Annotated in this window: 54 protein-coding genes (1 of these 54 cut by a window edge); 19 read left to right on the forward strand and 35 right to left on the reverse strand. The window is 48.4% G+C overall.

Going from position 1 to position 57,671, the window contains the following annotated elements:
* On the forward strand, window positions 1–512 hold the 3' end of the coding sequence (locus P2H89_RS20400) for a TonB-dependent receptor (RefSeq protein WP_275830299.1). It extends 1,930 nt beyond the left edge of the window; only the last 512 of its 2,442 coding nucleotides appear in the window; the start codon falls outside the window, past its left edge; the stop codon is at window positions 510–512.
* A gap of 95 nt (window positions 513–607) precedes the next feature.
* Here the strand turns inward: P2H89_RS20400 and P2H89_RS20405 are convergent, their stop codons facing one another.
* A complete protein-coding gene (locus P2H89_RS20405) occupies window positions 608–1,168 on the reverse strand; it encodes a porin family protein (protein ID WP_275830300.1) in 561 nt (186 codons plus the stop codon).
* 412 nt (window positions 1,169–1,580) lie between these two features.
* Between P2H89_RS20405 and P2H89_RS20410 the strand changes: the two genes are divergently transcribed.
* From P2H89_RS20410 to P2H89_RS20435, 6 genes are all read left to right on the forward strand, one after another.
* A complete protein-coding gene (locus P2H89_RS20410) occupies window positions 1,581–2,102 on the forward strand; it encodes a hypothetical protein (protein WP_275830302.1) in 522 nt (173 codons plus the stop codon).
* A gap of 509 nt (window positions 2,103–2,611) precedes the next feature.
* Window positions 2,612–3,244 carry a TetR family transcriptional regulator gene (locus P2H89_RS20415; RefSeq protein WP_275830304.1) on the forward strand — a complete coding sequence of 211 codons (633 nt, stop codon included), beginning with the start codon at window positions 2,612–2,614 and terminating at the stop codon, window positions 3,242–3,244.
* 19 nt (window positions 3,245–3,263) lie between these two features.
* Window positions 3,264–4,319, forward strand: a complete 1,056-nt coding sequence (locus tag P2H89_RS20420) for an HlyD family secretion protein (RefSeq protein ID WP_275830306.1) — start codon at window positions 3,264–3,266, stop codon at window positions 4,317–4,319.
* Window positions 4,320–4,450: 131 nt separating this feature from the next.
* The gene (locus P2H89_RS20425) at window positions 4,451–6,037 is read left to right on the forward strand and encodes a DHA2 family efflux MFS transporter permease subunit (protein WP_275830308.1); all 1,587 of its coding nucleotides are present in this window, start codon (window positions 4,451–4,453) and stop codon (window positions 6,035–6,037) included.
* Window positions 6,038–6,074: 37 nt separating this feature from the next.
* Window positions 6,075–7,385 (forward strand): TolC family protein, encoded by a 1,311-nt coding sequence (locus P2H89_RS20430; protein WP_275830310.1) that lies wholly within the window; start codon window positions 6,075–6,077, stop codon window positions 7,383–7,385.
* Window positions 7,386–8,302: 917 nt separating this feature from the next.
* Window positions 8,303–9,124 carry an NAD(P)-dependent oxidoreductase gene (locus tag P2H89_RS20435; protein WP_275830312.1) on the forward strand — a complete coding sequence of 274 codons (822 nt, stop codon included), beginning with the start codon at window positions 8,303–8,305 and terminating at the stop codon, window positions 9,122–9,124.
* Here P2H89_RS20435 and lysS read toward each other — a convergent pair.
* Complete coding sequence (lysS, locus tag P2H89_RS20440; RefSeq protein ID WP_275830314.1) at window positions 9,121–10,641, reverse strand: lysine--tRNA ligase; 1,521 nt, start codon at window positions 10,639–10,641, stop codon at window positions 9,121–9,123. The two genes, P2H89_RS20435 and lysS, sit on opposite strands and share 4 nt — an antisense overlap.
* 167 nt (window positions 10,642–10,808) lie before the next feature.
* On the opposite strand from lysS, the gene P2H89_RS20445 reads away from it, so the two are divergent.
* Together P2H89_RS20445 and P2H89_RS20450 are read left to right on the forward strand one after the other, a co-directional pair.
* Window positions 10,809–11,333, forward strand: a complete 525-nt coding sequence (locus tag P2H89_RS20445) for a PH domain-containing protein (protein WP_275830316.1) — start codon at window positions 10,809–10,811, stop codon at window positions 11,331–11,333.
* Window positions 11,317–12,804 carry a PH domain-containing protein gene (locus P2H89_RS20450; protein WP_275830318.1) on the forward strand — a complete coding sequence of 496 codons (1,488 nt, stop codon included), beginning with the start codon at window positions 11,317–11,319 and terminating at the stop codon, window positions 12,802–12,804. The genes P2H89_RS20445 and P2H89_RS20450 overlap by 17 nt, the downstream gene beginning before the upstream one ends.
* Before the next feature lie 18 nt (window positions 12,805–12,822).
* Here P2H89_RS20450 and P2H89_RS20455 read toward each other — a convergent pair whose 3' ends face one another.
* The 3 genes from P2H89_RS20455 to P2H89_RS20465 all read right to left on the reverse strand — a co-directional run bounded on the left by P2H89_RS20455 (window position 12,823) and on the right by P2H89_RS20465 (window position 15,249).
* Complete coding sequence (locus P2H89_RS20455) at window positions 12,823–13,704, reverse strand: flavin reductase family protein (RefSeq protein WP_275830320.1); 882 nt, start codon at window positions 13,702–13,704, stop codon at window positions 12,823–12,825.
* A gap of 19 nt (window positions 13,705–13,723) precedes the next feature.
* Window positions 13,724–14,740, reverse strand: a complete 1,017-nt coding sequence (locus tag P2H89_RS20460; protein ID WP_275830322.1) for a fumarylacetoacetate hydrolase family protein — start codon at window positions 14,738–14,740, stop codon at window positions 13,724–13,726.
* A 194-nt stretch (window positions 14,741–14,934) separates the two neighbouring features.
* Window positions 14,935–15,249: a hypothetical protein gene (locus tag P2H89_RS20465; RefSeq protein WP_275830324.1), complete on the reverse strand. Its 315-nt coding sequence runs from the start codon at window positions 15,247–15,249 to the stop codon at window positions 14,935–14,937.
* A 409-nt stretch (window positions 15,250–15,658) separates the two neighbouring features.
* Here P2H89_RS20465 and P2H89_RS20470 point away from each other — a divergent pair, with 409 nt between their 5' ends.
* Together P2H89_RS20470 and P2H89_RS20475 are read left to right on the forward strand one after the other, a co-directional pair.
* Complete coding sequence (locus tag P2H89_RS20470; RefSeq protein ID WP_275830326.1) at window positions 15,659–16,036, forward strand: helix-turn-helix transcriptional regulator; 378 nt, start codon at window positions 15,659–15,661, stop codon at window positions 16,034–16,036.
* Between the two features lie 79 nt (window positions 16,037–16,115).
* A complete protein-coding gene (locus tag P2H89_RS20475; RefSeq protein ID WP_275830328.1) occupies window positions 16,116–16,553 on the forward strand; it encodes a nucleoside deaminase in 438 nt (145 codons plus the stop codon).
* Between the two features lie 100 nt (window positions 16,554–16,653).
* On the opposite strand, the gene P2H89_RS20480 is transcribed toward P2H89_RS20475, so the two are convergent.
* On the reverse strand, window positions 16,654–17,376 hold the full coding sequence (locus P2H89_RS20480) for a DUF1080 domain-containing protein (protein ID WP_275830329.1): 723 nt from the start codon (window positions 17,374–17,376) through the stop codon (window positions 16,654–16,656).
* 206 nt (window positions 17,377–17,582) lie between these two features.
* Between P2H89_RS20480 and P2H89_RS20485 the strand changes: the two genes are divergently transcribed.
* Window positions 17,583–18,191, forward strand: coding sequence for a superoxide dismutase (locus tag P2H89_RS20485; RefSeq protein ID WP_275830331.1), 609 nt, complete (start codon window positions 17,583–17,585; stop codon window positions 18,189–18,191).
* An 87-nt stretch (window positions 18,192–18,278) separates the two neighbouring features.
* Window positions 18,279–18,893 carry a hypothetical protein gene (locus P2H89_RS20490; protein ID WP_275830333.1) on the forward strand — a complete coding sequence of 205 codons (615 nt, stop codon included), beginning with the start codon at window positions 18,279–18,281 and terminating at the stop codon, window positions 18,891–18,893.
* Window positions 18,894–18,984: 91 nt separating this feature from the next.
* Here P2H89_RS20490 and yidD read toward each other — a convergent pair whose 3' ends face one another.
* From yidD to gldC, 17 genes are all read right to left on the reverse strand, one after another.
* Window positions 18,985–19,218 carry a membrane protein insertion efficiency factor YidD gene (yidD, locus tag P2H89_RS20495; RefSeq protein ID WP_275830335.1) on the reverse strand — a complete coding sequence of 78 codons (234 nt, stop codon included), beginning with the start codon at window positions 19,216–19,218 and terminating at the stop codon, window positions 18,985–18,987.
* Window positions 19,193–19,612, reverse strand: a complete 420-nt coding sequence (gene rnpA / locus P2H89_RS20500; protein ID WP_275830337.1) for a ribonuclease P protein component — start codon at window positions 19,610–19,612, stop codon at window positions 19,193–19,195. Before rnpA ends, yidD begins: the two co-directional genes overlap by 26 nt.
* A gap of 107 nt (window positions 19,613–19,719) precedes the next feature.
* Window positions 19,720–19,875 carry a 50S ribosomal protein L34 gene (gene rpmH, locus P2H89_RS20505; RefSeq protein WP_026309617.1) on the reverse strand — a complete coding sequence of 52 codons (156 nt, stop codon included), beginning with the start codon at window positions 19,873–19,875 and terminating at the stop codon, window positions 19,720–19,722.
* Between the two features lie 197 nt (window positions 19,876–20,072).
* A complete protein-coding gene (locus P2H89_RS20510; protein ID WP_275830348.1) occupies window positions 20,073–20,963 on the reverse strand; it encodes a DUF6252 family protein in 891 nt (296 codons plus the stop codon).
* Window positions 20,964–21,083: 120 nt separating this feature from the next.
* The gene (murI, locus tag P2H89_RS20515; RefSeq protein ID WP_275830350.1) at window positions 21,084–21,908 is read right to left on the reverse strand and encodes a glutamate racemase; all 825 of its coding nucleotides are present in this window, start codon (window positions 21,906–21,908) and stop codon (window positions 21,084–21,086) included.
* 92 nt (window positions 21,909–22,000) lie between these two features.
* Window positions 22,001–22,561, reverse strand: coding sequence for an OmpH family outer membrane protein (locus tag P2H89_RS20520; RefSeq protein ID WP_275830352.1), 561 nt, complete (start codon window positions 22,559–22,561; stop codon window positions 22,001–22,003).
* 130 nt (window positions 22,562–22,691) lie between these two features.
* Window positions 22,692–23,204, reverse strand: coding sequence for an OmpH family outer membrane protein (locus P2H89_RS20525; RefSeq protein WP_275830354.1), 513 nt, complete (start codon window positions 23,202–23,204; stop codon window positions 22,692–22,694).
* Window positions 23,205–23,355: 151 nt separating this feature from the next.
* The gene (locus tag P2H89_RS20530; protein WP_275830356.1) at window positions 23,356–26,085 is read right to left on the reverse strand and encodes a POTRA domain-containing protein; all 2,730 of its coding nucleotides are present in this window, start codon (window positions 26,083–26,085) and stop codon (window positions 23,356–23,358) included.
* Window positions 26,086–26,194: 109 nt separating this feature from the next.
* Window positions 26,195–26,956, reverse strand: coding sequence for an isoprenyl transferase (locus tag P2H89_RS20535; protein WP_275830357.1), 762 nt, complete (start codon window positions 26,954–26,956; stop codon window positions 26,195–26,197).
* A gap of 247 nt (window positions 26,957–27,203) precedes the next feature.
* The gene (locus P2H89_RS20540) at window positions 27,204–28,064 is read right to left on the reverse strand and encodes a DUF6089 family protein (protein ID WP_275830359.1); all 861 of its coding nucleotides are present in this window, start codon (window positions 28,062–28,064) and stop codon (window positions 27,204–27,206) included.
* Window positions 28,065–28,134: 70 nt separating this feature from the next.
* Entirely contained in the window at window positions 28,135–29,013 is an 879-nt protein-coding gene (locus P2H89_RS20545) for an NAD kinase (RefSeq protein WP_275830361.1), read from the reverse strand.
* 124 nt (window positions 29,014–29,137) lie between these two features.
* Window positions 29,138–30,574, reverse strand: coding sequence for a POTRA domain-containing protein (locus P2H89_RS20550; protein WP_275830363.1), 1,437 nt, complete (start codon window positions 30,572–30,574; stop codon window positions 29,138–29,140).
* Between the two features lie 77 nt (window positions 30,575–30,651).
* Window positions 30,652–31,311 (reverse strand): CBS domain-containing protein, encoded by a 660-nt coding sequence (locus P2H89_RS20555; RefSeq protein WP_275830365.1) that lies wholly within the window; start codon window positions 31,309–31,311, stop codon window positions 30,652–30,654.
* 172 nt (window positions 31,312–31,483) lie between these two features.
* Entirely contained in the window at window positions 31,484–32,260 is a 777-nt protein-coding gene (locus P2H89_RS20560) for an alpha/beta hydrolase (protein WP_275830367.1), read from the reverse strand.
* A 133-nt stretch (window positions 32,261–32,393) separates the two neighbouring features.
* Complete coding sequence (locus P2H89_RS20565; RefSeq protein WP_275830369.1) at window positions 32,394–32,933, reverse strand: CvpA family protein; 540 nt, start codon at window positions 32,931–32,933, stop codon at window positions 32,394–32,396.
* Entirely contained in the window at window positions 32,933–33,385 is a 453-nt protein-coding gene (locus P2H89_RS20570; RefSeq protein WP_275830371.1) for a GatB/YqeY domain-containing protein, read from the reverse strand. Before P2H89_RS20570 ends, P2H89_RS20565 begins: the two co-directional genes overlap by 1 nt.
* A 10-nt stretch (window positions 33,386–33,395) precedes the next feature.
* Window positions 33,396–33,743, reverse strand: a complete 348-nt coding sequence (gldC, locus tag P2H89_RS20575; protein ID WP_275830373.1) for a gliding motility protein GldC — start codon at window positions 33,741–33,743, stop codon at window positions 33,396–33,398.
* A 202-nt stretch (window positions 33,744–33,945) separates the two neighbouring features.
* On the opposite strand from gldC, the gene P2H89_RS20580 reads away from it, so the two are divergent.
* Together P2H89_RS20580 and murA are read left to right on the forward strand one after the other, a co-directional pair.
* On the forward strand, window positions 33,946–34,713 hold the full coding sequence (locus P2H89_RS20580) for a DUF4290 domain-containing protein (protein WP_275830376.1): 768 nt from the start codon (window positions 33,946–33,948) through the stop codon (window positions 34,711–34,713).
* A gap of 105 nt (window positions 34,714–34,818) precedes the next feature.
* Window positions 34,819–36,126 (forward strand): UDP-N-acetylglucosamine 1-carboxyvinyltransferase, encoded by a 1,308-nt coding sequence (gene murA / locus P2H89_RS20585; protein WP_275830378.1) that lies wholly within the window; start codon window positions 34,819–34,821, stop codon window positions 36,124–36,126.
* 75 nt (window positions 36,127–36,201) lie between these two features.
* On the opposite strand, the gene P2H89_RS20590 is transcribed toward murA, so the two are convergent.
* The 4 genes from P2H89_RS20590 to P2H89_RS20605 form a co-directional block, all read right to left on the reverse strand.
* The gene (locus P2H89_RS20590; RefSeq protein ID WP_275830380.1) at window positions 36,202–38,619 is read right to left on the reverse strand and encodes a zinc-dependent metalloprotease; all 2,418 of its coding nucleotides are present in this window, start codon (window positions 38,617–38,619) and stop codon (window positions 36,202–36,204) included.
* Between the two features lie 507 nt (window positions 38,620–39,126).
* The gene (locus P2H89_RS20595; RefSeq protein ID WP_275830382.1) at window positions 39,127–39,570 is read right to left on the reverse strand and encodes a hypothetical protein; all 444 of its coding nucleotides are present in this window, start codon (window positions 39,568–39,570) and stop codon (window positions 39,127–39,129) included.
* A 531-nt stretch (window positions 39,571–40,101) separates the two neighbouring features.
* Window positions 40,102–40,851, reverse strand: coding sequence for a LytTR family DNA-binding domain-containing protein (locus P2H89_RS20600; protein ID WP_275830384.1), 750 nt, complete (start codon window positions 40,849–40,851; stop codon window positions 40,102–40,104).
* 43 nt (window positions 40,852–40,894) lie between these two features.
* Complete coding sequence (locus P2H89_RS20605) at window positions 40,895–43,945, reverse strand: sensor histidine kinase (protein ID WP_275830386.1); 3,051 nt, start codon at window positions 43,943–43,945, stop codon at window positions 40,895–40,897.
* A 294-nt stretch (window positions 43,946–44,239) separates the two neighbouring features.
* Here P2H89_RS20605 and P2H89_RS20610 point away from each other — a divergent pair, with 294 nt between their 5' ends.
* On the forward strand, window positions 44,240–45,517 hold the full coding sequence (locus P2H89_RS20610) for a histidine kinase (RefSeq protein WP_275830388.1): 1,278 nt from the start codon (window positions 44,240–44,242) through the stop codon (window positions 45,515–45,517).
* 270 nt (window positions 45,518–45,787) lie between these two features.
* Here P2H89_RS20610 and typA read toward each other — a convergent pair whose 3' ends face one another.
* Both typA and P2H89_RS20620 read right to left on the reverse strand, forming a co-directional pair.
* Window positions 45,788–47,602, reverse strand: a complete 1,815-nt coding sequence (gene typA, locus P2H89_RS20615; RefSeq protein WP_275830390.1) for a translational GTPase TypA — start codon at window positions 47,600–47,602, stop codon at window positions 45,788–45,790.
* Between the two features lie 181 nt (window positions 47,603–47,783).
* A complete protein-coding gene (locus P2H89_RS20620) occupies window positions 47,784–48,008 on the reverse strand; it encodes a DUF2905 domain-containing protein (protein WP_275830392.1) in 225 nt (74 codons plus the stop codon).
* A gap of 58 nt (window positions 48,009–48,066) precedes the next feature.
* Here P2H89_RS20620 and P2H89_RS20625 point away from each other — a divergent pair, with 58 nt between their 5' ends.
* On the forward strand, window positions 48,067–49,065 hold the full coding sequence (locus tag P2H89_RS20625) for an alpha/beta hydrolase (RefSeq protein WP_275830394.1): 999 nt from the start codon (window positions 48,067–48,069) through the stop codon (window positions 49,063–49,065).
* A gap of 143 nt (window positions 49,066–49,208) precedes the next feature.
* On the forward strand, window positions 49,209–50,258 hold the full coding sequence (locus P2H89_RS20630; protein WP_275830395.1) for a beta-ketoacyl-ACP synthase III: 1,050 nt from the start codon (window positions 49,209–49,211) through the stop codon (window positions 50,256–50,258).
* On the opposite strand, the gene P2H89_RS20635 is transcribed toward P2H89_RS20630, so the two are convergent.
* Window positions 50,244–50,672, reverse strand: a complete 429-nt coding sequence (locus tag P2H89_RS20635) for a nuclear transport factor 2 family protein (protein WP_275830397.1) — start codon at window positions 50,670–50,672, stop codon at window positions 50,244–50,246. The genes P2H89_RS20630 and P2H89_RS20635 overlap by 15 nt on opposite strands.
* Window positions 50,673–50,827: 155 nt before the next feature.
* Here P2H89_RS20635 and P2H89_RS20640 point away from each other — a divergent pair, with 155 nt between their 5' ends.
* Complete coding sequence (locus P2H89_RS20640; RefSeq protein WP_275830400.1) at window positions 50,828–51,724, forward strand: diacylglycerol kinase family protein; 897 nt, start codon at window positions 50,828–50,830, stop codon at window positions 51,722–51,724.
* 135 nt (window positions 51,725–51,859) lie between these two features.
* On the opposite strand, the gene P2H89_RS20645 is transcribed toward P2H89_RS20640, so the two are convergent.
* From P2H89_RS20645 to P2H89_RS20665, 5 genes are read right to left on the reverse strand one after another with little or no spacing between them, the layout of a single operon-like run.
* Window positions 51,860–54,103, reverse strand: coding sequence for a hypothetical protein (locus P2H89_RS20645; protein WP_275830402.1), 2,244 nt, complete (start codon window positions 54,101–54,103; stop codon window positions 51,860–51,862).
* A 59-nt stretch (window positions 54,104–54,162) separates the two neighbouring features.
* On the reverse strand, window positions 54,163–55,290 hold the full coding sequence (locus P2H89_RS20650) for a COX15/CtaA family protein (protein ID WP_275830404.1): 1,128 nt from the start codon (window positions 55,288–55,290) through the stop codon (window positions 54,163–54,165).
* A 24-nt stretch (window positions 55,291–55,314) separates the two neighbouring features.
* Window positions 55,315–55,722: a DsrE family protein gene (locus tag P2H89_RS20655; protein WP_275830405.1), complete on the reverse strand. Its 408-nt coding sequence runs from the start codon at window positions 55,720–55,722 to the stop codon at window positions 55,315–55,317.
* A 33-nt stretch (window positions 55,723–55,755) separates the two neighbouring features.
* Window positions 55,756–56,757 (reverse strand): c-type cytochrome, encoded by a 1,002-nt coding sequence (locus P2H89_RS20660; protein ID WP_275830407.1) that lies wholly within the window; start codon window positions 56,755–56,757, stop codon window positions 55,756–55,758.
* 25 nt (window positions 56,758–56,782) lie between these two features.
* On the reverse strand, window positions 56,783–57,481 hold the full coding sequence (locus P2H89_RS20665; protein ID WP_275830410.1) for a twin-arginine translocation signal domain-containing protein: 699 nt from the start codon (window positions 57,479–57,481) through the stop codon (window positions 56,783–56,785).
* Window positions 57,482–57,671: the final 190 nt, after the last annotated feature.

Here is a 57,671-nt window from a genome sequence, read left to right on the forward strand (position 1 = left end):
TCGGCAGCTATTCATCGACAGGCTTAAGCGGAAATGTATCGGTATCCCCAACGGCCAAATGGCGCATCAGCAGCAATATCGGCCTCCGGTACGATTTTGTAAAGAACCGCCGCAATCCGGCGCAAAGGAACAACGGGCTTGGCGGATACGGAAACATCAACAGCAGCTATGACATCACCAAAAAAATAAGTGCTTTCGCCAATGCCAATCTCAATCGGGCACCTGCACAACTACAGGGTTACTATGGCCTCAACTATTGGTACAGCTTCGGATCCAATTTCAAGATGTTAAAGGAGAAGCTCACCTTAACGATCAACATCAACAATATATTTAGAAAAGATATAGAATGGAAAAGTTCACTGGGTGATAAGAACTTCCATACAACATCATGGAATTACCGCCCTGGCCGATCAGCCAGCATTGGCCTTCGCTGGAACTTTGGAAAACTTACCGAAAGCGTATCCCGCAAGCGGGGAGTCAACAATGACGATCTGCGCGCAAATAGCAACTGACGTCGTTTTTCTCATAGCCGTAAATTCCGAACGCTTAGTCGGAATGCTAAAGGCCGGGTGTCTACCCGGCCTTTTAACGTACAACTTCAATATTACTAATGCAGCCTTACAAACATACCCAATTGACCAACCCTGTTCATATTGGAAGTATTACCGTTCTTGGTAATATCGGTGAGGCCGGCGCCGTAGCGTGCATAAAAACCAATTTGCTGCGTTGCTGCTACGCCAACACCCAGGTTCACACCGACATCTGCTTTGCGATATCCGCCGTCAACTTCAACATCGTTGCCGCCGCCCTTCACCTTGGCAGAGGTTAAGAAGGAAAGCTGCGGACCAAACTCAAAGTATAGTTGCTTTACAGGATAGTATTGGATCATCACGGGCACCTGTATATAGCTAAGTGCCAAAGTGCGTTCACCTTCGCCCGTCTGATACTTTTGCCCTTGACCCGAATACAATAACTCGGGCTGAATGCACCAGCGGGAGTTCAACGAGTGATGCAGAAATAAACCCACGTGTCCGCTTACTCTATTGCTTCCATTGAAATTAGAAACATCTGTAAGATTGAGGCCCCCTTTAATACCAGGAGCTGTTTGCGCTTGAATAAAGCCTACAGAGCAGCAGGCAAGCGCTGCAAGTACGATTACCTTTTTCATAATGATTGTTTTTACACGATAGGTAAAACAAAGCACATGCCATCAACCGTTAAATCGCATTAGCAAAATGGTTATCAATACGGTATCGCTAGTGTTGTTTATGTATGGCCACAACACATTTCCTTTGTAAATAGGGGAAGTGTGGAATTGCTTTTGGGAAACATTATGCACAATAAAATACCACCTCTACTCACAATCAATTCATTGAACCTATGCTGCTGCTGATTTAGCACCTATGTCCATTTATTAAGCATTCAAATTATCCGGCACCCTCAGGTTTCGCCACTGGTAGCTTTTAAAAGCGCACTCAAAATAAATGGCAACCACAGGATAAAATCTGCCAAACACTCATTCCCGGAATTACCGCAACCGTTATTATCGTTCTTTTGTCACCGCAATACAAACCTTATCTATGAAGCAAGTGATACTAAGCGGGCTGTTGTTTACGGTGTTCATGTGGGCAGCCTGCTATTCGAGAGTGAGCATTGCCGATACGGAACATGAAAAGGCAGCCATCAAAGCAGTGATCGCGAAGGAAACGGAAGCCTACTACAAACAGGATTTCGAATCCTGGAAAAGTACCTATATAAATGAAGCATGGTTTCGCTCTTATGGTTATTGGGAAGGATATGCAGAAAAGGTTCGTAGTTACAATGGCTTCGAGGCGCTAAGGGATTTCAAGAAAAAGCAGTTTGAAGAGAACCGGACACTATGGGTTGGTTCAACCGAAGAAAGAAGCAATGAAAACCTGCGGGTACATGGCAACATGGCCTGGTACACATTCGATCAGGTTTCTTACGCAAAGGATACGCGCAAACTATTGGGCAGGTCATTAGAAACCAGGATCCTCGAAAAGATCGACGGGCACTGGAAAATAGCGTATCTCGGATTCCACTACCTGCCGCTACAAGACAGCAGTATAGCCATGAAATAAATCAGGGACTCAGTATATAGGCGTGTTTTTTACCCTGCCACCTCACCCGGTTGGCAGGGCTTTTTTTGCACTGGGCCCTTCACCTCGGGCGATCCCCCCTACCGTGCCCACAGCCCGCCTTTCTCCACACCCGGCCAGCCTCGTCCCTCCATAACGGCCCCACCCATCTGGCCCGTAACCATCCGTTCTCCGCACAAAGTTATCCTGGTCTCAGTGCATTCTGCACTCCGCCTGCGGGGCACGCAGTCCGCCTTTCTCCACCTTAAGCCATCCAGGTCCCTCCAAATCTGGCCGTCCGCCTACGCACCTGCATCCACTTTCATTCAAACCTTATCCTTGTCGCAACCTTCACCACACCAAGTGGTTATCACGTAACCACACTCCTATCCCACCCATGCCAAAGACCCCAATTCCCGTCCGGATAACAAATCAATAACAAAGAATCTCAATTAAACGATTGTTTAGTTTAAACGTTTGTTTAATTTTGTGGTGTCATAAAGCATTGCCAAATGAGCTCAGTAGAAAAAACAGATAAGCGGGAGCATATCCTCCTGGTAGCAGAAGACTTGTTCGCGGTGAAGGGATTTGATGGCTCCTCAGTGAGGGATATCGCCAACCAGGCAGGGGTTAATCTCGCTATGATCTCTTATTACTTCGGCTCGAAGGAAAACCTCCTCAAGGAGTTGATCGAGTTCAGGTTCAGGTCGTCGGTAGTAGCACTCGAAGAAAAAAGCAACGATCCCGGCATGTCGCCCTGGGAAAAGATCGAATGGATCATCGATTTCTATGTAGACCGCATCGTAAACAACCGGCGGTTTCACAGCATCATGACCCAGGAATACAATACCGCCCGCTCGGAAGAGATCAAAGAGTTGATCACCACGATCAAAATGCAGAACCTGGAGCGTATAAAGAAAATAATAGCAGAAGGGCAGAAGAAAGGCGTATTCCGTCAAATAGATGTAGAGATGACAATGGCCACAATGATGGGAACGATCACGCAGATCACGAACACCAAGAATGTCTATTGTGTATTGCTGCGCATCGATACAGCCGATGAAGAAGAATACAAAGCAAAGATCAACAAACGGTTAAAAAGCCACTTACGCGATCTGCTGCACGCACATCTTATAGGTAAATAATAGTAAACGTTTTATAGTTATGGAAAATCAACCGAACAACCCAACACCCAAAAAGAAGAAGTCGCCATTAAAACTTATCATTTTCCTGATCGTACTCGTAGTAGCGGGCTATTTCGGCTACAAAAAGATCAACTTTGCGCTCGGTCATGAAAGCACCGATAATGCACAGGTTGAAACACAACTCATCCCCGTGCTGCCCCGCGTGGCCGGCTATGTAAAAAGCATCGCCGTAAAAGACTACGATTCCGTGAAAGCAGGTCAATTGCTGGTAGAACTCGACGACGCAGAGCTTCAGACCCAATTGCTGCAGCTCGAAGCCGACAACCAGGCAGCCCAGGCCGACCTCAGCAATGCAAAAGCTGCTCTTAACAATGCATTGGTATCATTGCGTGTCAATAGAGGAGATATCGACATCAATCAGGTAAAGCTCGAAAAAGCACAGAAAGATTACACCCGTAATAAGAACCTGTTCGCAGAGTCGGCCGTTACCCAAAAGCAACTCGACGACGCAAAATACGATTACGAAACGCTCTCTAAAGAACTCGACAACAGTCACAATGACCTGGCCAGCGCCGAAAGCCGCATCAGCGTATTGCAGGCAGCCGTTCAAAAGGCACAGGCCAATATCGAAATAAAGAAAGCACAGATCGATCAGCAGAAATTGAAATTGTCTTACACCAAAGTATATGCACCCCAGGCTGGTAAAATTGGAAAGAAGAACATCTCCCTTGGACAATACGTACAATCAGGCGCACCCCTCTTCACCATCGTGAACGACACCACCTATTGGATCGTAGCCAACTTCAAGGAAAACCAGATCAACCGCCTTCACCCCGGCATGCCCGTAGATATTGAAGTAGATGCCTACCCCAACCTCAAACTGAAAGGTTCGGTAGAAAGTCTGAGTGACGCAACAGGCGCTCGTTTCGCCCTGCTGCCACCTGACAATGCCAGCGGCAACTTTGTGAAAGTAACACAACGTGTACCCGTTAAGATCGCCATCAATGATTTAACCCAATATAAGGAAGTACTGAGAGCAGGTCTTAGTGTGTACGTAAGCGTCCCACTGAATTAACAACAGATAGCACAACTGTCTTCACTTCGCAGGAAGAAAGCGATGTTCAGATTGCCATAGAACATCGAAAGGGGATCCCTTGTGCTCAAAACAGTTGAGACACCAGCTCAATTACGCATAACAAAAGATATATGTCCAGTCCAAAAGGATTTGCCAAATTTATAATAGTGCTCACCACCGTAACGGCCGCCGTTATGGAATTGATAGATACCTCTATCGTGAACGTGGGCCTGAGCGAGATGGCCGGCAGCCTGGGCGTCAACATTGAAGACGTAAGCTGGGTCATCACCGCCTATGCCATCGCCAATGTGATCATCATCCCCATGACCGGCTTCCTGGCTGAATACTTCGGCCGTAAGAACTATTACATAGTATCGATGATCATATTCACGGTCGCCTCCTACATGTGTGGGCAGAGTACCAGTCTCGTGGAATTGATCGTCTGGCGCTTTGTACAGGGTATCGGTGGAGGTGCCCTTTTATCTACCTCGCAGGCCATTCTCTTCGATGCCTTTAAGCCCGAAGAAAGGCCCATGGCCTCCGGTCTCTTTGGTATGGGATTGATATTGGGTCCCACATTGGGCCCTACCGTGGGTGGTTACCTGATTGAACACTTCTCCTGGCCCTGGATGTTCCTCGTGAACATCCCCGTAGGTATCGTGGCAACTGTGCTGGCGCTGATCTTCATAGACAGGAAGGAAGGAGAAGGAAAGAAGAAGGCACAAATGTCGGTAGACTATATAGGGATAGCATTGTTAATGGCAGGCATTGGCTGTTTGCAGTTTGTACTGGAGCGGGGCGAATCGGAAGATTGGTTCGCCAGTGATGCGATCAAAGTGTGCTCGGTACTGGCAGCAGTAAGCATTTTCGGATTTATTTATTGGGAGCTAAAGACCCCGTCACCGGTAGTGAACCTGCGGGTAATGAAGAAGCGGACCTATGCGTTCACTACCGTTTTTACGTTCGTGGCAGGCCTTGGGCTTTTTACTTCTGTATTCGTGTACCCGGTATTGGCACAACGCGTACTCGGCTTCTCGGCACTCGAAACAGGCTTGTCGCTGTTGCCGCCTACACTTGCCGGCGTAGTGATGATGCCGATTATCGGACGCATGATGAGTAAAGGCGTATCGCCGATCCCGTTCATCGTCGTAGGGTTTACGTTATTCACTATTTATTGCTGGACCAGCGCAGACGTGAGTCCCGATGTAGGCCGTTGGGCATTCTTTATCCCACTGCTGATCCGGGCCTTCGGTATCTCTATGTCGCAGTTGCCCCTGATCAACCAGGCAGTAGCAGGACTTCCGCCCAAAGATTATGCAGCCGGGATTTCGCTCAACAATATGATCCGTCAGATCGGTGGCGCATTTGGGATCGCCCTGGCCAACAACTTCATCAGCCAGCGTTATGCCCAGCACCGCAACGACATGGTGGCAAACACCTACGATGGAGCGCCGGCATTTACTGAGCGGGTTACGAACATTGCCAACAACATGATGACCCAAACCGGTTCCGATATTACGGCAGCCACCGCCAAGGCACACAAGATCATTGACCTGGCCGTAGATAAGCAGGCCTATTACCTCGCTTACCTCGATACCTTCCGGCTCATCGGTATATTCTTTATCCTGGTATTACCCTTTGTAGTTTTCCTAAGAGTAAAGAAGAAGCCAGTCGTAGATACCAAGGCTGTCAAAGAAGCCATGGAGGCAGCCCACTAAAAACAACAAAATGAATCGAACAAACATATCAAGTAGTATGAAAAAGATAGTAAGCGGAGCCTTGTTACTCCTGTTGATGGAGGCTGGCTTTGCACAGGAATCGCCCATCCGCGATGAACAATTAAAGGGCCTGATACAATCGGCCGTCACCAACTACCCCCGTATAAAGGAACTTGAGGAACAGCTCAAAGCCGATGATGTGAAAGGGGAGATCATCCGTGCAGGATACCTGCCAACAGTAAGTGCCGATGTCAATTACAATTTCATTGCGCCTTCACCCAAGGTGGAATTTGAAACTCCTGGCGGCAAAAGTTCTTTGGCGTTTCAGCCCTACAATAATTACAACGCAGCTGTGAGTGTAAGGCAGTTGATCTACGACTTTGGTAAAACCAAACTCAAGCTCGATCGCAATGAAGCCCAGCGGGACCTTAATGTGAATGGGATAGATAATACGAAGAACGCTATCGCCTATCAAACAGCACAGATTTATTACAACATCCAGTTCGTGCAAAAGGGTATCCTGGTGCAACAAGATCAGATCAACTCCCTTAAAGAGAACGAAAAGCTCATCCAAACCAAGATAAAGAACGGTGATGCACTGGAATACGACCTGCTCACAACCCAGGTGCGTACGGCCAATGCCACCAACCGCCTCAGCGACCTGCAAACCCAGCTGGAAAAGCTATATGTGCTGATGCAGTGGCTCTCGGGCGTGGATACCAGGGGTAAAATAGCCGCCAGCGGCACCGATACCTACCGCGAAGATGTGCTAAACCTGGTGCTGGAACCCGGCGACTGGAAGAAGACCAACTACGATGCCCAGCAGATCGAAAAGCAGATCGCCGTGTACGAGTATGATAAAAAGGAAGCCTCGATCGAGTCAAGACCCAATATCATGGGTTCCGCCAGCGGTGGCGTAAGGAATGGCATCCAGCCCGATATCGACCAGTTCCGGTTGAATGGCAACTTTGGAGTAGGCATATCCATCCCGATCCTTTCGTCCGACCGGCCCAAGCTACGCCAAAAAATGACGCAGGTGCAGATCGAGACCGCCCGAAAATCGATGCAAACGCTGGAGTCTACCATACAGAAGGACCTTGCCACTGTGCAGCAGGATTACAAAGGCATCCAGGAAAAGCTGGGCAACACCAACGTACTGGTAGTACAGGCGCAAAGGGCCTACAAACTGGCACAGGTGAGATTCAAAGAAGGATTGATCACCAACGTGGAATTGCTCGACGCACAAACCAATGTAGAGAACGCCCAGTTACAACAGGTTCAGCTTCAATACCAGGCACAACTGGATAAGCTGGAAAGCCATAAAGTAGTGGGCTCCAAAATATTCTGATGATCGTTGATTAGACTGGTCCTTACTGAGAGGGGACCATGTTTTAAAGGTGACGGCTACGCTTCTGCGTGGCCGTTTTTATATTAAGAAAACCAATTACATGAAAAATACGTTGGTTTACTTTACTCTGTCTTGGTTAGGCAGAGATGGTTTTGAGTGAGGACGGCCGCGCCTTTGCGTGGCCGTTTCTAATACCTTAATGGTCGCAAATCAGATAAGGCCTCCGGAAAGTTCAAGGTAGCCCACGCCCGCTCCCACCTGGGCACCCTCCCCGGGTCCCATTGCCTAAACATTGCCTGGCATGGCCTGGGTATTGCCTGAAGGGCCCAATTTCAGTTGTTAGTGCTCAGACAGTACCCGGAAGGGGTGCAGTGCCGTTTTGCCTGCATCACGGCTTGAAACTACCATTGCAGCTCAGATATGCCCAAAAAAAGAGCAGCCCCGAGGAAAAGCGGGGCTGCTCAAAAACTTTTGTACGAAACCTTACCAACAAAACTGGGTCATCAATAGGTACAAATTTTACTTCTTTCGTAGGATCTTGGACAACTGGACTTTGGATTTTAAACTGTGTTCATTGATAGATGCAGGACCCTGGTTGTTCGACGGCTTTTGGATTTTTGGACATCTCACCCGAAGGTTCGACTGGTTCTTTTCAAAGGATTTGGTCTGGATATTGGATCTGGTTTTCTGGATATTGGTGCCCTTGTATCAATCAATCAACAGTACAAACATAGAGACTAACCTATTAAGTTGCAATAGGATAATTGCTGCGATCTAAAATTTCGTTAAATACCGGGGTATTCGTAAAAATACTGTAGACCCTTTTCGTATAACCACTCTATATTTTAAATCCTACCATAAACCGATTATATTTATTCCTGTAACCAAAAGGCGTACATCTTTAAATCGCTTGTTATATGACATTTGAAAACAAAACGGTACTCATCACCGGCGGCAGCCGCGGCATAGGAAAAGCGATTGCTTTACGGTTGGCGCGCGAAGGAGCCAATACAGTTATCGTAGGAAAGACAGCAGAACCGCATCCAAAACTGGACGGAACTATCTATACAGCAGCAGAAGAAATAGCCAAGGCCGGCCCCGGAAAGGTACTCCCTCTGCAGGGAGATATCCGGTACGAAGAAAGTATCAAACAGATCGTACAATCCACCGTCGACACCTTTGGCGGCATCGATATACTGATCAACAATGCCAGCGCCATCAACCTGTCGCCCACGGAACAAACCGAGACCAAGCGCTGGGACCTCATGCATGGTATCAATGTACGTGGCACCTTCTTAATGTGTCAGGCTGCCATACCCTATCTCAAAAAAGCCCACAACCCACATATCCTCAATCTGTCGCCCCCCCTTAACATGGACCCCGGCTGGTTTGCCAAACACCTGGCCTATACCATGAGCAAATACGGCATGAGCATGATCGTGCTCGGACTGGCAGAAGAAATGAAAGCTCACCGCATCGGCGTCAATGCTTTATGGCCCAAAACGACAATCGCCACCGCAGCGGTACAAAACCTGCTGGGAGGCGATTTTCTGATGCAGCGGAGCCGCATTCCCGACATCGTGGCCGATGCCGCTTTTCATATCCTTGGCCGGCCATCTTTCGAATGCACCGGCAATTTCTTTATCGATGAAGAGATCCTGAAAGAACAGGGTGTTACAGACTTCACACACTATGCTGTAAACCCCGATCAGAAACTGATGATGGACTTGTTCATTTAATCATTCATCACTTCAGGGCGCATTTGCGGAAACAGCAGCACATCCTGGATGCTGGGCTGATTGGTCATCATCATGCACAAACGGTCGATACCAATACCAATACCGGCTGTTGGCGGCATACCGTATTCGAGCGCGCGCAGGAAGTCGTAGTCGATATACATCGCTTCATCGTCGCCACGTTCCATCAGCTTTACCTGCTCTTCAAAGCGCGCGCGCTGATCGATAGGGTCGTTCAGCTCGCTGTACGCATTGGCGATCTCCTTACCATTCACCATCAGCTCGAAGCGTTCTACCAGGCCTGGTTTATCGCGATGCTTCTTCGTCAATGGGCTCATCTCAACCGGGTAGTCGATGATGAAGGTGGGCTGGATATATTGCCCTTCCGCCTTTTCACCGAATATCGCGTCGATCAGCTTGCCCTTGCCCATGCTCGCTTCGGGATGAATACCCAGCGACTTACAGGTGGTCCGTAACTCAGCCTCATCCATATTGCTTACATCGATGCCGGTATGCTCCTTGATGGCATCGAAAATAGTTACCCGTTTGAAAGGTGCCTTAAAGTCGATGGTCTTTTCACCAACCTGTACCACCGTTGTACCATGCAGGGCAATGGCGATCTTTTCCATCAGCTGCTCGGTGATCTCCATCATCCAGTAGTAATCTTTATAGGCAGTATACCACTCCAGCACGGTGAACTCGGGGTTGTGTGTACGGTCCATCCCTTCATTGCGGAAGTTGCGGCTGAACTCATAAACCCAGTCGAAACCACCTACGATCAGCCTTTTCAGGTAGAGCTCATTGGCAATACGCAGGTAAAAAGGCACATCGAGGGCATTGTGGTGGGTGATGAACGGACGGGCGATCGCACCGCCGGGAATAGACTGCAGCACCGGCGTATCCACTTCGATGGCACCCTGGTTGTTCAGGTATTCACGGATCGTATTGATCAGCTTGGTACGTTTGAGGAAAGTATCCTTTACTTCAGGATTAACGATCAGGTCGGCATAACGCTGGCGGTAGCGGAACTCTGGGTCGGTTACCGCATCGAAGGTCTCCCCTTCTTTGGTCTCCTTCACGATAGGCAACGGCTTCAGGGACTTGGTAAGCATTACCAGCTCCAGCACGTGAACAGATGTTTCGCCTGTTTTGGTAGTGAAAACATATCCCTTCACACCGATGATATCGCCGATATCCGCCAGGTGCTTCCATACTTTATCATACAGGGTCTTGTCTTCACCCGGAGCGATCTCATCCCGTTTGATGTACAACTGGATTCTGCCGGTACTATCCTGCAGTTGGGCAAAATTGGCTTTACCCATATCACGCACACCCATAATGCGCCCAGCGAGGCATACATTGGCAAAATCGGCCTTATTTTCTTCCCCTTTGTAGTTGGCCTTGATATGGGCAGCTGTACTGTTTACGGGGAATAAGGGCGCAGGGTAAGGCTCAATACCGAGCTGTTGTAATTCTTTCAGTTTCTCTCTCCGGATGATCTCCTGTTCAGATAATTGCATGTAATAAAATTGAAATTTTGCTACCAATGCGGGTAAGCACCGGTAAAGCGGGTGCAAAAATAAGTAATTCGGGGAAGTTGCCCGTATTATTGAACGCCACCGGATCACAAACTGCTCCGCTAATACCCTGACAGCCAACAGTAAACTTTAAGCACTATTTTTAGCCCATGGAATTTCTGAACAACCAGCTACCGATCGATGCGTTACCGCGGGTAGAAAACACCACCCTCGGCCCCATTGAGCGCTCCTACCTCCGGGTATTGCGGTGGGAATGGCTCATCGGCAGCGTCATCCTCGGGGTGCTGGCCGGTGTGCTGCTCTACTTCGCAAAGCCACTCCGCGGGCCGTTAGCGATGAGCCTGGTTATCGGCGGGTGGGCCCTGTTGGTAATAGGTTGGTTCTGGCTGCAGGAAAAGACGTTTACCACGAAGGCTTTTGCCATACGCGAGCGGGATGTCATTTACCGCAGCGGCTGGATCATTCAGAAAACACATACCTGCCCCTTCAACCGCATCCAGCACAGTGCCGTAACGATTGGTCCGCTCGAGAAGCAGTACGGGCTCGCCAGCCTGGTCCTGTACACTGCTGGCTCCAACGAAGCCGACCTTCGTATCCGGGGGCTCCGGGAAGAGCTGGCCTGGGAGCTGAAGGAGTGGATCACCCAAAAGATAGACCATGAACCAGGCGCCTGATAAAAGCTGGAGTATACCCCGGCGGCAGGCAAAAGCCGGCCTGGTCATTATTATTGCCAAAGCCACCGTAACGATCTTCAAAACGCTGTGGCCGCTGTTGCTGGTCTTGCTTGTTAAAAAGAACAGAAAGGGGGTGGACATGTACGAGATCATCATCCTCTCGCTGCCGGTGATCATATTGACCCGCTCGCTGATCGATTACTTCTATTTCCGCTTTTTTATCGCCAACGAAGAATTGGTCATTCGCAAGGGGCTGATCAGCAAAAAAACGATCACCATTCCGCTTCAAAAAATACAGGCCGTACACATCGAACAAAACCTGTTGCACCAGGTGGCCAATGTAGCCAAGGTAAAGATCGACACGGCAGGTTCCGAAAAAACGGAGGCGGTCATTGACGCCCTCGAAGTGCCAAAAGCAGAAGAGTTAAAAGCTTTTCTGATGAGAGAACGAAAAGAATTGACGGAAGGCAGCCCCATTCCCCGGCATGCGCCGGAAACAGCCATCATGCGATTGTCGCTCACCGACCTGCTGCGGCTGGGCATATCGGCCAATCATATACAGGCATTCTTCATCGTGCTGGCCTTTAGCATATCATCCCTTCAAAATCTCGAGGAGATCTTTGGCGACCGGGTCATCAGGCTGGTAAAAGATTCATCATCGCAGGTAGGAATGTCTGTGGTATCTGTTTCGCTGGTAGTGGCATTTGTACTGGGCATATCAGTCGTGGTATCGATGATACGGATATTCCTCACCTACTTCGACTTTCAGCTCACCGAAACGGAAAAAGGTTTCAAGGTAAAATCGGGCCTCATCAATACACGCCAAAACCTGGTCCCTTTTTCCAAGATACAGTATATCTCCTGGGAGGCAAACTGGATACGCCGTAAGATCGGCTTATTCAACCTCGAGTTTCACCAGGTAATGGGCGATACGCAAAGCAACAAAAAGCAAAGGGTGAAGGTGCCGCTCACCACCTCCGGGTATATAAACGGATTGCTGGCGCATTATCATCCGTTGGTGGCGCACGAAGCAGTGGGCCATTTCGGTATCCACGCCTCCTATACCTTCCGGCGAACCTTGTTATCGGCCATACTGCCCATTACCCTGATATTGGCAATTCTCTTATTGATCAAATGGAACCCCTGGTATTTTCTGATGCTGTTGTACATACCCATCACGGCCGGGCAGGCATACCTCTTCCGCCGCAACTTTCGTTTATACATAGCAGCAGACGCTCTGCAGATCGACAGTGGCATTTGGGGAAGAAAGACGCAGATCGTACGGTGGTACAAGACACAACAGGTCACTGTTCAGCAATCCATTTACCAACGGCAGCATGGGTTAGCAACCTTGCAGGTATCAACCGCCGGAGGAACCATCAGCATACCCTTTATTCCGCTGGAGCTGGCGCGGCAACTACACGATTATGCATTGTATGAAACAGAACGCAGTGACCGGTCCTGGATGTAAGAAAGATTGAAAGACCCGTCAATTATTCGCCAGCAATATCTGCCAGGCAGCGACTACCTTACCGGCATCCAGCAACTCTTTCGCATATACATGCAGCTCCTTTTCCATTTCATCGGGGCTCACAGCATAGTATTGTATGATGTTCTTCAGGCGATCGTCGTAAAACGCCGGATCTATCACGGGCATGTCATGTACGTTGGCGAGCTGGCCAAGATTATTGCCGGTTAAGATATTGCTATGGCGGATAGGATCGGGCAACGCGTCGATGCCAATACCCAACTTCACATTCGGCTTCTCCACCTGGAACAGGTTACTCTCATCTACCTTACAATACCAGTCGCCGCCAAGCCGGGCTATATGGTGCAGTTTACGTTGATCAATGAAGCCTTTTTCATCCAGTATCGATTCGTCGATATGCATCACCTTCACTTCGCAGATCACCAGGTTACCAGCCCCTCCTTCCTCTCCCAGCATCTTCACTTCCTTAACAAGACACTCCATCTTCACCTTGCTTTCTTTTACCATCGGCGGACGAATGGTTGTGGCTGGTTCAGGCGTAAAACCAGCTTTGATGAACTCGTTCACATCGCGGGGAAACTCGCAGCTGGCCAGGCTCATCTGCTGTACCATACTGTAATCGACAATATTGATCACCACCTCCGGAACATCCAGCACGTTCTGCAAAGTGTGTTTAGTGGTATTGTCACGCACCCGCCGTGAAGGAGAGAAAATGACCACAGGCGGTTGCGTGGAGAATAGATTAAAAAAGCTGAACGGACTCAGGTTCACTTGTCCGTTTTTATCGATGGTGCTGGCAAAACAAACCGGCCTTGGCGCAATGGCATGCTGCAGGTAGTTTTGCCTTTGTACTGTTGTAAGTGTACTGAGGTCTAAGATCATTATCGGTCAGTTTCAGGCATTATGCATTTTGCATCTTCTTCCTGGCCAGGATAGAAAAGTCATCATCTTCTTTCACAATGGTATTACTGAGAATGCCCAGGCCATCGATTTCCATATCTACCACATCCCCTTCCTGCAGCCATTGCTCAGCATAATTGGGATCGTTTAGCTTTCCGGTACCGTTTAGCTCGAGGAAGCATCCGGTGCCAACTGTTCCGCTGCCGATCACGTCGCCGGGATATAAAGTAACGCCGTAAGATGCCCGTTCGATGATCTCGGCAAAGGTCCAATCCATATCACCCACATTGCCATCGCTTACCTGTACACCGTTGACGCGGCATTGCATACGAAGGTTCCAGTTTTTGCCCACGTGACCTTCACGGGCAGGCATTTCCAATGGCTCCAGTTCGTCCGGTGTAACCAGCCAGGGTCCTATTACGGTAGAGAAGTCTTTTCCTTTGGCTGGCCCCAGGTTCAGCAACATTTCTTCCATTTGCAACGTACGGGCGCTCATGTCATTCATGATCATCAGTCCGCCGATGTATTGATCAGCCTCTTCGGCACGGATATTACGTCCCTGCTTACAGATCACAATGGCCGCTTCCAGTTCAAAATCGAGCTTTTGAAAATGATCGGGCATACAGAAAATATCGCCTGGCCCCTGGATCGCCTGGTGATTCGTAAAATAGAAAATGGGATATTGATCAAACTCGGGGATCATAGGTACTTTTCGGTTGCGGCGTGCGGCTGCAACGTGCTGCCGGAAAGCATAACCATCCCTGCAAGAGGTAGGGAAAGGAACAGGAGCGAGCAACTCCACCGAATCGGGAGAAAAGCCTTTGCTCCGGCTGATGCGCCCTTCACGAACCATCATTTCTCCTCCCTGTACCATGGGCAGCGATTCCTCCCAATAGCTAAGGAACATACTCATGTTGTGGGGAATATCGGGGTGCAAAGACTCCATATCATACAGCAGCCCATCAATCAGTGCAGCAAGCCTGTCGTGGCCTTCCCGGCGATAAGATACCAATTTCATTGCGGCATTTTTAGAGGCTGCAATATATGGAAAAAGCATTGCGCTTACCTAAAGCCCATCGTGTTGAGCCAACACGATGGGCCGGAGAAAATACAGGCGAAAACGAAGTGTCCGCTTAAGCGAGCAGCACTATTGGGGGCTTCAATAAAGCGGGCCACTAAAAATGTTAGTTGTTTGGCCCACCTGCCGTAGCACTAATTATTTTTAACTTTCTTCTTTTTCTTACGGTGCCTGCGCGCATTCTTGTCCGATTGAATCAGGTAAACAGCTTCGGCGAATGCTTCCATGTTTTCGTACAGGAAGATCAGGTTGCTTCGGTCGGCCCCCTTGGGATAACCGTTATCGGAAGATAGACCTGCCGTAAGCCATTGCCAAAGTAAGGTGCGGAGATCCTGGAGATGGTAGCATTCAAAAAAATTATCCACTACACTGCGTGGATCCTGTTGTTGCGCATTGGTAAGCCTTAATATCAGTTGATGAGGCTCTTTTTGTTGCAGACAGCTTTCCATGGCCCACTGTATTTAAATAGGTTTGATAATAAGCACCCAAAAAAAATATTTTAAAAAATTGAGTAAGGCTGATACCCTTTTTTCAGCTACCAGCAAGCAGTGCATACCTGCACAACCTACCGTGACCGCATTAAGGTATATCAATAGCAGTTTGGTGTAAGCCTCTGAGTTAGAATAGGCTAATCATGCGTATAACGTTTAAAAGTTTTTATCATCTATGCAGCAGCTTCGTGTTTCGTAGAGACCGGGGAGTTCGTGTGGAGGATGATGAATGATTTTCGCATACCCGGTTAGTGATGTTTATAATATTCTGCTGCACTCAGTTTACAAAATATAAATATATTTATAATCACAAATATATTAACTCCCCTGAAGCCTGCCAATTTTTTTAGTACAAAATTTAAAATTTATGGAGCAGTCTTTAAACTTTTTTGGAAAGAACCTTCAATTCCTACGAAAGGAAAAAAAATTGCGGCAACACCAAATGTTTGACAGTCTTGGCTTTTCACGAACTACCTGGTCCAATTATGAGCAATGCCGCACCGCACCCTCACTGGATGGGCTGATCAGGATATCCAGATTTTTTGGCGTAACACTCGATGAACTCATTGCAGAAGACATTGAGCTGAAGTTTGAAGGCAGAAAATACAAGCGTTACGCGATCAATGAGACTTTATCATTAGTAGAAGAGTCCAATGAAGGACTCGACTATCTCAAAACAAGGCTGGAAAGGCTGGAGAACGAAGTAGGGCTTATCAGAAATGCCCGGGAAGAATCTCCTTTTTAGTTCCAGGATCGATAGCAACTTCTCCTATCCGTTTAGCCAGGGCGGCTGTTGTAAATGACGGGTGCTTTACCTTCGCGGTATGACAGATGAATTCTTTATGCAACAAGCGTTGAAGGAAGCCCAAAAAGCGTACAGCGAAGGCGAGATACCAGTTGGCGCGGTCGTCGTGTTGAACAACAAGATCATAGCAAGGGGGCACAACCAGGTAGAGCGACTGAATGATCCTACTGCACACGCAGAAGTGATCGCCCTTACCTCTGCATTCAATTTCCTGGGCGCCAAATACCTTCCCGAAGGAACCCTGTACGTTACCGTAGAGCCATGCCTGATGTGTGCAGGCGCGCTTTACTGGAGCAAAGTGAGCAAAGTAGTTTGGGGAGCAGATGATGAAAAGAATGGCCACAAAAGGATCACTGGCAACAACTGGCCGTTTCATCCCAAAACAGAAGTAGTGAAGGGTATCCTGAAAGAAGAATGTGCAGCAATCATGAAAAATTTCTTTCGCGATAAGCGATAAAGAATATAGCCATTGGGTAGTATCAACTAACTAAAAAGTGGGTATAGCGGGATCAACCGCCATACCCACTTTTGTATTTTACAGATATGCTTACGGCGTCTTATAGCGGCCGGATCTTGATGTTCTTGAACCAGATGCCGCCGCCATGATCCTGCAGGGCAATATGACCTTTTTTGATCATTCCATACAGTTTGGCATCTTTCCATTTGCTTTTCGCTTTCAGCGCCTCCCATTCGGGCGTCCACAGATCAAACTCCACTACTTTCTTTCCATTGAGCCAATGTTCCACATGAGCTCCCTTCACCACGATCCTCGTTTGGTTGTATTCGCCGGCCGGCTTTGCGGCTATAGCCGTTGGGGGATGCATGGCATAGTCCGATCCGCTTTTCTGCCAGTCTTCCAGCTTATCGGGGTACCCTTCGTCATCGATCAGCTGGTACTCGGGACCGGTTTCGTACGTAGCCCTGTTCCCTTCCTCAACCCGGTAAATAACCCCGCTGTTGAACCCCTTGTCGATCTTCCAATCGAAAGCCAGTTCAAAGTTGTCAAACTGTCCTGTAGTGATCAGGTCGCTTCTGCGGGCCAGCTTCCCGTCTTTGCAATGTAGTTGACCGTTTAATACTTCCCAGCCTTCGGAAGCCTGGTTTCTGTAAGGACGCCAGCCATTGGTAGACTGGCCGTCGAACAGGAGTTGCCAGCCGGCTTTTTTCTCCTCTGTACTGAGGGTGTTGTCTTTCGTCTGCTGTAGGGCAAATGACAGCAGTCCGGCTCCCAGACTTACCAGGCAGCAGGTAACAAGGAGGTAACTTTTAAACAGGCGCATAGTTAGTTGATGTTTTGAGTAAGTAAGTGGTCAGTAATTTACTATAAATCCGGTGCCCGGAAAAACCAGTCGTTCATCTTTTGCATAATCCTATCAAATCAGGGTAGTATTCGTATTTGAATTGGTCAATCAACCAATGACCTGTAAATTTGTTATCCTTTCACGATTAGCGGAAAGACTATTCAACAATTTAAAACTTTATAGCTATGGCATTTACATTACCTGCGCTTCCTTATGCACATGAAGCTCTGGAGCCGCATATCGACACCCTGACAATGCAGATTCACCATGGAAAGCACCACCAGGCGTATGTTGATAACCTGAACAAAGCCATTGCCGGTACACCCAACGAAAATAAATCTTTGGAAGAACTGGTGAAGGTTGCAGGAACTATCAGCCCTGCAGTTCGCAATAACGGTGGAGGTCATTGGAACCACACTTTCTTCTGGGAAAGCTTGGCGCCCAATGCAGGCGGTGCTCCTTCCGGTGCCCTGGCAGAAGCCATCAATGCAGCTTTCGGCTCATTCGATGAGTTTAAAGAAAAGTTTAATACTGCCGGTGCTACCCGCTTTGGCAGTGGCTGGGCATGGTTGCTCGTAAAAGACGGCAAGCTGGAAATTTCTTCTACTCCCAACCAGGATAACCCCCTGATGGATGTAGCTGATGTAAAAGGCACACCCGTTCTCGGTGTTGACGTATGGGAACATGCCTATTACCTGAAGTATCAGAACAAACGCCCCGATTACCTGAAGGCTTTCTGGAATGTGGTTAACTGGACAAAGGTAGCTGAGCGTTTTGCTGCTGCTTCCAAATAAGCAAATGAAAAATTTTCCGTTACTTAGTAATCCCGGTTCCTGTACCGGGATTATTTTTTATCCAATCAACCTTTCAATTGTTATCTCATGAAATTATTAACGCTTTCTACTGCTTGCCTTTCCTTGTCATTGTTAGTTGCCTGTTCAGGCGAGCCCAAGCAAGGCAAAACGCTGGTGGTTTACTCGAGCGGCAAAATGCAGATCGACAAAACCAAACCAGAAACAATAACCCTCGAGCCCAGCAACCAACATAACGAAGAGATCCTGACCTATAGCGGCGAGGGCAAAGTTACTGTTACCGTAAAAAGCCCCGCTGGTGATAAAACCTATGAGTTGCCAGATAATGGCACTTATTTACTCAACCTGAAGAAAGATACGCTGATCGGTGGCGCAGTGAATTTTGGCAATACCGGTATGCCTAAGAACATCAGCACAGTAGAGTTGGAGCATATCATCGACAGCACACGCCAATTGATTGAAGGGAAGAATGCCAGTGATGCCAACAAAACCTACTTCTTAACACCTGGCTCCATTAAGAAGATCACCGCTAGCGAAACCGCTAAGATACTCGGACCCTACAATGCAATTCCCGGCACTATCGAAGCAGATAAGGATGGTAAAGCTCCTGAATACTACAAGTTCTTTACCAATCCCGACAAAAGGAAAGCACTCGACGAACTGATCTTACGTTTGCAGAAATAAGCTGCAGAGCACAGACCGGTATTGATCATACAAGGCACAGGATAGCACCACAGGCACATTCCGCCATAATGCTTTCCTGTGCTTTTTTATTTCAGGGCACCGGGTCGTATCCTTTGCCTCCCCAGGGGTGACATCGGCTAATGCGCTTAATGGCCAGCCAACCTCCCTTAAAAGGACCATATTTCTTTAAAGCCTCTGCGGCATAGTGAGAGCAGGTAGGGGTAAAACGGCACTTATTTGGCCCCAGGATGGGCGAAATGATCCATTGGTAGATCTTTATCAGCGCGAGAAACGGAAGACTAAGAAGCCTCAGCAGGAATTTCATGGGCTGCCTTTATTAAACGATTCAAAATTACAGCGATCTTTTCACTCACCACGTCGTATTGAGGAAGCTCTTTTCCTGTATAGATCAGGAAAATGGCAGCGGGAAGCTGCTTCTGCTGAACCAGGTCCTGCAACCCGTTCTTCTGCTTCCTGTAACCTTCTCTGGTGATGCGTTTGATGCGGTTGCGGTCAACGGCGTGTTTGAAATTCCGGGTACTTACGCCCACTCCGAATTTCAGCAGGTGCTTATCGGCGGGAATAGCTTTGCCTGGCGCAAAGAGATAATATACCCGGAAAGGGAAAGCATTAAAATTGCGGCCCTCGGCAAATACCTTGTCGATCAGCTTGCGGCTTTTGAGGCGTTCTTCTTTCCCTAAAGTGAGTTTTTTCACCATACAAAAATAAAATAGCCCTGTATTCCGCAAAGCTAAATACAGGGCTATCAGCTAATATTGTAACAATCCCGGTCGTTCTGTTCAAATGAACAGGTTCCCGGAAATGATTATTTCAGCTTTCTTTCATCAGAAACTGTCAGCTTCTTACGGCCTTTTGCACGGCGGCTTGCTAATACTTTGCGACCGTTGGCAGTTTGCATACGCTTACGGAAACCATGAACGGTTTTACGACGACGGCGATGAGGCTGGAATGTACGTTTCATAATATCTTACTCTTTTTCACTTTTTTGAAATAAGGATCGGGAGAAGCGATCCGGGTTCCAGTTACAGCCTGCGGGTCACCACACCTACAGGTTTGTGAAAGGACGGCAAAGGTAATAAAACGACGGCAGATGTGGAGAACATCTGGGTAATAAAATTTAAACCATTACCTATCTAATTGATAATCTATAGCTTAAATCTACTGGTACTGAACCGTAAAAGCGCCCTCCGTCATTTGGGCCGATGCAGCTCCGCCCAGGATGTCAACGGCCTTAAAATCGAAAGTGCCTTTAATAATCTTTGTAGTGGTATTGTGCTCCGTGATCTTGAGTGTGCCCGACTGTGAGCCTAAATTGGTAGTACCCGTAATATATACTCCTAAAACGGGCCCCAGTTGCTGGAAACTATAGGTGCCGGCCGTAATACCTGCCGGCATATAAAGGCCCACCGTTTTAGAAAGATCCAGTTCCGAAGCCGTGATCATGAGATTGCCCTGCACCATGGCCCCGTTTACAGTTTTACCCGTCCAGCTGGTGCCATCGATCTTCACTTTGAAATCGGCATTGGGCCCATTATTGGGAGGCAACTGTGTTTCGTAAGGAATGTTCTCAAAAACACCTTCCGTAAGGACGATCTGCTTACTATCGAGGTCGCGGTATACTTTAAGGGTGAAAGTGCCCGATATCGTTTTCTTGGTCGCATCGATCTTTGTTACCACCACCGATCCGCCGGCATCGGCAGCGGATTGACCTTGGTTGGTGGCAAAAGCTTCGGGGTTTACATCATTGTCGTCCGAAAGGGCTGCCACATGCGCACTTTGCTGATCGAGTTGGTAGGTGGTGGCACCTTCATCCTCCAACTGAATCATGAAATTCTTCTTATCGCTGCTTATCCCCGTGATCACTATATAACCGGCAAGAATGGTTGCACCGGCGTAGGAATCAGCCTCCCACTGCTTACCATCGATCTTCATGCGCAGCTTTCCTTTTGCCGCGCCACCATTAGCCGTTTCATCACTGATTTCTTTTTGGCAGGCAAAGAATGCGGGGGTTAGCAGCAGGAAAAGGAGTGCACGCGTTAGCCGGTTCATAGCAATAAAATTAAATATGTGTACGATTGGGGAAAAAGGTCTGGTGCAATTAAATTATTTTATAGATAAGTTCGCCAACTCTGTCGATAAATATTTACCATCCGGAAACAGCTGCAACCCTTATAAATTCAGGTGTTTCGAGTGCAATGCCTCTCCAAAAAAGATACTGGCGTGAGCATCAAAGTCTTCCGGATCATCGGTGGTATAAAAGGTGCGCTCTCCGCTCCTGCTGCACCGATTTTCGATCCCGGGGTGCCGTTGCAGATAGTCGGCCAGGCTATTGGCAACGATCTCGCCCTGCGAGATCACTTTAATGCCATCGGGCAAGAACTTCCTGATCTTATCCAACAGTAAGGGATAGTGCGTACAAGCCAGCAGCAGCACATCGATGCCGGCTTCTTGCTGTATGATATGCTCCAGGTGCTTTTGAACGAAATAATCGGCTCCGGGACTATTGTGCTCGTTGTTTTCAATGAGGGGTACCCAGATGGGGCAAGCTTCCTGGGTAACCGTGATATCGGGGTAGAATTTCTCTATTTCGATCGTATAAGAACCTGAATTGACGGTACCTCTGGTAGCGAGTATGCCAATCTTCTTCGAAGTCGTATACTGACCTATAACTTCTGTGGTAGGCCTGATGACACCGAGTACCCGGTTGTCTGGATTGAGCCGCTGCAGGTCATTCTGCTGAATGCTACGTAGCGCTTTTGCCGAGGCTGTGTTACAGGCGAGAATAACCAGTGGACAGCCCTGTTCAAAAAACCACTCCACGCATTGCAGGGTATAGCGGTAAACCGTTTCGAATGACCGGTTGCCATAGGGCGCACGTGCATTATCGCCCAGGTAAATATAATCGTACTGTGGTAGCTGCTGAAGGATCTCCTTCATAACCGTGAGGCCGCCATAACCTGAGTCGAAAATTCCAATGGGCTGTGATATAGGCATAAACAAAAATAACTGAATATGGCTTAAAATGCGAGAGGGCCTGGCCGGGCATTTCGCCTAACCAAACCCTCAGAGCAAAAAGAGTTAATCACTTATGGTTTACCGCCGGTAGCAGGCTTCGCAGCAGGCTGATTAGCACCTGGCGTTGGCAGTTTAATGTTCAGTTTTTTAGCAACCAGGGGCAGAATGTCTTCGGCAGGAGGAGCAACCAGCAGGGCTTCCTTTTCGAAAACAAATACGTAGTTGGCTTCTTTAGCTACAGCCTGAATAGCATCATATGCTTTCTTGTTGATAGGCTGAATCAGCTCTTGTTGTTTTTGCTGGAGCTGTTGTTGAATGCGCTCTTCTTCACCACCCAGTTCCTGGCCCATCTTGGTGAGCTCGGTTCTCTTTACCACCTTAACAGCTTCGGAGAGCGTTGCAGAATCTTTATTGAATTTTTCGATCGCTGCATAAAAAGCGTTCTGCTTTTCAGTAGCGTTCTGTACGAGTGCGTTGCGGAATTCGGTAAGCAGTGAGTCGGCTTTACGCGTTTCAGGCATAATGCTTACTACTTCCTGAGAGCTGATATATCCGATCTTTGTTTGTGCGTTTACTTCACCAGCCACCATCAGGCCCAGGGCAAACAACATACCTGTAAAAAACTTTTTCATGCGTTTCATTTTTGTTGTTAAGGCCACCCAAAGCCTTTGTTTTGCTGCTTCAGGTGTACGGTTTGTATTATTTAAAATTTAAGTTGAAAAAAGGCTCTATGAAGTTGTTTCCAGGCTATTGTTTTCACGTTTATTTAACACCCAATTCTTTCAATACGTCTTCACTCCGGTCCAGTTTAGGGTCGGCAAAGATAACAGTAATTCCCTCACTTTTATCCAAAATAAAATCGAAGGCGCGGTTAACGGCGATCTTCTGAATCGCGTTGTAAACCTTGTCCTGTATGGGTTTTATCAGTTCCTGACGCCTTTTGAACAGATCACCTTCAAAACCAAAGCGTTTGCGCTGGAGGTCACGTAATTCCTTCTCCCGCACGAAAAGTTCATCTTCTCTTTTCTTCTTCAGTTCCTCACTAAGCATCACCTGCTCGGCATCAAAATCCTTGTACATTTTGTCGAGCGCCGCTTGCTTGTCATCGATCTCCTTCTGCCACTGGATGCTGAACTGGTCGAGCTTCTTTTGTGCCTCTTTGTACTCGGGCATCTTATCGAGAATGTATTTAGTATCAACAATACCATAGCGTTGCGCCAACGATACACCCACAAAGGCGAGGAGGGCAAAACAGGTAAACAGTATCTTTTTCATAGTTCTTTTATTTAAGTTGATAAGATAATAAAGAATTAGAAAACCTGGTCATCCAGCCAGTAAACAGTGGCAGAATGGCCAGGCTTATAAATATCCTTACAATCCTGTAATTCTCAAAAAGAGCCTCTTTCCAATACTCGCTTATCCCCGGCTATTCGGGTTCAAATCCGAGCATGAAGGTGAAGCGGGCGGCATCACGCAGTTTGCCGTTGGGCTTCAGGCGGTCGAATCCAACACCATAGTCGAAGCCGAGCAGGCCAAACATGGGCAGGAAGAAACGCATGCCCACACCAGCACTTCTGCGGAGGCGGAATGGATTATAGTCTTTATAATCGTACCATCCGTTGGCGGCCTCAAACCAGGCCATACCATAGATCGTACTGTTGGGATTGGTGGTAAATGGATAACGCAGTTCCAGCGTGTACTTGTTGAACATGGTGAAGAACTGGCTGGCGTTCTGCTGATCGGGGTTGATCTTCGGATCGGAATTCTCGTACACCGGATATCCACGGTGTGCAATGATATCGTAACCGAGGATATAGTTTCCATTGGCCAATCCCGCATCACCCACCTGGAATCGCTCGAAGGGTGAATAGGCGATCTTATTATTGTATCGTCCCATGAAACCATATTTGGCTGCAGCCCGCAATACGAACTGACGGCTCCTGTCGGCCCCCATCGGTTTACCGATCGGGATGAACCATTCGGCATTGAAGCGCCATTTATGGAACTCGGGGGTTTTATAACTATCCTCCGTCGTAATATTGTCATTGAACAACGAATAGGGCGGCGTGAATTGTAAGCTGGCCAGGAAGTTCGAACCACTGGTTGGGAACATAGGGTTGGGCCCTGCCGAGTTACGATTCAGCGCAACCTTAAAGCTCAGGTTGTTGGACGTTCCATTTTTGAAGTCCTGGGTGAACAACGGATAGTTGTTCAGTTGATACTGGGTAAAGCTCAGTGAATACACGAGTGTGAAATAGTCATCGGGCCATTTCAATTGTTTACCCAACGAGAGCGTTACGCCCAGGTTCTTCAGCTTGTTGGTGTCACTGAAGAAGTAACGGCCATTGGCATCCAGACCGCCGGTACGGAATATACTATTATATAAGCTAACCGTAAATGAGTTGCGCTTCTTGCCACCCAGCCACGGCTCGGTGAAAGAGAAGTTGTACGATTGGAACGCACGGCCGTTCGACTGAACACGCACGCTCAGCTTTTGTCCGTCGCCGGTGGGCAATGGATCCCAGGCCTGTTTACGGAAGATATTCCGGATAGAGAAGTTATTGAAGGATACACCGAGTGTACCGGTCAATCCGATACCTCCACCCCAGCCAGCACTCAACTCGAGCTGGTCGGAAGATTTCTCTTCAAGGGTATAGTGAATATCCACCGTACCATCTTCCTGGTTGGGTACGGGATTGATACCGATCTTCTCCTGGTTGAAGAAACCCAATTGCGCAATCTCACGATTGGAACGGATAAGGTCCTGACGGCTGAACTTGTCACCGGGAAGGGTCCTGATCTCACGACGGATTACGTGCTCTTTGGTTTTCTCGTTACCAGAGATGAAAATATTTTTGATGGTGGCTTGCGGGCCTTCCATCATACGGATCTCAAAATCGATCGTATCATTATATACGGCTGTTTCCACCGCATCGGCCTTGTAAAACAGGTAGCCGTCGTCGAGGTAAAGGCTGCTGATATCACCGCCTTCTGGTGACGCCGCTTTACCTAATTTATTATTCAGGATCTCCAGGTTATAGGTATCGCCTTTTCTGATACCCATGATGAAGGAGAGAACAGAGTCGGAATATTTCGTATTTCCTTTCCAGGTGATGTTACCGAAAACGTATTTATGGCCTTCCTCGACTTTCAGGCCAACACGAAGGTTGCCTTTTTTATCATAGGTCTGAGGTTTGGCTTCAACGGTAGCATCGCGATAACCGAGTGAGTTGTAGTAAGCGAGGATATTGTCCATATCTTCCTCAAACTTCTTGTCGTTGAATTTTGCCGAACTGAAAAGTTTGAAGCGGAAATAAGGATCCAGAAAATCCTTGGTTTTGGACATGGAAAGAAATCCTACATCATTCAGGTAATCCTTAAAGGAAGTTCTGTTTTGTCCAACGGTATCTGCGGAATCTTTCGAAGGGAACAAGGTGAGGCGGCTCATTTCCTTGGTGCCTTTCATTTTCTTTTTGATCTTCAGGTCGGTCACACTCTCGTTGCCTTCAACGGAGATATCAGCGATGCGGACCTTATGCCCTTTCTGAATGAAAAAAGTGAGGATAACCGAATTGGGCAAAGCAGGATCTACTGACTCATCAATATTCACCTGGGCGCTTTGATATCCCTTTTCAGTAAAATAAGATTGAATCAGCTGGATGGCGCTGATCTTGGTATTTTCTGTCACTACCCTTCCAACAACGAGGTTGAGTTTATTGCGAAGATCTTCTTCGCCCGATTTGCTGACCCCTTTAAAGAAGTACTTGGAAAGTGCTGGGCGCTCTGTAACCTGTATCTCTAAATATAGGTTGGTGCCGTCGAGGCGGGTAAAATAGATCTGAACGTTTGAGAAAAGGCGTTGATTCCACAGATTGGTAATGGCTTTGCTGAACTGATCGCCACCGGGCACCATAACGCGGTCGCCTATGTTGATGCCAGCAATGGAAATGAGCAACTGTTCATCGTATCGTTTAGTCCCTGTAACCTTGATGCCAGCTATAGTATATTCTTTGGGCGTTTTGGCATGAGCGAGAGCTTCCAACTCGGGGTCAATCGACGTGGGGAGGGTATCGGTCTTTTCCTGAGCATAAGTAGAACTTACTGTAAAAGTCACCAATGCCAGTAAAATAGCAGAAAATGTAAACGTACGCTGCATTCCGGGTTGTTTAAGCTGGGGCAAATTAAAGGGATTTAAGTAAGATTAACTTAAAAGTGTTTGTTAAAACGGAAGTGGTATGTGTGATTTGTGGCAGTTTACAGTAAACTTATTGGCTGATGGTCTCCTGCTGAATCTGGTCTCCGGTTTTACCAAAACGTCTTTCCCGGGTTTGAAAATCGACGATAGCCTCGTAAAGGTTCTCCTTGCGGAAGTCGGGCCAGCGCACATTCGTAAAATAAAGTTCTGCATAAGCCAGTTGGTATAATAAGAAATTGCTGATACGGTATTCTCCACTGGTGCGGATCATGAGCTCAGGATCCGGGAAATTACTGGTCGCAAGGTATTTTTGAAGGGTGTCCTGGGTAATCGTGTCTGGATCGATAGAACCTGCTTTTACATCTGCAGCAATCTGTTTTACAGCCTGTACAAGCTCCCACCGGCTGCTATAGCTTAGCGCCATGATGAGGTTGAGTCCTGTATTTTTGCTGGTGATCTCCAGCGACTCGTTCAATTCTTTTTGTGCATACGCTGGCAACATGTTCATATCGCCGATCACATGCAGCTTGATATTGTTCTTATTCAGCGTTTCTGTTTCCTTCCGGATCGTATCAACCAGCAGCTCCATGAGTCCGCTAACCTCATACTCCGGCCGATCCCAGTTTTCGGTCGAAAAAGCATACAGTGTAAGGTAACCTACCCCCAGCTCGGCACAACCTTCAACAATATTGCGCACGCTTTCTACGCCATGAAAATGGCCATAAAGGCGGTCCTGGCCTTTTTCCTGTGCCCACCGACCATTACCGTCCATAATGATGGCAATATGGCGAGGGAGGCGCTGCAAATTAACTTGCTCCTTAAGGCTCTGCATTTACCTTGCTTTTTTTTGAAGTGCACGAAGGTACAAAAAGATTAAGTGGGAATATAAAATGGATATCGAAATATGGCCCGGTGGGTTCACGAGCCTCTATTGCCTGCTGAATTGCCGGCATTTTTCTCCGATTATCCTTAGGTTCAACACATTATGCTTTTTTGTGTTACCGGAAACAGCCACTCCGCTGCTCAATGGGAGCAATTAAAATAAAGACTTGATAATCAATTAAAAAATGGGGACTCCGTTAATTTGCTGTGGGACAGCGATAAGAAGTGAGGTTGAACGACAAAGTAACCTCTGCAAAGATGTATTGGTCTTTCTGCTTGGCAAAGCCGCGCTGACGACCTTCCTCGCCGATCTTTTCAGGACCAGTTTCGTAGGACCTATCCTGCAACAGGAAGGCCTGCGATCTTGATCCATCTGGTAAATTAGGAAACCTATTTTCTCCAACATAAGTTTTACTCACGTCATCAAGATAATCTGTGCCGGTAAAACGATGCACGATCTCCACCCCTATATTCATGCGATCGGTAAGTGCATACTTAACACCTACACCCAATGGCAGGCAAAGAGCCATCGTATTATAGGGCTTACGATCCGGATAATCCGGATGACCCTGCCCTTCGGTACCCAATGGACGCAGAAATACCTTCTGATTGGCAAGGTATGCGTAAGGATCATAACTAAAGATACCCACGCCCAATGTAACGTATGGTGTAAACGCATGCTCGGGATCTCCGGGCACAAATTTGAAGAAGTTAAAATCACCCTGCAGGGCCAACTCAAAAATGTTCGAGTTAAAGCTCAGATTCCTTCGTTGCTGATAAGAGTTGCTGGTATTGTATATATCCGAATAACCCAGTTGAGCATAGTGGGCCGATACCCGCAGGCCAATATAATTACCAAATTGTTTGCGAAAGAAAGCACCCACGGCAAGCTTCGGGCGATTGATCTTAGCCCTCGTGTTGAGGTCTCCGAAATAGTGGGCAACGCCGGCTGATATACCAAATTCCCCTTCCTGCCGAATAGCCTCATATTGAGCAGCAGCAGGTTTGATGAATGACATGCCCAGGAGCAGGAATAATGCAACAGCCAGCTTGTTCATATCCGCAATATAATGATTAAAGTATTTAGGTTTAACGTAGCCCAGGGGCTTTTTCTTTCTATAAGAATTGTTAATTCCGGGTGTCCAGGCCCCAGGAAAGTTTGTTGCGCAGGGTTTGCAGAAAGTTGTTTTCATTCAACCGCACGAGGCTCAACGTAAATGCTTCACGCTGAACGGCCAGCTGTACCTTCTTATCGACAATCTCCTTACGCGAGTCCAACGCGCAGATAAAATGGTCGGTTCGGCCTTCCACTTCAAAAGAAATAACATTGTCGTCACCTACTACGATCGGCCGCACATTGAGGTTGTGGGGCGCTACCGGGGTAATGACAAAACTGGCCGATTCGGGAAATACCACCGGACCGCTACAGCTCAACGAATAGCCCGTTGACCCGGTAGGTGTGGCAACAATCAGGCCATCTGCCCAGTACGTATTCAGGAACTCCCCGTTGAGATAAGTGTGGATCTTGATCATGGGGGAGGTATCCGTTTTATGGATCGCGAATTCATTTAATCCATAAGGCACGTCCCCAAAAAGCGATTTATTGGCGTCCAGGTGTATCAGCGAACGTTTATCGATCACGATGGTGCGGGTAACGAGCGACTGCACGGCGGTGATCAGTTCCGTGCGGCCGATACTGGCCAGAAAACCCAGCCGGCCAAAATTAATGCCGAGTACAGGTATATTCTTGTTTCTGACCAGGGTTACCGTATCTAGCAAGGTACCATCGCCTCCCAGACTGATCAGAAAGTCGATATCGCTGTTGAGGTCGTTGGAATCTTTAAATATCGAGATCCGGTCGGGGAACCTGAAGGACGACCGGATGGTTTCATAAAATGGCTCATGGATCACCAGTTCCATATTCTCTTTTCCCAGCAAATCGAAAAGTTGTTGAACTTCTCCCTTCTGATCGTAATCAATGACCCGACTATAAATAGCTACTTTCATAATTAATAACAGGTATCCTGTATTCAGTACACCGGCATTTCGAAGCCAGGTACCTGGAATACGGGCTCAAAGATACAGGATATGCAACACAGGACTAAATGGATAAAGAGTTAGCGGGTAACGATCAGAAATCATTTTTGACGTGGAAAAATAATCCTTTTTGACCCATTTGGTTGAAGCTATAATCAAACCGCAGGATGATATCATAAAAGGTAACCACGTCCATTCCAAAGCCACCGGTATATAACATACGATTGGTGAGCGAGTTATTGGTAAAGTTTTTATTGTATGCGTAGCCCATGTCGCCGAAAGTGCGGGCATATATTTTAAAGGGGATCCTGTCGTGCGAACGTGACCGTACGGGCGTATTGATGTTGAAGCGTAACAATTCGTACCGGAGCGAATTGCGCACCATACCGGCCGCTACCCCATCGATCACATACCGCTCCAGGCCACGCAGGAACATATCGCCATAACCAAACATGCGGTGATTGATGTAGGGTTGATCGAATGGCACCCTCAGCACACCCGAGCCCTGCAAGGAATAATAGGTCTTTTTGGCCAGGCGCCAGCCTTTATTGGCTTTAGCACTGACTTGCCACATGTTCATTTCCTTATTGAAGCCCCTTTTCACAATACCGCCTTCAGCCACCCAACCGGTGAGGGGGAAATGAACATAATCGACGTTCACATACTTGATATTGTACGAGAGTTCGGGGTAAGTAACCGAACTGCTACGGGCTGTAAAATATTTTGGATTGAGGCCAAGCAGGTTGCTGTCGACCCGCTGACTGGTCACAGACAGGCGAATGGCATGAAAGGTGCGCAGGCCGGGACGGTAGGTGTACTCGAGCTTTCCTTCCCAGCGTTTGATTCCATCCGTCAGTGAATCCGTGAACATCTGCTGGTTGTTGACGGTAGCGTAGTTGATCTCCTTGTTGAATGAATAGGAGAATCCAATGCCATAGCCATGTTTGAGAGTTTTGTCGGCATAGGGCTGGTCGTATTGGAACTGGATCTGTTTAGTATACCCAGTGATGAGCCAGAAACGCAATTTATCGTTACGGCCGGTAACATTGTATTGGGTGAACTTGAGCCCATAGTTGACCCGGTTAAGCCCGTATCCCTGCCGGGACCATTCCGAAAGGTTGCGGTCTACCGGTTTTACATAAGGGATGGGAAAAGTATACCATCGCTCTTTAACCTGGATGATCACGTCGACCTCGTAACCGCGAAATGATTTCAGGGCTACTACTACTTCGTTGAAAAGTCCGGTATTGAATAGCTGCTGGCGGGATACTTCGAATCCTTTTACCAGTTCGGGCAGGTAAATGGAATCACCCGCACGGAAGGGAAGCTCCCGCTCTATAATATACGATTTGGTGCGGCGGTTTCCTTCGATATAGATCTTGCCAATGTAAAAGGAGGGCGTACGTGCCTCCTGGAAGGTAGGCCGTGAGGCAACGCCGGCTGTATCCTGCGGCAATGACTGGGCAAGGAGCCAATTACTTCCCAGCAACAGGATCAGTACTACAGCACAATATTTGGTTGTTATCCGCATGCAGGGTCACTCTGTTGCAGGTATCGGAATTTGGTCTTGGAACACAGACGAAGATAGCAGAATCCTGTATACTTGTGCTAAATACTGAGGTAATTCATTAAATGGTCGTAGTTGCTGCGTAACTCATTCTCGTACAGCTCTTCACCAAAATAATATTTAATCTGGTATTCGTAGCGCTGGAAGGTGGCGATGATGTCGGAGATCTCGAATTTATTGATTTTGAGGGTCACAATAAAGGACCCCGAGCTTGCGTCCCAATAGGTATTGAGCTGGGTGATCTGTGCGTCGTTGGTTTCGACCAGTTTGCTGACCTCAGAGAAGGAGAAGCTGCGCTGCTCCATTTCAAGCACGATAATGCCGCCTGGCTCGCTGGCGCCGGTTACCTTGCCCAATTGCTTCAGGAGGTCGGTGGCTGTGATAACGCCCACAAAAACATTCTCAGGCTCCACCACCGGTATAATACAAAGATTATGATCATTGACGACTTGCACGGCTTCCATAAAATGGGCGTTGGCACGTACGGCCGCCTTTGAGAAATGAGGTTCAAGCGTTTGTATAGGCAGGTTTTCATCGACATTCATCAACTCATCTTCCGACACCGTTCCAAGCAGCTTATTATCGGCTACTACAGCCAGTTGCATTACATGAAACTCGGACATCATTTCCAGTGCCTGGAACACTGAATCTTTAAGATTCAACGTAGGGATGGTAGCTGATATGAGTTCTTTGTTTAACAATTGACCTGGTTTTAACCGTTAAAATCTGTTGATGATACAATAGGTCGATCATGCCAGAAGCAAACCACTTTCTGATAGAGGCATTATAAACGCTTCTGGTGCGAGCAGTCGTTGTTGGCGATTATCCCTTTCAGCGAATTGGCGGGATACTTTTCTATATAGACGATAAAACTCAGGCTACCGCTGCCGGCTCATTTAATTTTGTCAAAAATTTATGGAGTATCCGGTTGAATTCGTCGGGTACTTCCATCATCGGCGCGTGCCCACACTTGTCGATAAAGTGCAATTCGCTATTGGGGATCAGTTTTTGAAACTCTCTGGCAACGAAAGGTGGTGTTACCGAATCGTTGTTCCCCCATATTAGTAACGTAGGTTGCTTGATTTGATTGAGTTCTTCGCCCAAATTATTCCGGATGGCACTTTTGGCCAGGGCAATAACCTTGATGGCTTTGAGACGGTTATTGACTGTCTCATACACCTCATCCACGATTTCCTTGGTGGCTACACTGGGATCGTAGAAAGTTACTTCCGCTTTCTTTTTAATATACTCATAATCACCTCTCTTGGGATAAGTATCGCCCATTCCGTTCTCAAAAAGGCCTGAGCTTCCGGTAAGGATCAGTGACTTTATCCGTTCGGGGTGTTTAAGGATATATAATAAACCAACATGCCCGCCAAGTGAGTTACCCAGCAGATGCACGTTCTTATAATCGCGGTGCTCCAGGAATTTGTGGACGTATTTCTGTAATCCGCCAACAGAAGTGTGGAGGAGGTCAAGATCAAGCAAAGGGAGCATGGGCACCACTACCTTGTAATGATGCTTGAAATAATCTATCAAATCATTGAAGTTTCCCAGCGCGCCGAACAAACCGTGTAACAATACCAACGGTTCACCCTCACCTTCTTCAATAAATTTGAACTTATCCACTTGTTTGATCTCGTAATTCATCTCTTAATTCGGTTCAGTTCAGTCAATTATTCGCTAAAATAAACGTTTTACCGCAAATATCACATCCCGACCATTTTGCGGTTAAATTTTTACTGTAAACTACTGATTATTTTGCTTGTTTAAGTTGTTCTGTTTAGTGAACACCTTGTTTCGCAATATGATCGAAAAATCCCTCCAGCTCTGTAAACATATCTTTAAACCATGGAACAAGCCTGCCCAATGCATTTATTACCATAGGGCCCAGTGGCTGTATTTTGGAATAAGTAACCGATTGGGCTATTGTCTCTTCTTTGATCAGTTTAAGCTCGGTGGCATAAAACAACAACACACTAAATGCAAAGGTGTATACTATTATATATAACAACATACCCCCTAAGCGGTTCACCCAACCCATCAAAGTTACCTCCAGCGAAGCCTCGATCAGGTTTGCTCCCAGCCTTATAAGCAGGATCACGCCGATCAGTACAATGGCAAAAGACAGAAATGGCAGCCACTGAACAGAAACGTTGGTGGAGTCCTTCAGCCAGCCGGCTACCAGGGTTGATAGCTTCAGGGCAGCTGCTATACCAACGATAATGGCTATGACCGAAAATACTGCAATTATAAGACCCCGCCGCCATCCTTTGATCACGGCCAGTAACAGCAAGATCGCAAATAGTATATCGACTATCATTATTTTGCCAGCAATTCCTTGACAGCTGCGCTGATGGCTTTCCCATCGGCCTTCCCGGCCAACTGCTTGGTGGCAGCCCCCATCACCTTACCCAGATCGGCCAGTGACGTAGCCCCTACTTCGGCAATCAGACTGGTAAGAAAGCCCTTCAGTTCTTCTGCACCCATTTGCTTGGGCAGAAACTTCTCGATCACGGCTATTTCTTCCTGTTCCTTCTGCGCAAGGTCGGCCCTGTTCTGCTGCTGAAAGATCTCCAGGGAGTCTTTGCGTTGCTTCACCATCTTCTGAAGCAGTTTTACCTCATCTTCCTCTTTCAGTTCTCCTCCGGCGCCTTCCGACGTTTTTGCCAGGAGAATGGCCGCTTTAATAGCCCTGAGGCTACGCAACGCTACTTCGTCCTTGGCCAGCATGGCCGTCTTCAGGTCGGTGGTTATAAGTTGTTCTAAAGCCATAATGGTAATGTTATGCCTTGTTTTCCTTTAATTGGATGTCCTGGAATTTAGTATAAAAAGCCTTGGCAAATTCCCTGATGTCATTTACCAGCTCCTGTTGATGGGTAGCTCTTTCGAACGAATCGGCCATCGTCATCATAGTTTGGTAATAAAAGTCGGCCATTTCATCGACCATCATCTCTTTGGTCCAGAGATCCATCCGAAGCGCCGATTTATCGCCTCCATCCCAAAACGACAACATGAGCGCTTTGGCGGGGCGGGGGATATCGGCAGTGCTGGCGGTAGCGCTCCAGCTGATCTGCTCCGGAACGTTCTTCTCGTCGAGGGCGACGTCGATCGTTATCGTGGATTTCTTCATTTTTTATTGAATATCAGGTTTTTGTATATAGAACGACAAAAATACGTCGAATAATGTTCTTTTCCCGCACAAAACCCTGCAAAGGTTGTTCTCCTATATTACCCAGGGCGTCTTATTAACCACTGAAACAGATGAAGTTGCTATTTTATTTCGCAACAAATCTGCTTTCGTATTATAAACTTACTTTGTTACTTTTGTAAGCATGTCAAATACACTAGGGGAAATGGAGTATAACACCACCCGAAACCATCTGATCTACCGGGAATATGGCCGTCATATTCAGAAGATGATTGAATACCTGTTGAGTCTGGAGGACGCTGAGGCCCGCCAGCGCAATGCGTATGCTGTGATCGAACTGATGGGATTTCTCAACCCGCACCTGAAAAACGTTGAAGACTTCCGCCATAAATTATGGGATCACCTGTTCCTGATCGCCGATTTCAAACTGGATGTTGAATCGCCCTATCCGATCCCCACGAGGGAGACTTTGAAGGCAAGACCCAAGCCGCTTCCTTATCCCAAGCGCTACCCCAAGTTCAGCCACCTCGGCAAGAACCTGGAGCTGGTAATCAATAAAGCACTGAAAGAAGACAATCCCGAAAAACGCCAGGGCTTTGCCAACGCAGTAGCTTATTACATGAAGCTGGCCTATAACAACTGGCACAAGGAAACAGTACACGACGACGCTATTCAAAGCGAGCTGACCAACCTGACCGATGGCCAGCTGACCTTTACCAATACACCTTATGTACGTCAGCATCGCCCCAATGAAGGACGCGACCGCGACAACAGGGGTGGTGGTGGATATGGCGACTTCCGCAATAAGCGTAACCAGAAGTTCCAGCACCAGAACCGCGACAACAGAGGTGGCGGCGGCGGCGGTAACCGCAACGACAGAAACGATCGCAACGACCGCAATGATCGCAACGACCGTGGCGGTAACAACAAGTTCAAGAAACGCTACAAGTAAGCAGGTTCAATAAAGTAAAATATTAATAAGTTGATCGGGAGGCTGGTCAACTTTTTTTATTTTGCACTCCTTTAAATCAATCACCTTTCAATTCCCAGCCAAGCTATGCTATCCTTTGAAGTAAACGGCGGTAAGAAACTGCGCGGCGAGATCAATCCGCAAGGCGCCAAAAATGAAGCGCTCCAGATCATTAGCGCCGTATTGCTAACGCCGGAAAAAGTTACGATCACCAATATTCCCGACATCCTCGATGTTAACCTGCTTATTGAGCTGTTGGGCGAAATGAACGTCAAGATCGAACGGCCACAGCGCGATACCTGCATATTTCAGGCAGACAATGTAAACGTCGATTACCTGCGCAGCGAAGATTATAAAAAGAAGAGCGGCAGACTGCGCGGATCGGTGATGCTGGCTGGCCCATTGCTCGCACGCTATCGCAAAGCATTTATTCCAAGGCCTGGTGGCGATAAGATCGGCCGCCGCAGGCTCGACACCCATATATTAGGTTTTGAAAAACTGGGCGCCACCTTCAATTACGAATCGGGCGATGGCTTTTTCCACCTCGAAGCATCCAACCTGAAAGGCGCTTACCTGCTGCTTGACGAACCATCCGTTACGGGCACTGCCAATATCGTGATGGCGGCAGTGATGGCAAAAGGAACTACCACCATTTACAATGCCGCCTGTGAGCCCTACCTGCAGCAGCTTTGTAAGATGCTTACCCGCATGGGTGCCAAGATCAGCGGCGTCGGTAGTAACCTGCTTGTTATTGAAGGCGTTGACTATCTCGGCGGAACCGAACACCGCATGCTGCCCGATATGATCGAGATCGGTTCTTTTATCGGCCTGGCAGCCATGACGCAAAGCGATATCACCATTAAAAACGTAAGCCTCGACAACCTCGGCGTGATCCCGGAGAAGTTCAAACAACTGGGCATCCAGATGGAATTCATCGGCGATGATATCCATGTGCCCGAGCAGGAGATGTATGAAATAACCACCTTCCTCGATGGGTCGGTGCTCACTATCTACGATCATCCATGGCCAGGCTTTACGCCCGACCTCATCAGCATTGTGCTGGTGACAGCAACGCAGGCCAGAGGCAGTGTGCTGATCCATCAGAAGATGTTTGAAAGCCGACTCTTCTTTGTAGACAAACTGATCGATATGGGAGCGCGTATCATCCTCTGCGACCCACACCGTGCAGCCGTGATCGGTCTCGGCCGTGAGCAGAACCTGCGTGGCATCACCATGAGCAGCCCTGATATCAGAGCAGGGGTATCCTTGTTGATCGCCGCTTTGAGCGCCGATGGCCGTAGCATTATCCAGAACATCGAGCAAATAGACCGCGGATACCAGCAGATCGATGAACGCCTGCGCAAGCTGGGCGCCGACATTCGCCGCATCTCTTAATATTCAGGTGATCTATAAAATACAAATCCCGGAACGGCTATGCTGTTCCGGGATTCTTTTTTGCATCCTGCTACCCTATTCAATATCACAACCGATGGGCGCGCCCGGTGGAATTTCTTTGTGTATGGTGGGCTTCGCTTTATCGGGCGCTTTCATACGCTCCAAGGCAAATGCCAGATGTGCTGTATAATCTGCGTCTTTGCTTAGTTTCTGCTGAGACTGGATGTATGTTTTCAGCTGACTGATCGCCAGTTGTGTAACCGCCCTCGTTTGGAAGGAGGCATTGTCATCGACAGAAACGGTGAGCAGGTAAGTCAGCAGCACTTGTTCTGTTTGCAACTGGATCAATTTTTCCATACCTGTGCTGCGGGTAGCTTTCCAGGTTTTAGCGATCAATGTATTGATCATGTCGGCCAGGCCAAGCCCGTCCTGTTGTACCTGATATTGCACCATGCGGTTGAGCCGTTCGGTATTGAACAGGAACGAAAGCGGAAGATCGGCCGCCGTTTCTGCAGGCGCCAGCGCATCGAAAGCGAGTCCGGTCCTTTTCTTAAACAACTCTCTGGTAAAATTGTAGCCGGCTGGTCTCGGCGGTATCAGTTTAACAATGTTATCGGGTATACGTAAGGTTTGCGGATCAAGGCAATCGATGAGTGCATTTAGTGCATGCTGCTGTTCTGCTTTACTAACAGGGCGCGTGACGGTTTGCCCATCTCCGCGCAAGGCATAGGTATAATGCATGCCTCCGATGATCTTTGTTACGGCTTCGGCCTGATAGCGATGAAACAGGTAAACGGGCACCAGCACATCTTCAAGCATGGCCATCGATTGTCCCGGCCGGATGTTCTTTTCGCCAAATTGAGCCAGGGCCTTTTTACGTATGGCGAGTACCTCTTTCAGTTCCTGGGTGGCATCTGCCCCATTATCCCATAAATGCGCCTGCGGATGCAGGCCGCCGGCGGCGCGCGCATCGCGGTCGGCGATATACTGCAGGCCTTTGGCTGCAGCCTCGCGCAGGATATTGTCGAGCGCTTTGGCTTCTTCTGTGCCTTTGGGAAAATCCTGGTAACCCCAGGTAATGGCAGCTTTGTCCCACGCACCTATCTTATTATCGTAAGCATCGGAAAGATCGATCTGCCCTGTGGGCGACAGTTTCACCTGGGGATGCGGATAGTCCATCACGCTGGCGCGATCACTTACACTGGAAGCGTAGTTATGCATGAGCCCCAGGGTGTGCCCCACTTCATGCGCTGCCAATTGCTGCAGACGGGACAGCGCCATTTTCAGCATTTTATCGTCGGCGGGAGCGCCATTTTCGAAAGGAGCCAACAGTCCCTGTGCTATCAGATAGTCCTGGCGCACCCGCAGAGAGCCCAGGGTTACATGTCCTTTGATGATCTCACCGGTGCGGGGGTCTGTTACGCTGTTTCCATACGACCAACCGCGGGTAGACCGGTGAACCCAGTTGATGACGTTGTAGCGTACATCCATTGGGTCGGCGCTATCCGGCAGCACTTTAACCTGGAAGGCATTGCGATAACCGGCCGCTTCGAAAGCCTGGTTCCACCACGATGCTCCTTCGAGCAGGGCGCTACGGATGGGCTCGGGCGTGCCATTGTCGAGATAATAAATGATTGGTTTAACGGGGTCGCTGATAGCGGCGGCAGGATCTTTCTTTTTCAGCCGGTGCCGGGCAACATAATATTTCTCGATAGGAGCTGAAACAGGCGAGCTATAGTCGAAAAATGATGTACCAAAATAACCTGATCTCGGGTCAAACAATCGAGGCTGGTAATCGCTATCGGGCAATTGTACAAAAGAGTGGTGAATGCGTAGGGTTACGGCATCTGGCGACGGGGTAACGGCATTCACAAAACTGCCCGTTTCGCCATCGCTGTTCACCAACGTAATGGTAACTTCTACCTCAGTATTATTGGGGAAGTTCTTTGTGCGCGGCAGGTAAAGCGCAGACCTGCTTTTATCGAAAGCATAACTCCCCTGGCGGGATGATTTGAGCCGGTTGCCAACGCGAATGGCATCCCGGACAATAAAGTCGGTGGCATCTACCAGGTAGTGACCATTGGTTTCCGCTTCAACCGTGAAACCCCAGATGGCGGATTGTGCAAAGGATTGTTCCACCGCTTTGCGTTCGGCAGGGTCGTTGGTGAGGGCGCGATAGTCGTAGTTGGGTACGACCATCAATATTTTACGGCCCACTTTGGTGAACCTCACGATGCGTGTAGCATCGAGCAGGCCCCTGTCGAGCCCTATGTCGTTGGATCCCAATCCTGCCGGCAGGGAGGTGACATAGATCATTTCCGAGTCGAGCTTGTTGATATCGAGCCAGATCCTGCCGGTATTTTCATCCCAGTAAAAATCGAGGAACCCGGCATGTTTTTTCAAGCCTGCGGTTTTATCCGAAATGGTCGGTAGTGATTGGGCGGAAGTAAATAAAGAGAACAGTAGGAAAGAGAACAGGTAGATAAATCTCATTGCAGCACTTTTAGGTGCAACAAGATAAGGAAATTGACAGGTTGTTAATTCCCGTTATCAGGCAACGCGGTTACTTTTCCACCAACGGTATCCCACATACCCCATGATGGCTAAAGGAGTGAATGCGAGGTAAATGATGCCTGTATTCAGCGCTTTTGCGGGACGTTCACCGAGTTGAGAAGCGGTTTTTGTGCAAATAGAACACTGTGCAAGGGCTCCGGTGGAGAACATTGTTAATATTAACAATACGGGTAATATCAATCGGCACTTCTTCATAATTCGTAAGGAATCACAAAAATACGAGCAAAACAGGAACTGAGCAAGTGGTGGTTTACAGCGCAGCCAGGGGCCCGCCCGAGGCACCCCGGATCTGGTAAACACATCCACCCCGCTAAGAATGCCCGATTAGGTTCCTGCGCCAACGACAAAACACGGACAATGCCCCTCTTTTAAACAAAAAGCCCCGCTATTCAGCGGGGCCTATGTAGTTGCAATGAATTGTTGTTATTATTTCTTATCCTTTTTAAATGTTTCCCAACCGGCAGAGCCGAAGGATTTGAGCACTACTGTCTGGTCGCTGTTTTGCACCGTTACATAGTAGTAAGTGGTATTCTCGGAGGCCATTTCAAAGAGGTCGCTGATCCAATAGCCTGCATAAGACTTCTTCAGATCGCTGAGCAGGTTGATGGGCAATTGACCGGAAACGATGTTCCTTACTACTGCCAGCAGGTTACCTTCTTCTGAATAATAGGCGAACATCACCTGATCGTTCAGCTTGAAGGTTGCCTTTGAAATGTCTTTTGATTTTTCCCAGCTAACATCCTGTGCGGATGCAAACTCCTTCTTGAAGGAATTAATAACTTGTTCGTTTACGTTTTCTGTCTTGTGGGCAAAGGTGGCACTAAGACCAACTGCTAACAGCAGTACCCAGGTTAAAATTGTCTTTTTCATTTTAAATGCTTTTTTTGTTTTTATGGCTATTATTAACTTAAGTGTTGCGCTATACTTGTTGCATCACACTTAATAAGACGCGACTAATTTTCGAATGTTACAACCTGTTTCCTGTTTTTTTATCCTTTTGATTTCTTTAACAAATCAACTTTGTTCGCTGCAGAAACCGTGGATCATGAACCAGATTGCGCCGCAAAGTTAGCAACGATTTTTTCTCTTGCAAGTGATCATTGAGTGAACGGTAGTGTTCTTTGAATGAAATGCGGGTTTATTATAACAAAATGGGGATGGGCGGCAAAAGCGAAGCTGGCAGGGCATTTCAGGCGACTAACCGATAGCCACATTGATAATCAAGCAGATAAATTAAAGCCGCCAAACAACTGTATCATAAGCGTACAGTTGTGTCGCGTGGTTTTACTTACACACTCATCGTATTTACTGAGTGCTGCAAAATAATGTTAAAATAATATGCTTGACTTTCTCATTGATTTGACAGCACTACCTGTGATAGGCAGGTGCTTTTATCATTGGTTAGAACTTGGAGAACAGTTCCATGAATTCCTGTCTGCGCGAGCGTGAAATACTGATGTTGGCGTTATCATCCATGATCACATAGCCGCCTTCGCCGCGTACAAACTTCTTGATATGGTTGATGTTTATGAGGAATGAATTATGCACCCGGAAGAAGTCGGGCCCCGATAATGCTTCGTCGATATCTTTGAGCACCTTGGATACCATGATCTTTTTTCCACCTGCCAGCACAATATTGGTGTAGTTACTTTCCGCTTCGCAATACACAATATCCTGCGTAGATACAAAGATCATCCCATCGTTCGTTGTGAGCGCAATGCGCGGCACTGTGTTCCTGCTTACACTCTTTACGTGCTGTAACAGCAGATCGATCTGCTCCCGGGTGGGTATGGATTTCTTTTCTTCCAGGCGGCGTATGGTCTCTTTAAGGTCGTCGGGATCGATGGGCTTCAGCAGATAGTTTAAAGCGCTATACCGAAATGCCTTGATCGCAAATTTATCGTAGGCCGTGGTGAATACTACATCGAATTGCAGTTTATCGAACTGCTCAAGCATATCGAAACCATTCATCCGCGGCATTTCTATGTCGAGGAATACCACTTCGGGCTTGTGCAGGTTGATCGCCGCCAGTCCTTCTTCTGCTGAGAGGCACATGGCGCTGATGGTGACTTGTGGACAATAGGTTTTCAGCAACCACTCGAGCATTTCGATACAGTTGTTCTCGTCATCTACAATTACACAGCTTATCATGGTCAATCTCTTTTAGTTGTTAAGCAATTATCTGTTTTGGTATTTATACAGGTATTTTCAGGACCACTTTGGTGCCTGCTGCATCGCCATTGTCGGCAACGAGGTCCACGATCGTAATGCTCGCATTGGGCGATGCATGCTTGTTGAGTATGGCAATCCGGTCTTCGGTCAGCTTCATACCCAGCGACTTCTTGGTGGTCGCCGATTTGCTCTTAAACTCCCTGGCTCGTTCCCTGCCTACTCCATTGTCTTCTATCACACACTGCAACATACTTTCTGTGAGCATGGTTAAACGGATGGTGAGGTGGCCGGCCGTTTCCTTATGCAGCAGCCCATGCCATATGGCATTCTCCACATAGGGCTGTATGATCAAAGGAGGCACTTCCACCACTTCGGGAAACACCTCTTTATCAACGATGATCTCGTATGTGAACTTATTATTAAATCGAAGGGATTCCATTTCCATATAGATCCTGAGCGCCTCAAGTTCGTTCGAGAGTAATACGTTCTTACTATTGGAGTTGTCCAGGATCAGTCGTATGAGTTTCGAAAAGCGGGTAAGGTACAGGGATGCTGTGGTGTGGTCGCTCTTAACGATGTACCGGTTGATAGAGTTGAGGCAATTGAAAATAAAGTGCGGATTCATCTGCGCCCTCAGTGCTTTCATTTCAATCTCGGCGATCTTCTGGTTGTATTCCGATCGTAACTTTTCTTTCTCGCGCACCTGTTGCAGGCGCATGCGGTAAATGGTGTGGATGAGCAATACCACCAGGGCTGTGATGGCCGCAATGAACCACCACCTTTGCCATACAGGCGGAATGATGCGTATGCTCACTTCATTGTTGGCAGACGTCCAATTGATATGATCAATACTGGCCCTCACGAGGAAGGTGTATTTACCGGCGGGAAGGGAGGGATAGCGGGCCTCCCGGATATCGGTTCCCGTGTGCCACTCTTTATCGTACCCCTTGAGCATATACTGGTAGTCGATATTCCGGGATCCATTGAGGTTGATCGCTGTAAAATAAAAGGTGATGTCGTTTTGACTATGGGGGGAGGTAAAGTTTCTTTGTGCGCCAAAATACTGCAGCGTATCATTCGTGCCCATTGCGTATATACTTACCTGCAGCAGGGAAGGCGTTACTACCAGTTTTTCGGGAAAAAATGAATTGATGCCCCGTTCACTACCCCACAGTAATTCGCCGTTGGCTGCTTTCACAGCAGCATTGCTCCTGAACCCATCGATGCTAAGGCCCGAATTTTCTTCGAAGTGCGTGAGCTTCTGTGCAGCGGGATCATACTGCACCAAAGATTTGCTGTTGGCAATCCAGATATTACCCCTTGCATCTTTAAGCAGCGATTCGCAGCGCTCGTAGCTTAATCCATTCCTCCGGTTGTACAGCCGGATCTTTCCCTGCTGGTCGATGATCACAAAGCCATGAGCTGTACCGGCATAAACAGCTCCGGCATTATCCTGCGTAAACCCATAGATGATATCGCCGGGCAGCCCTTCTTTGGTGGTGAGGTTGATGATGCTGTGCTGTGCAGGATCGTAACAGTAAATGCCTGTGCCGTGTGTGCCGATCCACAAACGGTGCCGGTTATCTTCGAAGAGACTAATGACCAGTTTGTTGTTCAGTTCTTTCAATTGCGGATGGTTGCCAAAGGCAATAGTCTTTTGGGTGAGCGGGTCAAAAGCATATACGCCCCTGCTGGTGCCTACCCAAATGTTACCGTCTGACAAGGATTGCAACTCGTAGATATAGGGCGATAATACGGCTTTATCAGTATCGTGGCCAAAGCGGATCTTACGAAATTGCCCCGAGCCTTTGTCAAAGAGGGATAATCCGTTACTGGCGCCGCTCAGCCATAGCTGACCATACCGGTCGTTGCAGAGCGCCCGTATTTCGAGTGGCCTCAGCCCTTGGGCCGAATTAACATAAGAGTGATAGAAAGTTGATTGGTTGGTCGTTCTGTTCCACCTGATCAGCCGGTCATTGGCGCCCACCCAGAATATACCGTTCCCTTCTTCAACAATGCGGGTGATGTAATTATCGTACAGGTTCCCGTTCTCATCGCTGAAAATGCGGGTATATACAGCTGGCCGGTTAAAGATATTGGCCATGTTGACACCCGATGCCTGCGTACCCACAATGATCTCACCACGTTTGCCGGCGAAGGCCCGGTAAGTGTTGTTGGCCGAGATGGTACTGAGGTTGAGCGGATCGTGGGTATGGCGGGTAATATTACCTTTCGTATCGATGATGGTGAGCCCTGCAAAATCGGTGGCCACGAGCAGGTCGCCATTGGCAGCGCGCCTTACCTCCGTAAGATAGGTATTGATGGTTTTGCCACCCAGCTGATTGACGAGTTGGTAGGATGCGATCTCCCTGCCGCTACGCGTACTTATTAACAACACTTTGCCGGTTTTGAGGCCAACCGCGATAGATGTGTCGGTGGCCGGACAAGCACTCAGCGGAGATTCAAATGTTTTCCGGAAAACGATCTGCTTCGTTGCGTAGTCGAGGATAGATAATGTAGAATCGGTAATGAAAATAATCTGATCGGTATTGGCCGCTTCTGCGTCTACAAAATTACCCTGTGCTAAAGCTGCCGGCACCCAGCTCAGCTCTTTCCATTTACCGGCCGTGCTGTCGAAATAATACTGTCCCTTACCCGTATGCAAAACGACACCATAACTAGCAGTTTCGAAGATAGACGGGCAACGGAATCGTTTAAGCGTATCCTGTATCGTAATACGATGAAAGATACGACTTTCATCTACCCAGCCTGCGCCTGAAAAGGTTCCCATCCAGATACGGTTACGGCTGTCGGCCATGAGGTGCAGCACCACGTCGGAAGGCATTTCGGGATTTCTTTCCTTATTGTATCCTGTAACGGAATAGCCATCGTAAACATTCAATCCATCGTTGGTACCTACCCAGAGAAAGCCGTTCTTATCGATGGTGAGCGATTGGGCATTGTTGCCGGTAAGGCCGTTGGCGGTGTTGAGGTGCGAAAAACTGATCACCTGCCCCCGCATCGTAGTGGAGAGCATCAATAGAATAATACCTGCTATCGTAAGCCTGGTCAAGAACAAATTTCAATTAAGCGTAATAAGAAGGGCTTGCCAGGGTAAATCTACCAAACAATCCAGGGCCGCCCAATACCGGGTGCGTGTGTGGCAGGTTTTATGAGTGGTTGGCAGTAATTCGGGGGTCGCTATCCATTGAACATCAGGCTTCGAACTGTGCCTATCCGTTTTACTGGATTAAACTGTTCGATCACAGGCAAAAACAGACCACCTACTCAATAGATGAGCACAATCGGTGATTTAGCGCTACTTTGTGGCTACGGTTAAAGGCACCTGTTAAAATCCAAGTAAGCTTTGATTATTTATTACCTGATAATAGCTATCCTGCTGGCCACCACCTTGTTCCTGGTGTGGCGTTTGTACCAGCAACGTAAATCCAGTCAATCCGACGACCTCGAAATTGAAAGGACGATCAATTATTTTGCCACCTCCCTCTTCGGCAAAAATACCATAGAAGAGATCCTCTGGGATGTTACCAAGAATTGCATTTCCCACCTCAATTTTGAAGATTGCGTTATATACCTAGTCGACGAGGAACGGAAAATATTGGTGCAGAAGGCGGCTTATGGGCCCAAGAACCCGAAAGACTATGAGATCTTCGAACCGATCGAAATACCATTGGGTAAAGGTATTGTGGGCAGTGTGGCGGTGAGCGGCATACCGGAGATCATTGCCAATACCACGACCGACCCCCGGTACATTGTCGATGACGACCTCCGCTACTCGGAGATCACAGTGCCCATCATTTACCAGGGCAAAGTGCTGGGCATTATCGATGCGGAGCACCATGAAGCAAATTTCTTTCAGTCGAAGCACTTGTTCATTCTCAATACCATTGCATCTCTTTGTGCCAATAAGATCATGCGCTACCAGGTAGAGGAAGCTTACCGCGCTACAACGATCAGGCTGCATGAGAACAATCGTAAGATCGCCGAGAACAGGCTGTCAGTGCTTAGGTTGCAGATGAACCCGCATTTCGTGTTCAACAGCCTCAACTCAATTGGCAACTTCATCCTGAAGAATGAGCCTATGAAGGCTTCTACTTATCTCACCAAATTCTCCAAGCTGGTGCGGCTGATCTTCGACAGCGCCCAATCGGAATGGGTTTCGCTGGAGCAGGAGATCAAATCGCTGGAGTTGTATATTGAACTGGAGCAACTTCGGTTCAACAATAAGTTTGATGTTATTATCCACGTAAGCGACGATATCAACCGGGGCACGCTGATGGTGCCGCCACTGTTGCTGCAGCCTTTTGTTGAAAATGCCATCTGGCATGGTTTGATGCCCAAGGAAGGTGAAAGAGGCGAACTCTACTTACATTACTGGCTCAACAAAGACCGCCTTTGCATGAGTATTGAAGATAACGGCATCGGACGGGCGGCGGCGATCCAATCCAGGTCGGGCCGCATCAGCACACTTCAAAAGCATGGTCTCAAACTCACCGATGAACGCATTCAGATCATCAATGAGATTTATCATGCCCACGTCCACGCAGAAATCAAAGACCTCAGCGACGACCTGGGACAGCCGGCGGGTACCAGGGTCATTCTTTCCATGGCGATAAAGCAATAGCTACATAGATTATTGCTGATGGTAGTAGGCATGTTGTGTGTCCACTATCATCAGTTACTGCAGTTTGATCACAATCCATCAGAGGCAATTTCCTGTTCCACGGGGTCAATAATGTACATTATTAGGCAAACTGCAGACATTTAATGTGTGGCACATTAGGAGAACTAAGCGACCCAAAAATGGAAACGCCAGCGAGCAGACATGCGGGCATAAAAAAAGGGCCGTTCCAAGTGAATGAAACGGCCCTGATCTATTTAGTGAAGCGGTTGATTAAACAGCTTCGGTCTTCATTGCTTTCGACACCTTGTTACGCTCGTTCTCATCGAGGATCACTTTACGCATCCGGATGAAGTTGGGCGTTACTTCGATGCACTCATCCTGCTGGATGTACTCCATACATTCTTCCAGTGTCAGCAAAGTTTTGGGAGCGATGCGGGTTGCATCATCGCTACCGCTGGCGCGGTGGTTGGTAAGCTTCTTGGCTTCCGTAACGTTTACTACGAGATCGCCGGGCTTGATGTTCTCAGCCACGATCTGGCCGGTGTAGATATCTTCGCCTGGATCAACGAAGAAGGTACCACGGTCCTGCAGTTTATCGATCGAGTAAGCGGTTGTCTTTTCAGAGCTCTTGGAAACCAATACACCGTTGTTACGGCCGGGGATCATACCTTTCCAGGGCTTGTAATCGACAAAGCGGTGTGCCATTACTGCCTCGCCGGTAGTGGCGGTCAGCATTTGGGTACGCAAACCGATCAATCCGCGGGAAGGGATCTCGAATTCCAGGTGCTGCATTTCGCCCTTGGTTTCCATGATCTGCATTTCACCTTTACGGCGGGTAACGAGGTCAATTACTTTAGAAGCGAACTCCTGGGGTACATCTACTACCAGGTTTTCGTATGGTTCAGACTTAACGCCATCGATTTCTTTTACAATTACCTGGGGCTGTCCTACAGTCAGCTCATATCCTTCGCGACGCATGGTCTCGATGAGGATACCAAGGTGAAGGATACCACGACCATACACGAGGAAGCTATCACCACCGCCTTCGGCTTCTTTAACACGGAGGGCGAGGTTCTTTTCTGTTTCTTTCATGAGGCGATCGCGAAGGTGACGGCTGGTTACGAACTTACCATCGCGGCCATAGAAAGGAGAGTTGTTGATCGAGAACATCATGTTCATGGTTGGCTCATCCACGCTGATTACCGGCAGTGCTTCGGGATTTTCTGCATCGGCGATGGTATCACCGATACCGAAATCTTCGATACCTACTACAGCGCAAAGGTCGCCGGCTACTACTTCAGTAACACGCTTCTTACCCATGCCTTCGAATACGTACAGTTCCTTTACCCTCGACCTTTTGTTTGTACCGTTGGTTTGCATCAGCATAACCGGTTGGTTTTCCTTGATGACACCACGGCTCACCTTACCTACGGCGATACGGCCCAGGAAGGAAGAATAGTCGAGTGATGTGATCTGCATCTGAACCGGACCTTCGTTCACCTTGGGAGGAGGAACGTGTTTCAGGATACCGTCGAGCAGGGGGTTGATGTTATCGATCTGTGTGAGCGAGTCGTTGAACCAACCGTTCTTACCCGAACCGTAGAAGGTGGGGAAGTCAAGTTGTTCCTCAGTAGCATCGAGGTTGAAGAAAAGCTCGAATACCGCATCGTGCACTTCGTCGGGGCGGCAGTTGGGCTTATCTACTTTATTGATGATCACAATGGGCTTCAGGTTGAGCTGGAGCGCCTTTTGGAGTACAAAACGTGTTTGAGGCATAGGGCCTTCGAACGCATCGACCAGCAAGCATACGCCATCGGCCATTTTCAATACACGCTCTACCTCTCCGCCAAAGTCGGCGTGCCCAGGGGTATCGATCACATTGATCTTAACGTCCTTGTAAGTAACGGAAGCGTTCTTACTGAAGATGGTGATACCTCTTTCACGTTCCAGATCGTTGTTATCCATGATCAATTCACCAGTATCCTGGTTGTCACGGAACACCTTGGTGGCGTGTAAGATCTTGTCTACCAGGGTAGTTTTACCGTGGTCTACGTGGGCGATAATCGCTATGTTTCTGATTTCCATAATTAACTCATTAATAGGTTGACTCACTGACAAGCAAGCGATTAGCTATTATGCAGGTTTTCAACGGGCAAAAAGAGGCGCAAAAGTACGCTAATTCGGTGGGTGGGACAAGGATTTTAAGGAAACTTATTAATTAATTAACGGATTCTCCTTAGTGGAAAGGCGCTTTGCAAGAATATGCTCATAAGAACTTCTTTACCAATGCGATAACTCCGCTGACCAACAGGCTGAAAAGGATCAGGGTAGTAACCGGAAAATAGAATCGCACATTTCCCTTCTCTACCCGGATATCGCCTGGCAGGCGGCCTATCCAGTGCAGTTTATCATGGAAGAAATAGATGATCACGCCGATGAAAACGACTGCCAACCCGATGACAATAATGAACTTACCCGTATCGGAATTCATATATGGATAATTTTCTGAAGCGTTCGTTTTGCCTTAATTTAACGTACAAATTTACCTCATGGGCAAGAAGAAATGGTGGTTTATTGCTGCTCTTGTCATTTTGATCGTGTACCTGATGGGACCTAAACCGGCCGACCCGCTATACCGTGCCGACATGCTGGTGGTACCTGCGGCGGCGGACTCGCTGGACCATTTTGTGGCGGCCACAGAGGCTCAGCACCGCCTAAAACCCGACAATGAAGCGCGGATCATTTGGGCCAATGACTCGGCGAAAAACAGAACGCCCTATTCAATGGTTTACCTGCATGGATTTTCTGCTTCCCAAGCCGAAGGCGAGCCCGTACACCGCAATATTGCCCGGCGGTTTGGTTGCAATCTGTATCTCTCGCGCCTGGCAGAACATGGCATCGATACGACTGAACCTTTGGCCAACCTCACTTCCGACCGATATTGGGAAAGCGCCAAGCAGGCTTTGGCCATCGGAAAGCAGCTGGGTGAAAAAGTGATCCTGGTGGGAACTTCTACCGGCGGTACCCTCGCTTTGATGCTGGCGGCTGAATTTCCGGATATCCATGCGCTGGTGCTGCTGTCGCCGAATATAGCGATAAACGATGCCAATGCCTGGTTGCTGAACAATCCGTGGGGGCTGCAGATCGCACGACTGGTAAAGGGTTCAAAGTATATGGTTTCGGAAGATACCCGTGCAGTGTATAAACAATACTGGAATAGCCCCTACCGGCTGGAGGCGGCGGTAAATCTCGAGGAGTTATTGGAAACGTCGATGGACAAAAAAACCTTCGAACAGGTTAAACAACCGACCCTGTTATTGTATTATTTCAAAGACAAGGTTCACCAGGATAGCGTAGTAAAAGTGGAAGCTGAACTGAAGATGTTTGAAGAACTGGGCACTCCATCTGGCGAAAAGAGAGCCGTCGCTATGCCTAATACCGGAAACCACGTATTAGGATCGTGGATCAAATCGAAAGATGTAGCAGGTGTTGAACGGGAGATCGGGGGATTTATGCAGGACATGTTGCACATTTCTCCTGTTAAATAGAGAATTTTGGTGACACGAATCACACCTAACCCTTCTGCAGCAACAGGCTTTGTTAAATCGCCCCCGAATGGTTGGATTTGCAACAGTTTCATTTCCCATGGAATCTTCTTTTCCTTAACTTGTTCAGCTAAAATGTCTTGCATATGATACGTTCAAGAATTGCCGGTATTGGCATGTATGTTCCCGAGCAGGTAGTGACCAACCAGGACCTCACCCAATACATGGATACCAGTGACGAGTGGATACAGGAAAGAACCGGCATCAAAGAACGGCGCTTTGCCCATCGCACCCAGGAAACAACGACCACCATGGGCGTAGAAGCCGCGAAAATGGCGATCGCGCGCGCCGGCATTACCGCGCAGGACATCGATTTTATTGTATTCGCCACACTGAGCCCGGACTATTACTTTCCCGGTTGTGGAGTGCTGGTGCAACGGTCGCTCAGGATGAAAGAGATCGGCGCACTGGATGTACGCAACCAATGCAGCGGCTTTATATATGCTTTGAGTGTGGCCGACCAGTTTATCAGGGGCGGCATGTATAAAAATGTGCTGGTAATTGGCAGCGAAAAACATTCGTTTGGCCTTGACTTTAGTACCCGTGGCCGGAATGTGAGTGTGATCTTTGGCGATGGTGCCGGTGCGGTGGTGCTTCAACCAACCCAGGAAGCAGGAGTGGGTATTCTCAGTACGCATTTGCACAGTGACGGCGAAAGCGCTGAAATACTCGCCATGTACAACCCGGGCACCCATGCCAACCATTGGCTGGAGCAACCGCTGGCAGCTTTCGATACTGCAGAAGTCGGAGAAATGTTCATGAGCCATGCTATGATCGATAATGCCCAGAACTTCCCCTTCATGGACGGACCGGCTGTTTTCAAAAAAGCGGTGGTGAAATTCCCGGAGGTGATCATGGAGGCGCTCGACGTCAATGGTTATAAACCTTCCGACCTGAAGATGCTGATCCCCCACCAGGCTAATCTGCGCATTGCGCAGTTTGTGCAGCAAAAACTTGGTTTGTCGGACGACCAGGTATACAACAACATTCAAAAGTATGGCAATACAACGGCTGCCTCTGTTCCCTTGGCGCTTTGTGAAGCCTGGCAGGAGGGCAGGGTAAAACCAGGAGACCTGGTATGCCTGGCAGCTTTTGGCAGTGGCTTTACATGGGCCAGCGCTTTACTCAAATGGTAGTGGCGTGGCCTCTTCGTTCATGGCGGGTTTCAGCACTTTGCGGATCTCCATGCGCTTAATGGTGCCCTGCAAGATGAGGTAGGCGTGCTGAACAGTTTCTTCCAATAACACATTGCCTTCCAGGTCGCGCACGGTAGTGTGCACTTCCACGACAATGTTTCCATCTTCTCCATGGCAAATACTAACCGGTTCTACCAGGGGGTCGATCATATGCCATTGACGTACCCAGTAATCGTGCACGGCTTTATGGCCGTAAACGTATCCCCCTTCAAGCCCGTTAGGCCAATCTACATCGGGATCCATACAGGCAAGGGCGGCCTCCACATCGCGTGCATTGAATGCCGCGTAAGCACGCCGTAATACATCCAGGCTCACGGGATCTACCTCTTCGTCTTTTTGAATAGCGGGCAACATATATTTCCTTTTTGACTACCTATAAAAATCCCGTGCCAGGATTTACGGGGCGATGATGTTATAGTAGTCAATTTGAGGCGTTTTTTGACCGATGAACATTCTAATAACATTGAATACGATGGAGTTTACTATAATTGTTGGAATTTTGCAGCCGCATGTCAAGAAAGCTCATTTTTCTCATCAACCCTATATCCGGCACCAAAGGCAAGGATCAACTTAGAAACATGATCGTCCGAAAAACGGAGGCGGCTGGTATCCCATTCGAGATCATGGACACGGATATTACCGCAAGGTATTATGCGGTCAGGAAAAAGATCATGTCGGAAGGTGTAACGGATATCATTATTTGTGGCGGCGACGGATCGGTGAACCAGGTGGTGCATGCACTGGCCGATACGGACGTCAATTTCGGCATTATCCCGATGGGATCGGGCAATGGGCTCGCTTTTGCTGCCGGCATTCCCAAATCGAGCGAGAAAGCCCTGGATGTTGCCTTCTCGGGCGTTCCGCGGCTTACTGATGCATTCATGGTGAACAGGCAGTTTGCCTGTATGCTGTGCGGACTGGGATTTGATGCGCAGGTCGCGCATCAGTTTGCGAAGCAGCCCAAGCGCGGACTTGCTACCTATGCTTCACTTACAACGCGTAATTTCTTTTCGGCGGGCTCCTATCTCTTCAAGATCGAGGCGAATAACCTCACTTTTACTACAGATGCTTTTTTCCTGAGCATTGCGAACAGCAACCAGTTTGGCAACAATTTTACCATTGCGCCCAAGGCGGTACTTTCGGACGGATTGCTCGATGTAGTGATCGTGAAGAAAATAGCCAAGCCCTTAATGCTGCTGAACGTGATGAGGCAGGTAATGGTTGGCAAGCTGAAGCGGATCGAGAATTCCCTGAGCTCTCCGGTGATCTATTTCCAGACCGAGGAACTTCATATTTCGAATGTGGGTCATGCGCCCATGCACATCGACGGTGAACCCCGGGATACGCCTGCGAAATTGCACATCAAAGTAATGCCTCAATTCTTCAAGCTGATACACGGGGTTTAAAGTACCCTTTTATTTACTACAGGGTTCGTGGGGCGAAAGCAGTGAGGCTGGCCGGCACGTTTTACTTGCAGGTGCTTGCGCGGTGACTTCGCAGTACGGTTGTCGGGCATCGAAGGATGCCGCGACAGACAGTCCTTATCGCGCTACCGGGTTGCTTCTCGGCTTCAGCAACTCTTTAAAGAATTCAAATCCCTGCTGATTGTTGGCCGTGAACAGCGCTTCACTGATATCGATCTTTTCGCTTTTGGTGAGGTGAAAATTGAGTGCCGCCCGGGCATCTTCCTTTTTGGGCAAGTACTGGAAGGATAACCGGTAAAACTGGTTACCCAGTATTTCCTGCGAGAGGCAAAGCAATTCACTTTGCGAATACTCCTGCATCTTATACCAGTTGTATTGCAACAGCATGACCGGTTTGGTAGCGATCTCGGTAATGTTGCCTGCTTCAAAGGGCTCCCAGCCGGCCATTTTGCGGTCGCGTATCTGAATAAGTACGACGCCGTTGGTATTCTCCTTGATCCAGTGCTGAAATACCTGCAGGAAACGGATCGTGGTTTCCAATCCGTAGTTATCGCGCAGTCCGGCATCCATTACATCAATGACCGGGCTGGATGGCAGCCATACGTTGGGCAGCACATACGGGAAGGTGGCATTCATGCGCAGCGCGGTAAGCATGCGCAGGTTCATAGGCGACTGTCCTGCAAACATCGACTGGAAATCGATGGCATCGGGTTCTATTTCCCGTAGCTTATTGGTATCGTATACAGGCTTCATGAGAAAGCTGACCGGCTGCGTGCTGATAAGCATCTTGCGGCTATCCTGCGTGATAACCGAACTGAACACCATTAAAGGAGTACGCGCATTGGCTTCGTCCTCATACAGGTCTTTCAACTGTTTGTTGAGGATGCCGTGGGTATTTTCATTGAGTTTTTGCTCGAAGGCATAACCGCGGTCTTTCACATATTCGTAGCCACTAACTTTGAATTTCTGTGCCGGCGATGCGAGGTCGCGTGCTACGAAAGAGGTGAACAAGGAATTGAGCAGATCTCCGGAAATATCATCAACATACTGCTCATCCTGCAGGCGAATGTTCTTTCCTGCAGCCTTTTCGCGGCTCAGTTCACGGAAATAGGCGGCTCCCAGCATACCTCCTGACGCACCTGTGATAAAAGCGGTTTTCTTCATAAGCTGCCCTTCGCTGAGGCTATCGAGGTATTGCATCACATTCATCGTAAACGTAGCGCTCCGGTTGCCTCCCCCACTGGTATTGATGATGAACATGGTGGGCTTTTTGGTGTCCTGGTTGGCCTTCCAGCGGTCGAGTATGGCGATCATGTTTGCCTTGTCACGGGCAACATTTTCGGGCGAGCACAGCATGAACAGGTTTTCGCGCGTATAGGCAGGCCGGTCCTTCTTATTGCTGTAGTTAAGACCGTATGCTTTGTTGGTGGGATCGATGATATTGTTGCGGTAGAGAACATTCAACCCAAAGAACAACAATACCAGTACAGGTATACTCCAGCTTTGCAGAAAATAGGTAAATGCCCCCGAAACGGCGATGAGGATGGCGAAGAACAAGGTTATGCCGGATGCGGCAGGCAACTGAAACAAAGGATCATCAAGGCAAAAGCCCAGGAGAATGAGAAAGATGAAGGCGATAAAGATCGATAGTACCGCCGCGAAGTGATGACGGCTGAATATGGTTTCTACAAATTCACGGCTGTAGTGTGATACGTCGCGCACTTTCTTAAGGGTAAACAGCGAATTGAGGTACCACTCCACCCGTACCAGCCGGCTTTGGGTAAGTCTATCATCGCCCTTTCTGAACTGCGCCTTGAACAACTGCGGGTTGCTGATCACCGGGGTAAGCCGGCGGATAATGGTCTTGTCGGCCCGGAAGAAATAATAAAAAGAAATAGCAATGATGATGACGAGGCCCCCGAGGAAGCCTGCTACCAGCAGCAATATTTCGCTGGTGGTCATAAGTTCCTTGATCCCGGCAAACTTCACGACTTTGCTGAGGTAGAATACAAGAAACAGTAGTGGTATGATGCCGTTATTGATACAATACTTCAGGAATGGATTGGAGGTAGTGGCGAGGAAACGGAAATGACGGCTAAAGAGAATAAAGGTGGTAATGTTCCAGCTCATGATGAAGATGCCGATGGCCACTCCTACGAATACGGCACTGAGGGCATTTACCTTTCCCAGGTACTCGGGAGCGAGATACAGAGAATCGGCCCCAAAGCTTTTCATGAAGCTACCGTTGACCGTACTGAAAAGTACAAACCAGAAGATGAGCAGTACCTGGAATTTTTTAAAATGCAGCAGGAACAGCTGGATGGGAAATGACCGGTAAAATCCGCGTAAAAATGGTTTCATGCTGCGTGGATACTTTTCGTACTCAATATACTATCAAAAACGAAAAGATATCATATTCATTATGCTGCGGCTGGTTGCCGTTTGGGCAGCAGGTACAGCATGGCGATAAAACTGAGCAATAACAACATGCCAACCACCTGATGCAACTGGGCCATCCACTCGAACGTTCCCCATTGCTGGGGTTTGATTCCCGGGCTGGTAAGCACCGTTACGATGCCCAGTATTACCTGCGCCACCACAAACAGCAGGGGCCAGGGGCGCGCTTTGCGGAAGGCTTCGCCCGGCGCAGCCACTTTATATGCTTTTACTGCATAAACGATCACCAGCACCAGCAACAGGTAAGCAAGTCCGCGGTGTATAAAATGGATGGTCATCTTGTTCTCGAAAAAGTTTAACAAAAGAGGGCTTTCCCGGAAAATGGAAGGGGGTATTAAATCTCCATTAATATCGGGCCAGGTAGGCGCCGCGAGGGCCGCTTTATGACCTGCCATGAGCGCCCCGAAGATCAGCTGGAGGAACAACAGTCCGATGATCCACCAGGTCCATTTGCGTAAGGAAGAATTGGGCTTGCGTTCCCGCGCGGGTACGCGCAGTTGCAGGGCAAACCAATAGGCATAGCAGATCAATGCCAGCGCAAATATGAAGTGCAGGGCCAACCGGGTAGGCTTTACATATACAGCATCGCCGGTGAGGCCGCTGGCCACCATGATCCAGCCGATGGCTCCCTGAAAGGCGCCAAACAGGAACAGGAAGAGCAGCGGCTGCTGCATTTCGCGTTTGAGGTATTTCTTGGAAACCAGGTAAACGAAACCAACGAGGAATACCACACCGATCATCCTTGCCCAGAAGCGGTGGAACCATTCCCAGAAGAAAATGAATTTGAAGTCGGCCAGGGTGAAGTCGGAATTCAGCAGGAGGTACTGAGGCGTTTGGCGGTACTTATTAAACTCCTGCACCCAACGATCTTCATTGAGCGGAGGCAGGGTGCCTGTTACCACGTTCCATTCGGTGATGGACAATCCCGAACCCGTTAAACGGGTGATGCCTCCCAATACTACCTGGATCAGCAGCATGCCTACACCGATCAGTATCCAGACCGAGACATAGCGACGGGCCTTTTTATCGATCTTGTCTGCTTCCTGCTGAAAGCCCTGTCCGGGCGCTGGGTAGTGGGTATTGGTATCCATAGCGCCCGCAAAGGTAGTGCAGGATTATGGAATCACTTTAATGTATCCCCATCCTTGTTTTTGGCGCGTAATGATCTCATATATTCCGTCGGGCACTGTTTGTACGCCGGGGATTAACTGGTCTTTGGACAGGTTTTGTCTTTGCATGGTAACTGCACAAACTTTAAACGCGGCTTTTTTGGCCAGTTCCTGTACAGCAGGTTCTACCACCGATTTGTTTTTGGTGACCAGGTCGAGCCCGCCGCCATATATAACGATCTCTATTTTGGCATCGGGATTGGCTTTTAGTATGCTGCCAGCCTGGCGCACTACCGTATGATAAGCCATGGTGTCCTTGCTGGTTACATCAAATACGACTTTGTAATCGGTTGTTTGCGCTGATAAGTACTGGCATGCCAGTAACATCAGAAAGAGAAATAAGTATTTTTTCATGTGGAGGAGTATTAGCGTTGAATGATCTGTGTTTTATTTGGGTGATACTGCTTTGGACTGTTCTTTAAAATCTGCGATCTTTTTAAAGGGGCCATATTTGTGTTGTTGCTCGGAAAAGGTGTCGGCATAGGGGCCGTACGGATGGTCGACGGGTTTACTTTGCATGGCAGGCCAATCGCCGGCAAATAACTTCTCGGGCCTTGTCTGCGAGTTGATATAGGCCGCCACATCCCAGGCCTGTTCGTCGGAGAGGACCGGCTTGTGGTGAAAGGCTTCGTCATACGGCATATTGTCGCGCACATAACCAGCCAGTCGCGAAAGGCGATATATACCTGCCCCGGTGTTGTAACTGCCGGCACCCCACAGCGGCGGATATTGGTAGCCAATGCCTGTGATAGAGTCGGGCACCCCCTGACCATCGTTACCATGGCAACGCTGACAATAAGCGACGTATACTTTGCTACCTGCTGCAGGATCGGCCGGGCGGTCGAGATAGGCTATGGAGGAAATGCCCACCCCTACCGGTTTCTTTTTTGCGGGTACATTGCTGCCCACCCATTTGATATAGGCTACCATCGCTTTCAGTTCGCGGCTGTTGCTATCGAGGGGCTTTCCGTTGAGGCTGCGCTGCAGGCAATCATTGACACGTTTTTCTACCGACTCTACGGTGCCGCTCCTTTCCCGGTAACGGGGATAGGTAGTAGCAACGGCACTATAGTTGTTGCCGTAAGCGCGTGTGCCTGCATCGAGGTGGCAGTTCTGGCAGTTCATGCCGTTGGAAATGGCCCGTACGGTTCCCTGCGGGCCCAGGTATCGTGCAGTATGGGCGACCAGGGAGCGGCCATACCGGATCAGATCACCGTCGGTCGTGCGGGGTATGGTGGCTGTGTCGGGCGCTTCCCAGGGCCATTCGGGCAAAGCGGCCGAAGCCAGTTTGCCCGATTGCTGACCTACCGGGTTATACTTTATCAATAACATGCATAACGAGGCCACCACGACAACCAGCAATATGGTTAGCTGTAATTTACGTGGCATACAAAAAAATTAAGACGGTGGGGCGTTAGCCTGCGAAACAATAAGAGCATCCGTGTTCCTGCGCCCTGTTAACGGCCCATACGCCTGACGGCATCGGCTGAATATTTGGCAACAAGCCAGCTACCCATTCCTTCTTCACGACGGCAGGATCCAGGTTCATTTTACCCGCTATTGCTGCGCTGTACACGGTCATCGCTGCATCGCATACACAGAACATGACACCGCTCTCCTGCAATTCATTGATCCCGATATTTATTACCCCAAAGCCCGGAACTTTAAAGGCACCTTGCTCGGGTTTCCAGAATGGATTGCGGGTGGCGGGTTGCTTGGTAGCAGGATCATCGGCTTTGAACACTTCGCCGAAATTGTATTTTGCCCAGAGGTCGTGTTGCATCGCGTAGGGTATTGCATCGTGACGCAAGATGACTACTACGCTGCAATCTTTTTCGGGAGTGCCGGTAGCGCCGTTGGTAAGCAGGAATACCCGTGGCCAGGCAAACGGAAATATTTCGTGCGGACGGGGTGCATCGAATACGATGCGGTGTTTCCCTTTAATCTTGTTGAACCATTCTTCCGCATCTGCGATACCCTGTTGTGAAAAGTCGGGTGAGGCCATCATACTAAGTGGACTTGCCAGGGTGGTGATTCCCAAAGCGGCAGCTCCTGTAGCCAAAGTGCCGAGAAAACCGCGGCGGGAGGATACATTCAAATCATTGTTTTCCATAATTGACTGTTTTAATAATCAAGCAAATTTCATTTCGCCCGGCAGGTTTTGAAATACCCGAAAGCGCAACTTCCGTTCCCCGAATGCGGGGAGCCGGTACATGGTTGATGATCTAAAGAGCCGACCGTTGTTGCTCCAATAATTTCAATCCAGACAAAGGATACAGAAAACGAATGTGGTGATAGTGGAT

Source organism: Paraflavitalea sp. CAU 1676, from assembly GCF_029223285.1.
Lineage (GTDB): Bacteria > Bacteroidota > Bacteroidia > Chitinophagales > Chitinophagaceae > Paraflavitalea.

What these genes read in the sequence shown, in the direction of transcription:
- P2H89_RS20480 (WP_275830329.1), bottom strand. Translation starts at nt 17,376, where the DNA reads ATGCGCCTGTTTAAAAGTTACCTCCTTGTTACCTGCTGCCTGGTAAGT.
- P2H89_RS20405 (WP_275830300.1), bottom strand. Translation starts at nt 1,168, where the DNA reads ATGAAAAAGGTAATCGTACTTGCAGCGCTTGCCTGCTGCTCTGTAGGC.
- P2H89_RS20465 (WP_275830324.1), bottom strand. Translation starts at nt 15,249, where the DNA reads ATGGAAAGCTGTCTGCAACAAAAAGAGCCTCATCAACTGATATTAAGG.
- P2H89_RS20545 (WP_275830361.1), bottom strand. Translation starts at nt 29,013, where the DNA reads ATGAAAGTAGCTATTTATAGTCGGGTCATTGATTACGATCAGAAGGGA.
- P2H89_RS20550 (WP_275830363.1), bottom strand. Translation starts at nt 30,574, where the DNA reads ATGCGGATAACAACCAAATATTGTGCTGTAGTACTGATCCTGTTGCTG.
- yidD (WP_275830335.1), bottom strand. Translation starts at nt 19,218, where the DNA reads ATGAAATTCCTGCTGAGGCTTCTTAGTCTTCCGTTTCTCGCGCTGATA.
- P2H89_RS20425 (WP_275830308.1), top strand. Translation starts at nt 4,451, where the DNA reads ATGTCCAGTCCAAAAGGATTTGCCAAATTTATAATAGTGCTCACCACC.
- P2H89_RS20595 (WP_275830382.1), bottom strand. Translation starts at nt 39,570, where the DNA reads ATGAAAAAGACAATTTTAACCTGGGTACTGCTGTTAGCAGTTGGTCTT.
- P2H89_RS20450 (WP_275830318.1), top strand. Translation starts at nt 11,317, where the DNA reads ATGAACCAGGCGCCTGATAAAAGCTGGAGTATACCCCGGCGGCAGGCA.
- P2H89_RS20445 (WP_275830316.1), top strand. Translation starts at nt 10,809, where the DNA reads ATGGAATTTCTGAACAACCAGCTACCGATCGATGCGTTACCGCGGGTA.
- P2H89_RS20435 (WP_275830312.1), top strand. Translation starts at nt 8,303, where the DNA reads ATGACATTTGAAAACAAAACGGTACTCATCACCGGCGGCAGCCGCGGC.
- P2H89_RS20540 (WP_275830359.1), bottom strand. Translation starts at nt 28,064, where the DNA reads ATGAACAAGCTGGCTGTTGCATTATTCCTGCTCCTGGGCATGTCATTC.
- P2H89_RS20650 (WP_275830404.1), bottom strand. Translation starts at nt 55,290, where the DNA reads ATGGATACCAATACCCACTACCCAGCGCCCGGACAGGGCTTTCAGCAG.
- P2H89_RS20420 (WP_275830306.1), top strand. Translation starts at nt 3,264, where the DNA reads ATGGAAAATCAACCGAACAACCCAACACCCAAAAAGAAGAAGTCGCCA.
- typA (WP_275830390.1), bottom strand. Translation starts at nt 47,602, where the DNA reads ATGGAAATCAGAAACATAGCGATTATCGCCCACGTAGACCACGGTAAA.
- P2H89_RS20645 (WP_275830402.1), bottom strand. Translation starts at nt 54,103, where the DNA reads ATGAAACCATTTTTACGCGGATTTTACCGGTCATTTCCCATCCAGCTG.
- P2H89_RS20635 (WP_275830397.1), bottom strand. Translation starts at nt 50,672, where the DNA reads ATGTTGCCCGCTATTCAAAAAGACGAAGAGGTAGATCCCGTGAGCCTG.
- P2H89_RS20640 (WP_275830400.1), top strand. Translation starts at nt 50,828, where the DNA reads ATGTCAAGAAAGCTCATTTTTCTCATCAACCCTATATCCGGCACCAAA.
- rnpA (WP_275830337.1), bottom strand. Translation starts at nt 19,612, where the DNA reads ATGGTGAAAAAACTCACTTTAGGGAAAGAAGAACGCCTCAAAAGCCGC.
- P2H89_RS20520 (WP_275830352.1), bottom strand. Translation starts at nt 22,561, where the DNA reads ATGAAAAAGTTTTTTACAGGTATGTTGTTTGCCCTGGGCCTGATGGTG.
- murI (WP_275830350.1), bottom strand. Translation starts at nt 21,908, where the DNA reads ATGCCTATATCACAGCCCATTGGAATTTTCGACTCAGGTTATGGCGGC.
- gldC (WP_275830373.1), bottom strand. Translation starts at nt 33,743, where the DNA reads ATGAAGAAATCCACGATAACGATCGACGTCGCCCTCGACGAGAAGAAC.
- P2H89_RS20530 (WP_275830356.1), bottom strand. Translation starts at nt 26,085, where the DNA reads ATGCAGCGTACGTTTACATTTTCTGCTATTTTACTGGCATTGGTGACT.
- P2H89_RS20565 (WP_275830369.1), bottom strand. Translation starts at nt 32,933, where the DNA reads ATGATAGTCGATATACTATTTGCGATCTTGCTGTTACTGGCCGTGATC.
- P2H89_RS20580 (WP_275830376.1), top strand. Translation starts at nt 33,946, where the DNA reads ATGTCAAATACACTAGGGGAAATGGAGTATAACACCACCCGAAACCAT.
- P2H89_RS20490 (WP_275830333.1), top strand. Translation starts at nt 18,279, where the DNA reads ATGAAATTATTAACGCTTTCTACTGCTTGCCTTTCCTTGTCATTGTTA.
- P2H89_RS20430 (WP_275830310.1), top strand. Translation starts at nt 6,075, where the DNA reads ATGAAAAAGATAGTAAGCGGAGCCTTGTTACTCCTGTTGATGGAGGCT.
- P2H89_RS20470 (WP_275830326.1), top strand. Translation starts at nt 15,659, where the DNA reads ATGGAGCAGTCTTTAAACTTTTTTGGAAAGAACCTTCAATTCCTACGA.
- P2H89_RS20460 (WP_275830322.1), bottom strand. Translation starts at nt 14,740, where the DNA reads ATGAAATTGGTATCTTATCGCCGGGAAGGCCACGACAGGCTTGCTGCA.
- P2H89_RS20625 (WP_275830394.1), top strand. Translation starts at nt 48,067, where the DNA reads ATGGGCAAGAAGAAATGGTGGTTTATTGCTGCTCTTGTCATTTTGATC.
- P2H89_RS20560 (WP_275830367.1), bottom strand. Translation starts at nt 32,260, where the DNA reads ATGAATTACGAGATCAAACAAGTGGATAAGTTCAAATTTATTGAAGAA.
- P2H89_RS20660 (WP_275830407.1), bottom strand. Translation starts at nt 56,757, where the DNA reads ATGCCACGTAAATTACAGCTAACCATATTGCTGGTTGTCGTGGTGGCC.
- P2H89_RS20665 (WP_275830410.1), bottom strand. Translation starts at nt 57,481, where the DNA reads ATGGAAAACAATGATTTGAATGTATCCTCCCGCCGCGGTTTTCTCGGC.
- P2H89_RS20535 (WP_275830357.1), bottom strand. Translation starts at nt 26,956, where the DNA reads ATGCAGAGCCTTAAGGAGCAAGTTAATTTGCAGCGCCTCCCTCGCCAT.
- P2H89_RS20630 (WP_275830395.1), top strand. Translation starts at nt 49,209, where the DNA reads ATGATACGTTCAAGAATTGCCGGTATTGGCATGTATGTTCCCGAGCAG.
- P2H89_RS20590 (WP_275830380.1), bottom strand. Translation starts at nt 38,619, where the DNA reads ATGAGATTTATCTACCTGTTCTCTTTCCTACTGTTCTCTTTATTTACT.
- P2H89_RS20655 (WP_275830405.1), bottom strand. Translation starts at nt 55,722, where the DNA reads ATGAAAAAATACTTATTTCTCTTTCTGATGTTACTGGCATGCCAGTAC.
- P2H89_RS20570 (WP_275830371.1), bottom strand. Translation starts at nt 33,385, where the DNA reads ATGGCTTTAGAACAACTTATAACCACCGACCTGAAGACGGCCATGCTG.
- P2H89_RS20410 (WP_275830302.1), top strand. Translation starts at nt 1,581, where the DNA reads ATGAAGCAAGTGATACTAAGCGGGCTGTTGTTTACGGTGTTCATGTGG.
- lysS (WP_275830314.1), bottom strand. Translation starts at nt 10,641, where the DNA reads ATGCAATTATCTGAACAGGAGATCATCCGGAGAGAGAAACTGAAAGAA.
- P2H89_RS20415 (WP_275830304.1), top strand. Translation starts at nt 2,612, where the DNA reads ATGAGCTCAGTAGAAAAAACAGATAAGCGGGAGCATATCCTCCTGGTA.
- P2H89_RS20525 (WP_275830354.1), bottom strand. Translation starts at nt 23,204, where the DNA reads ATGAAAAAGATACTGTTTACCTGTTTTGCCCTCCTCGCCTTTGTGGGT.
- rpmH (WP_026309617.1), bottom strand. Translation starts at nt 19,875, where the DNA reads ATGAAACGTACATTCCAGCCTCATCGCCGTCGTCGTAAAACCGTTCAT.
- P2H89_RS20600 (WP_275830384.1), bottom strand. Translation starts at nt 40,851, where the DNA reads ATGATAAGCTGTGTAATTGTAGATGACGAGAACAACTGTATCGAAATG.
- murA (WP_275830378.1), top strand. Translation starts at nt 34,819, where the DNA reads ATGCTATCCTTTGAAGTAAACGGCGGTAAGAAACTGCGCGGCGAGATC.
- P2H89_RS20485 (WP_275830331.1), top strand. Translation starts at nt 17,583, where the DNA reads ATGGCATTTACATTACCTGCGCTTCCTTATGCACATGAAGCTCTGGAG.
- P2H89_RS20475 (WP_275830328.1), top strand. Translation starts at nt 16,116, where the DNA reads ATGACAGATGAATTCTTTATGCAACAAGCGTTGAAGGAAGCCCAAAAA.
- P2H89_RS20620 (WP_275830392.1), bottom strand. Translation starts at nt 48,008, where the DNA reads ATGAATTCCGATACGGGTAAGTTCATTATTGTCATCGGGTTGGCAGTC.
- P2H89_RS20455 (WP_275830320.1), bottom strand. Translation starts at nt 13,704, where the DNA reads ATGATCTTAGACCTCAGTACACTTACAACAGTACAAAGGCAAAACTAC.
- P2H89_RS20510 (WP_275830348.1), bottom strand. Translation starts at nt 20,963, where the DNA reads ATGAACCGGCTAACGCGTGCACTCCTTTTCCTGCTGCTAACCCCCGCA.